The following is a 57671-nucleotide window of genomic DNA, read 5'->3' as shown; positions in this document are numbered from 1 at the left end:
GGATTCGTAGCTCCCAGCGGGGTTGATTTGATTTGTATACCAGCATTTACAGACATCGTGATTGATGGAGAAGACCGCACGGCTATTAAATTGATTGTGGAGCCAAGATAGCTCAGCTTTCATTATAAGTTTCATAGTAAGCGCCTGTTTACGTTGTAAACAGGTTTTTTTATTTGCAGTTCTAAGGAAACGCCGTATATCCTTCATACGTAAAATTTAGAGGGGGAAGTTAAATGGTTATCATTGATGGTCATTGTGATGTGTTATGGAAAATGTATGAGAATCCGCTGATCGATTTTTATGCTCCTCAACAAGCTGAGCTGGATGTTAACTATGAAAATATGATGAAGTCGGGAATTAAGATTCAATGCTTTGCCATTTACTTGCCGGAGTCCATTAAGCAGCCTAAATTCGATGATTACTTGGAGTACATAAATATTTTTTATCAGAAGATCGCAATAATGGATAAATTGACCGTAATCAAAAACCAATCCGACTTGCAGCAGGTGATGAATGGGACGAAGGTTGGAGCTATTCTTACATTAGAAGGTGCAGACGCTATTAATGATCATTCGTTGTATACGCAAATATTATTTCGTCTTGGTGTCCGTATGATCGGAGTAACTTGGAACTACGCGAATTGGGCGGCGGATGGAATATTGGAAGCAAGAAAAGGGGGATTTTCAAAAAAGGGAAAAAGATTTATTAAAGAGTGCAATGATTTGGGCATAATATTAGATGCCTCCCATTTATCGGTTCGTTCGTTTTGGGATCTTGCAGATCATTCGAAAAAGCCTTTCGTAGCAACACATTCGAATGCATACGCAGTGTGTCCACATCCGAGAAATTTGAATGATGATCAAATACGTGCTTTAATTACTAGGGGAGGGCGAATAGGAATTACGTTCGTACCTTGGTTTGTTAGTGATAAAGGGGACGCTTCTATTTCCCGACTAATGAAGCATATAGAGCATGTGTGCGCGCTGGGCGGAGAAAAACAGGTAGTATTAGGCTCCGACTTTGATGGATTTAATATTAAGATGCCCGGCTTGGAGCATGCAGGTCAACTGGATAATTTGGCGCAACAGCTTTCCCGGTATTACAAGGATCAAATAGTGGAAAACTTCTTGTATCGGAACTGGTTGACGTTTTTTGAAACGAGTTTACCCATTTCATAAACGCTTACATCTGTCTTGGATATGTATAATAGATAAACCAATCTCAATTTGATATGGATATCATCTAAAAATACTATGTTTGTTTTATTGAAAAGCACTTGCTTTTTATCGCTTAAAATCATAAAATTTGGTTGACAACTGAAAGAAATTTTTTATCTAAATATTAAGTTTCTTTTAAACATAAGTTGATCAGTTGCAAAGTCAGTGACTATCAAAAGGAGTGGACAACGGTGATTAGCCAATTATCTTGGAAGATCGGAGGACAACAAGGGGAAGGTGTTGAAAGTACCGATAAAATATTCTCGACGGCATTGAATCGTCTTGGATATTATTTGTATGGGTACCGCCATTTCTCCTCTCGTATTAAGGGGGGACACACCAATAACAAGATCAGAATCAGCACAAAGCCAATTCGTGCTATTTCCGATGATCTGGACATCCTTGTTGCATTTGACCAAGAAACAATCGATTTGAACGCATTTGAGCTGCGTGACAACGGTGTAATCGTTGCAGACGCCAAATTTAATCCTGTTGTACCTGAAGGAATTAAAGCTCGCTTGTTCCCGGTACCGATTACCGCTATCGCTGAAGAGCTAGGAACTTCACTATTTAAGAATATGGCTGCTTCCGGCGCATCTTGGGCTTTGCTAGGCTTGCCGCTGGAAGTGTTTAATAAAGCAGTTGAAGAAGAGTTCGGACGTAAAGGCGCGGCTGTTGTTGAGAAGAACATTGAAGCAGTTCGTAAAGCGGCTGAATTTATTTTGGAAGCTAATGGCGGACCATTGCTTGAGTTCCAATTGGAGCCTGCTGACGGTAAGCAGAAATTGTTCATGATCGGCAACGATGCAATCGGTCTTGGTTCTCTTGCAGGGGGATGCCGTTTCATGCCTGCATACCCAATTACACCAGCGTCTGAGATCATGGAATACTTAACCAAAACCCTTCCTAAATTCGGCGGTGCCGTAATTCAAACGGAAGATGAAATAGCGGCTGTAACGATGGCAATCGGAGGCAACTACGGTGGCGTTCGTACAATGACAGCATCCGCAGGTCCTGGTCTATCCTTGATGATGGAAGCAATCGGCCTTGCCGGTATGACCGAAACTCCTATTGTTATTGTGGACACTCAGCGTGGAGGTCCAAGTACAGGTCTTCCTACGAAGCAAGAACAGTCCGACTTGTATGCTATGATTTATGGTACACATGGTGAAATTCCAAAAATTGTGCTTTCCCCATCATCGATTGAAGAGTGCTTCTACGATGCGGTTGAAGCTTTCAACTTGGCTGAGAAATACCAATGTCCTGTAATTTTACTTACTGACTTGCAGCTATCACTCGGTAAACAATCCTGTGAAATGCTGGATTATAATAGAATTCAAATTGACCGCGGCCGCTTGGAGCAAGGCGAGCTTCCGGAAAATGAGCCTAACAAGCTGTTTAAACGTTACGAGTTTGCTGAGGATGGAGTTTCTCCTCGTGTTATTCCGGGCCAAAAGCATGGGATTCACCATGTTACCGGCGTAGAGCATGACCAAGAAGGCCGTCCATCTGAAAGCACGGATAACCGTAAGAAAATGATGGATAAGCGTATGGAGAAATTAAAGCATGTAAAAGTAACGAATCCTATCCTTATCGATGCACCTCATGAAGAGCCAGAACTGCTGATCATTGGCATGGGTTCAACTGGTGGAACAATTGATGAAGCAAGAACTCGTCTGGAAGCAAAAGGAATTAAAACTAATCATGCAACTGTACGTCTGTTGCATCCGTTCCCGGCTGCAGAATTAGAGCCTTTTATGAGTAAAGCAAAAACTGTTGTTGTTATTGAGAACAACGCTACGGGTCAATTAGCTTCCTTAATCAAATTGAACGTAGGTCATGCAGACAAAATTAAGAGCTTGCTTAAATATAACGGTAATCCATTCTTGCCGGCAGAAATTACTACATTTTGTCAGGAGCTGAACCTTGTATGGCAACATTAAAAGACTTTCGTAACAATATTAAACCTAACTGGTGCCCGGGATGCGGAGACTTTTCCATACAAGCGGCAATTCAAAGAGCGGCTGCTAACGTAGGTTTGGAGCCTGAGAATCTAGGTATCGTTTCCGGTATCGGATGCTCCGGCCGAATTTCTGGTTACATTAACGCTTATGGCTTCCATGGTGTTCATGGTCGTTCACTTCCAATCGCTCAAGGCTTGAAAATGGCTAACCGCGAGTTGACGGTTTTAGCTGCAGGCGGCGACGGCGATGGCTTCGCAATTGGTATGGGTCATACCGTTCATGCGATCCGTCGTAACATCAATATTACTTACATCGTAATGGATAACCAGATCTATGGTTTGACCAAAGGCCAAACTTCTCCAAGAAGTGCTGAAGGCTTCAAAACAAAAAGTACACCTGCCGGTTCAATCGAATCTGCACTGTCTCCGTTAGAAGTAGCTTTGGCGGCTGGCGCAACCTTCATTGGTCAATCGTTCTCCAGTAACTTGAAGCAGTTGACTGCTTTGATCGAAGCTGGAATGAAGCATAACGGCTTCTCATTCATCAACGTATTCAGCCCATGTGTTACTTTTAACAAAGTAAACACGTATGACTGGTTTAAAGAAAACATCGTAGACTTGGAAGAAACTCCTGACTACGATCCATCCAACCGTGTCATGGCGATGACTAAAATTATGGAAACCAATAGCTTGCTTACAGGCTTAATTTATCAAAATACTACTAAAACAAGCTATGAAAATCACGTTCCTGGTTTTAAAGAAGAAGGAATGTCCAAACTTAACTTGAAAATCTCTGAACAAGAGTTTGATAAATTGGTAACTGAATTTAAATAGATTTTCAATCCAAAAGCATATGGCTGCTTGCCATATGCTTTTTTCATAGAGAAACGATATAATAAAAATCAGAAGAATCAGCATTTCTTAAATTAATACAATCTGAAATAGTATGAGGTGTATGTGATGAAGCAAGTACCGATTGGGGTATCAGCCCGACATATTCATTTATCTGAGGAGCATATTGAGCTGTTGTTTGGAAAAGGACATCAATTGAAGGTGCTCAAAGATCTGTCACAGCCAGGTCAGTATGCCGCGGAAGAAACGGTAGCGGTTGTTGGACCGAAGGGGAAGTTCGAGAAAGTGCGTATTTTGGGTCCGGCGCGAGGAAGTACACAGTTGGAGGTTTCGCGGACAGATGCTTTTTTATTAGGTGTGAACCCGCCGGTTCGTGAATCAGGAAATACAAATGGAACTCCAGGGATTCAGCTAATTGGACCTGCGGGAGAGGTTACTCTTGCGGAAGGGGTTATCATTGCAGCCCGACATATTCATTTTCATACCGATGATGCCGCTAAATGGGGGATAGTCGATAAGCAGCTCCTTTCAGTTAAAATTATGGGTGAAAGATCGTTAATATTTGAGCAGGTGTTGGCGCGTGTATCCGATCAGTATGCGCTTGATATGCATATCGATACGGATGAAGCTAACGCGGCTGGTGCTAAGACAGGGGATATGGCTCTGATCTTATCGTAAACGACGAAATCTGTTACATAGAAGCACTCCACATTACTCATTGTGGAGATTTTTCATTTTAATAATTTGTGCGGATTTCGCCTTTTTATAGCACTTGGATTAAGTTAAGAAAAAATGCTATAATTTATTGTCAGACTATAAAAAGAGAATTTTGTTTATATAGAAGGAAGGTGCAACATTGCCTAAAGAAACGAAGGATTATGAGAAATATTTCCAACCTCCTTCTCTCACTAATGCAAAAAAGAGAGGAAAAGAGGACATTCAGGTTCATTATGATTTCGGCATTCCTGAAGAAATGACTGTTTTTGGGAAAGATAAATATTATTATATCCAAACCTACGGCTGCCAAATGAATGAACATGATACGGAAACGATAATGGGACTTTTGGAGCAAATGGGTTACCAGTCAACCGAGGATCGGCGTCAAGCTGATGTCATTCTGCTGAATACATGTGCGGTACGAGAAAATGCTGAGGATAAAGTGTTCGGTGAATTAGGGCATCTAAAGCATCTAAAAATCGAAAAGCCTTCGCTGGTGCTCGGCGTGTGCGGCTGTATGTCACAAGAGGAAGCCGTAGTTAATCGTATTTTAAAGAAGCATCCGTTCGTTGATTTAATATTTGGAACCCATAACATACACCGCCTCCCATTGCTGTTAAAAGAAGCTTTTTTCAGTAAAGAAATGGTAATAGAGGTGTGGTCTAAAGAAGGCGACATCGTAGAGAATTTGCCGAAGAAGCGTGAAGGAATTAAGGCTTCTGTAAACATAATGTATGGCTGTGACAAATTCTGTACGTACTGCATTGTTCCTTACACCAGGGGCAAAGAACGCAGCCGTAAGCCTCAAGATGTATTAGCTGAGGTTCGGGATTTGGCAAGACAAGGTTTTCAGGAAGTTATGCTGCTCGGTCAAAATGTAAATGCATACGGGAAAGATTTTGAGGACAGCAATTATCGCTTCGGGGATTTGATGAATGATATTTCCAAAATTGATATTCCTCGTGTTCGTTTCACGACTTCGCATCCTAGAGATTTCGATGATCATCTAATTGAAGTTTTATCGAAAAAAGGAAATCTGGTGGAGCAAATTCATTTGCCGGTTCAATCGGGCAGTAATGAGATTTTGAAACGGATGAGCCGTAAATATACGCGTGAGCATTACTTGGATCTCGTTGCCAAAATTAAGCAAGCCATTCCTGATGCCAGTTTAACTACGGATATTATTGTCGGTTTCCCGGGCGAGACTGAAGAGCAGTTCGAGGAAACGTTGTCTTTGGTTAAAGCGGTCAAATTCGATGGTGCTTACACCTTTATTTATTCACCGCGTGAAGGTACCCCTGCCGCAGATATGGCGGACGATGTACCGATGGAAGTTAAGAAGAACAGGTTGTACCGTCTGAATGACATTTTGGGGCAGTTCAGCAAGGAATGTAACGATAATTATAAGGGACAAATTCTTGAGGTACTAGTTGAAGGTGAGAGTAAGAATAATGCGGAAGTTCTAGCAGGACGGACGCGTACGAATAAGCTCGTGCATTTAACGGGACCGAAGGAATTGATTGGCAAGGTCGTTCCTGTTAAAATAACGGATGCTCAAACCTGGTATATCAAGGGTGACTGGGTACCTGCAGCAGTAGCCAACTAATTCATACATTTCAAGGAGCGTGAGGAAGCAATGTCAGGAAACCATAATCATGACCATCATGATAATCATATGCAATGCAGCGATATGGAGCATTATACCAATACAGAAATGATCGTAAGAGAAGATATTTTATCAAAAGCCAAGGAATTAGCTGATCTAATCTCAACCTCAAATGAGGTACAATTTTTTCAAAAGGCTGAAGTTCAAATTTCATCCAACGATCAAATTCAAACGTTAATTAGCGCAATCAAAAAGAAACAAAAAGAAATTGTTGCTTTCGAATCGTTCCAAAATGCAAAAATGGTTGCTAAGATTGAAAAGGAAATTGAGGAGCTGCAGGATCAATTGGACTCGATACCTATTGTTAATGAGTTCCGTCAATCCCAAGAAGATATTAATTATTTGCTTCAGCTTGTCATGTCTGTAATCCGTGATACGGTTTCAGAAAAGGTGACTGTAGAATCTGGCGCTTCTGAATAGTCTATTTTAAAATAAAAAAACTTATAAGCCGTCTTGCATCGGATTTTCGATGAGGGCGGTTTTTTAGCATTTTATGGTATAGAAATAAGAAAATAAAGGATACTAAATGCAGCGAAGCACTTAGGAGGAAACAGCGTTGGTAACCACTAAAACACCCGGGCCAAAAGGATTGCTGATTACTGGTAATTTACTGGCTTTTCGTAAGGATCCGCTTGGTTTTCTGATCAGAACACAGCAGGAATTCGGAGCTGTCGCACATATGCGATTTGGCCCGGCACGTCATTTGTATTTGATCAACGACCCGGATCTTATTAAGGAAGTACTTATAACAAAGCAAAAATCGTTCCAAAAGGCAAAAGGGCTGCAGATAGCCAAGGCGGTTGTTGGAGAAGGGGTGTTAACTAGTGAAGGAGATGCACATTTACGCCAACGCAGGCTGATGCAGCCATCCTTTCGCAAAGATCGTATAAGTAAGTATGCAGATTCTATGGTTGAGTTGACCTATGAGCTTCTAGAAGGCTGGGAGGATCAAACTGAGCGCTCTATAACGGACGATATGATGAAGCTGACTTTGAATATTATTACTCGGACGATGTTTGGCACAAGCTTGAAGGGAGGGTTGCATGATATAGGACAAGCGGTGGAGGTTGGGATGAAATATGTGAGTAACAAAGCTTCTTCCATCTTTGACATCCCGGAGAGCATACCGACAAAGCGCAATTTGGAGTTTAAGGAGGCGGCCAAGAAGCTGGATGACGTCATATTCGGAATTATAGAAGAGCGCAGAAACAATCCTGATACGAATGGTACCGCTGATGACCTGCTCTCCATGCTGCTTGCCGCTAAGGATGAAGAAGATGGAACCGGCATGACAGATCAACAGGTACGTGATGAAGTAATGACCATCTTCCTGGCGGGCCACGAAACTACAGGAAACACTCTTTCATGGACCTGGTACTTATTGTCAACTTATCCGGAAGTAGAATACAAATTGTGGCAGGAGCTTGATCAAGTGCTTGGGGGCAGGAAACCGACCATTGACGACCTTGGAAAGCTTGATTATTTGCAGCAGGTGATATGGGAATCTATGAGGTTGTATCCCGCTGTATGGGTAATAAATCGGGAGGCGACTGAGGAGGTCGAAATTGGAGAGCACAAGTTTAAGCCTGGTGATACTTTAATGATGAGTCAATTTGCTATGCATCGCAATCCGAAATACTATGACCACCCGGAACAATTTATCCCGGAACGTTTTGCTGGCGGGGAACTATTGAAGCGAATTCCACAATTCGCGTACTTTCCTTTTGGTGGAGGTCCAAGGGTGTGTATTGGCAATAACTTTGCACTTATGGAGGCGGCTTTGATTTTAGCCACGATTGGCAGCCGGTATAAACTTAGCTTAGCACCTAATCACCCGGAGGTGGAGCCTGAGCCTCTCGTTACGATGCGGCCCAAGCTAGGCTTAAAGATGATCGTAGCGGCTAGATAAAGGGATCAGGCTCGGATGGTTACTTGTGTACCAATAGATACGAGTTTGGATAAAGTCAGGACATCCTCATTATACATACGAATGCAGCCGTGAGATACCTCGTGACCGACTGAAATAGGTGAGTTAGTTCCATGAATCCCATAGTGAGGCCGTGAAAGTCCCATCCAAAAGACGCCGAAAGGTCCTCCTGGATTTGGGACTTTATTAATGATCGTATAAATTCCAATAGGGGTCTTGGTTAATTCCTTTCCAATACCTATTGGGAATCCTCGAATTACCTTATTGTCATCCAAAAGATAGAGCATTCGATCTGATAAATCAACAATGATCCGCCTCACCGTAATTCACTCCTTCTCAGAGAACTAGTAATACTCAGTGTTATATATATCGAATGGAAACTTCCCGGTAGGCTTTGTTGAGCTTCTTTTTGCGGATTTTAATTTGTAGGATACCTTCTTTATAAGTGGCCCTAGCTGTGCTCGGAATAACAAGGCAAGGCAGACGAATGAGCTGGTGTTTTTTATTGTCAAGCATTTCTTCAATTTTAATAAGATCCGTCCTGACCTTTACAGCCGGATTGTTTTCATAAGATATAGGCGTTTTAACAATAACATGATAATGGGTTTCAAACACTTCTGCTTTACTTCGTACACTTTTCTTGACTTCCTGTTTGGGCATAGTTTTCTCAAGTATGTTTTGAACGTATCCTTCGATCCAGGAAGTATCCTTCAATAAATCCATTTGTTTGCTAGTTGGCAATGCTGGCAGCTTACTGCCTAGCAACGTTTCAATTTCATGCCATTGAGACGGTTTGTTATTATTTCCTTTGTCGGCCATCATGCACCGCTCCTCTCCGCCCAGTTCTCTTTTATTTATATGTAAGTGGTCACTCTCTTGATACAATAAGGAATTTTGATACAGGTATAAAGTAGCCTATAGGCGTATGCTGACATACACTAACCTATGAATGGAAAAAGGAGAAGTGTCTATGCCGTCAATTGTAGGTAACATCAAAGTAATAAGCGTAGGCAACGGTTCAATCGTACAAATAGGTGATGCTGTGCAGCTCTCGCCTTCCAGCAGTTCCAAAACGTTTGCGGGAGCGGGATCATTTAACGTAGGTGATTTTGCGCACACGAACAATGCGATCAGCAGTACAATTACTAATGATCAAGACGAGGAGGATTTGGGCCAAACCAACGTTGGGAATCAGGGGGTCGTTTAGCATGAATTTAGTCGTTAATCAAAACATAGTGATACATCAGTTGAAGGTAAATAATGTAACGAACTCTTCGGTACTCCAGATTGGTACAGCCGGCTTGATTAAACCTCTCTCTAATATATATAATTCCGGTGGTTACACGCAGCCAGCAGCTGAAAGCGATGCTTCGGCTTCGGTTGTTTCCCTCGTGCCTTTGCCTAAACCATCATAAGTTGATGTGAACAACTGTATCGATAATGGGCTAACACCCACTTCACTTCCTTTGCATAGGATGGATGGAGGAGGTGCTGTGATTATGAATTTTTGGCAGCAATGGGCTCAATATATTCATCAAATGCAACGAGAGATGGAAGTGCAGTCTAGAAAGATTGTCGAAATGGAAAAATCTATAGTTGCCTTGCAAACTTCCATGGTTGCTTTGCAGACGGAGATGAAAAGCTGGAAAGAGCAGAAACGGATTCATATTGATAAGGTGGAATATAAATTCGATCAATTGAAAGTGGAGAAGCTGGATGGAACCTTGAACATAGGGGTAACACCGGGTGCCTTAGAGGATATAGCCGTGAACGGAAGCAGTGTAACTACGGAGTATGAGGCTGCTAAGGATGCGGATATAACGCAGATTGATTCGAAGATTAAATCAGGGGCGGAGCTGCCAAATGAGCTTGCCAGAGAATTGAAGATATATGTAGAGAAGCAGGTTCCCAAGCAATTGGGAGTGCTTCAAGCTCAATATGGTGAGCAGTTAGATTCATGGCATCAGAAAATGATTGTTGAAGATTTATTGAAACAAACGGATGCACGTATAGACTATTATTTACGTCAGATGACTCCCGGAGCGACTGTTGATCAGTTATCTTCAATTCAGGATGCAGTGCTTTTTAGAACACAGAATGATATCAGGGCTGCTGTTGACAGCTATTATAATAAATTTATTAGCAAGAAAGCGGGCGAATCATGAATATCCAAGTGACAAATAAAATGTTATCAGTTGGTGATGTAAGAATAATCGGGGTTTCGAGCTCGTCTGTTTTTTTGATTGGAGATACCGAGCAAATCATATGCTCTTCTATTTTTGATACACCTCCGGAACCTGTAATTGTCGGAGGTAATTTTTACTTGTCTCCTGAGGAAAAAAAGGAGAATAAGAAGGAAGAAAAGAAGGAAGAAAAGAATGAAGAAACGAATGAAGATAAGCAGGAAGATGGGGATGGGGATGAGGAAAAAAGCTCATGATCCGAGAATCCGTTGTGAGAGAAGTGAAAGTAAATACGGTATCGCTAGCATCTATATTGCAGGTCGGAGATAACAAGCTGATAAAACCTGTTTCCAAGGCATTGGCTGTTCAAAGAAACATATCCATGTTTAAGGGTGATGAGGGCAACTTTGATGATTTTGGTATTTTTTCAAGAGATCTTCCACTGCCATTAACAGAAAATGAGTCAGTCAAGGTTTCATTTAATAATAACTGCAGTAGAATTCAGGTTGGGGGAATTTTTGTAGATGGGATTGCGGCTGCTTCTGTTCTTCAAATTGGCAGCAATAAGAATATACAAGCCGAATCGCGTATTAAGCATATTCGGCAAGTTATTAATGGAGAGTAGATTAAGCATTGTTGTTCGGTTCATTCTCTTCTGCGTATGCGATAAGAACGATATTTTCATTGGCGTTAGCTCGTATGCGCTCCTCCAGCTGTTTAATTTCAGTTAAGATTTCCGGTGAAAGTTGAGCGACAGAATATTGAGGGATCATAGTATCCTCCTATACACATATTTACAACTATTTTGTCCATTTGTATGTTATGTTAAGCTTAATTACTTAAAAAATTAGAGAGGGGCGATAAGTAATGAGGCCTCCTTATTCTATTGACCATAGGCCGTGGCCTTTACCGAAAGGTTCTTGGATAATGATGCAATCCTGGCTTGATTTGTTGTTCGCCCATTGGCCAGTACGCTACGATCATCTGCGTGAGCTAGTTCCGCCAGGACTTAAGCTTGATACATTTTATGGCGATGCGTGGATTAGTATTGTACCATTTCGAATGAACTCCATTCGATTGCGCGGCTTGCCGCCAATTCCTTATACAAGTGCTTTTGCTGAGTTGAATGTAAGAACGTATGTTACGGTGGGGGACAAGCCAGGTGTCTATTTCTTTAGCTTGGATGCTGCAAACCGGTTAGCGGTCATGGCGGCAAGACGATTTTTTTATTTACCTTATTTTAATGCAAGTATGAAGCTGGAGGAAAGGAAAGGAGTCTATAATTATGTCAGCCATCGAACGGATAAGCGGGGAGCCTCAGTTTCGTATGAAGGTATTTACTCGCCAGTTTCGCCCGCGTTCTACAGCAAACCTCAAACTTTTGAACATTGGTTAACTGAAAGATATTGCCTCTACAGTGTTGATAAGAAAAATCATATTTGGCGTGGAGAAATACATCACCTTCCTTGGACACTGCATGCTGCCGAAGCTGAATTTAAGATCAACACGATGGCTTCCGGTCAAGGAATTAGAGTTCTGGATACGAAACCGCTGCTTCATTTTTCCAAGCAGTTAGATGTACTAATATGGCCCATTTCCAGGGCAGGTAGCGAATAATGGGCTGCTGTATTTATTTGTCTGAAATTTTCAGGTGTAACGAGTTGCAATAAGGCAAGTACATATGGTATATTCAAATTCCGGTTGATTAATATCATATTTTGCGGTCGTGGTGGAACGGCAGACACGCCATCTTGAGGGGGTGGTGTCCCATGGACGTGCGGGTTCAAATCCCGCCGACCGCATATGGATTTAAAACGTGGAAACCCTTGGTACATAAGGGTTTTTGTTGTTTTTACTTAACAGTAGTGAGTAGGATCGTCTACAGATTTCTTGATATTTGTCCTTCGCGATAGCACGGTGGTAACAATAAAAATAGCAGCCATTGAAGCTCTGATGAAGCTTCAATGGCTGCTATTGCTTTATCAGTTTCCTTATGTTTGAAGATCAATTTACCAATTCCGTCGGCAGCATCGATTTGCATGTTAGGGAATAAGTGAGAGTACAGGTCAAGTGTGATCTGAATGGATGAATGCCTAAGTCGCTCGGATACCACTTTAGGATGGACATTATTCTTCAGTAGAAGGGAAGTATGCGTATATGGTGGAGATCGTGGAATGTGATCTTCCTCATACTGGATTTATCCCTCAGCCTATTCCAAAGTTTACCTAACCAAATCATTATTGGTATACAATTCCTTTGCATGCCACTTATCCTGGATGATGAGCTTCTTGTGTTGTTTAAGCATCGCTATGGTTCCATCATCGATCCTGATAGAGCGGATACTGCATTGAGTCTTTGGAGGTCCGAACTCTTTGCCATCATGATTTAGACTTTGCCTTACAGTGATCATTTTACGATTAAAGTCAACATCCCTCCAACGAAGTCCAAGAATCTCTCCCTGACGCATCCCAGTCATTAGTGCCAGCAGAAGGGCAATATAATATCGATTTTTCGTTCCCTGTTGGAGTTGCAAATGAATTTTGTAGGCTACGTTAGTCAATTTCCAATTTCTTGTAGGTTTGCTAATACCACAAATAGTGAATGCGCGGGGAGTCTCTTCTAATGTAAGGACTGTGGAAAACATCGACAGGAACAGACAAGCATTTTCGTTAATTTAATCACAATCAATACCTTCGTGTCTTTGGAATCGCAATCCTCAATCCGAAGAAACGAGGAAGGAGCAATATCTGTTTTTCGAGCAAGTTCATTAATTGAAATCTATGGCTGGATTGCGGGTGAGCGTCGATTCTTCTTCATCATGTGCATCCTTGATGTGTTTGACCGTACCATTATTTCATATCATCTGGGCTTAACCTGTGAGGCGAAAGATCTGGTTCAGATCACGCAGGAGGCCCTCATTCATGTCTTTGATAACATTCAGCCACCAAAATAGAATGAAAGGATTCAAGGTGCCGAAGAGAACAGAAAAGAGACGCTTAAAGGCATTCCCACTAAGCCTAATTTAGACCGTGATGAATTTCCAATGGCGATGTGTCTCGAAGGTGGGGAAGATGCAGGTATTAAGTACATAAACCCTTCTGACAATCGAGGAGTTGGATCTTTGCGTTAGTTAATCAACTGGAGAAGTATTCAGATGGGACAAAGGTTAAGTTTGTTGTAAAGTAAGAATGAGTTTACAGCTTGGAGGTGTTGTTATTTGAATACTTCGCCAAAATAATATTCATCTGCACGAGTAAAGGAAATTATTCGATATTTTAATCTAAGGTATGAATCTGAGGTTAGAACTACCAAAGAAGTAATAAGTAAATTTGCAGAAATTTTAGACGAAAATTATCGTCGCAATAAACTTATTGAAAATGATGTTCGGAAACAAGTTTACAATGCTATTAACACTATGTGAACATTTTAAAATCAATTTAGAAGGTATTGATGAATAAAAAATGATGATAATACTATAGTCTTTTTTAGCTCAATTAATTTTTGCTTCTTAATTTTCTGGTAAAGTCCATGCATGATCTCGATCCCTGAGTGTAAGAAGTTTGGGATATGAATTCATGCTAAAGTACTTAGACAATCACTTTGTTGGCACCCAAAAGGGTGCTTTTTCTTATTTTGTAAAAGGATCATATGTTTGGAAGGTGTAGGGAAAATATTGGCGAATAATGTATAATTATAGTATAAAAGTCATAGGGCTTAAAACGATGGGGTAAGATATAAAACATAACAACTAATCATTTTAGCCATTATCCAAGCGATTATTTCATTATGAACTTAAGTTTATAAGAGGGAAGCGGGGTGCAGAATTGGATTATGAATCAAACCAACCAGAACCATTAAAATCGAGAAAATCTTCAAATGTGCCTGGTCAAAGTCTGGGTTACTCACTTCAGCATACTCGGTTTATGGCAAAGCTATTAACCGCACAGAAAGGTGATAGTATAAGTTTAGAGGTATTCGAAGATGTAGGGCTTGAGGATAAGCAAGGGAACAAAACGTATGAGCAAAGTAAGAGTGTAGGCTCCGAGGGGAATCCTATAGCAGACCGTTCTATAGATTTATGGAAAACATTTAGTAATTGGATTGATGCTGCGAAGAGAGATGGTATAAATGATAATCATAAATTTGAAATCTATGTATCTCGTAAAAAAGAAGGGAGAATTTGCGAAAGTTTTTCAAAAGCAAATTCTATTGAAGAAGCAATTGAAGCCGTCGAAAATGCCAGACTATTTCATTGGGGAGCAAAACCAGAAAACCTTTTGAAAGAAACAGTCGCTAAATCCATAAGCACTTATGTTGATAATTTTATGACCTGTGACAGCAGTGTTCTAGCATTAATAATTAAAAATTTCACTGTAAGTTTTGGAAGCGGGAGTCCACAAACAGACCTACTCAGCTTACTGAGGGGAGCGTTGGTTCCTGAAGTTTTCCTGGAAGATGTTTTGTATCGAGGCTTAGGTTGGATTAAACGACAGACGGACTTACTTTTGGAAAAGCAAGAACCAGCAGTCCTGATGTACGATAATTTTCACTTAGAAATGACAGCCTATGTTGGATTACTGAACAATAGTAAAGTATTGTCAAGTAGAGATGAAGAGATAAGTGAGGATTTAATTCAATTGCATTTGTATAACAGTGTGTATATAGAACAGCTAGCCATAATTGAATGTGACTACGAAGATAAACTTTGCGCTGTCAATGATTACCTCAGAGCTTACAATGATAGATCGCATTGGAGTGAGTTAGGCATTATCCATAGAAAAAGCCTGGATTCTTTTGAAGCATTGTTAATGAAGACATGGAACAACTTAAAGAAAATTATTGAGATTAAAAACGATACGATACAAGAAGTTAAAAAGGGCGAATTACTCTTCCGCGAGTGTTCTAACTATAATCAAAAGTTACAAGGATTAGATGTGCCAGAACACTTTACTTCTGGAAGTTTCCACTCATTATCAAATGCAAAAGTTATGGGCTGGCATCCTAGATATAACGAATTGCTCAAAACAAGGGTTTTGGAGGAGGGGAATTAAGTGGGGGTTCTTGATCGAGAAATAAATTTAATACAAAATGCAGCACTAGGAGCAACCCTTCTCTGGCGATTTGTAAGTGGTTTCAGTAATGGTAGTGAAACAAAAGAAAGTACTCCTATCCCATTATTATATATCGTGTTACCAATGATTTACCATCATGAAACTTTAGATTTAATCTCAACAACCCAAAAACCTTCAGGATTAAGAATGTTCGCAGATAAATTTTATATTTCAAAAAACTCTATGTCGGACATTTTGTTAACTATCCACCAAAGAGCTATAGATTTCAAAGAAGTTACAACAGAATCTATGCGACTGGCTTTATCTTCAAGGCTAATAGCGTTTAATATCGAAAAAGGAGCTGTTATTCCCTTAAGCAAAGCGGCTCCTAAATTAGGCATCCCAGATTCAATAAAGGAGATGCACAAAGCGGCTGAAAAGCTAGGTTTTTGGTGTTCACAATTAACAATACATGAGGTATCAACAATTCTGAAAGTGGGGTTCTAAACTATGTTTTTTCAAATCAAGGAAATAATCCTTTGGCCTAAAAACATAACATATCCTCCGCAAAGGGTAACATTTGAACTCGGTAAGGTTAATATTATTAGTGGAGCTTCACGTACTGGGAAATCTGCTATTATACCAATTTTAGATTACTGTCTCGGTTCCGATAAATGTTCGATACCTGTAAACACTATAAGGGATGCTTGCGAATGGTTTGGTGCTTTGATTAGTACTCCATTTGGAGAAAAGTTACTTGCACGGAGGGAACCTGGTTCTCAAAAATCAACTGGAGATATGTTTGTTCTAGAAGGTGCTGAGATTATTATTCCTAGAGAAATACCAGGCAAGAATAACGATGTAAAACGAGTTAAAAGAATGCTTGATGAACTTGTGGGCTTAACAACTTTAGATTTTGACGTTGAAGACACAGGTAATAATTTCAAAGGTAGACCGAGCTTTAGAGACCTAGCAGCATTTAACTTTCAACCTCAAAATATTGTGGCCAATCCAGATGTTGTTTTTTATAAAGCTGATACCTATGAACATCGAGAAAAACTTAGAAATATTTTCCCATATGTTTTGAATGCTATTTCGCCTGATATTATGGCTAAACGACATGAGTTAGAAGCTTTAAGAAAAGAATTACAGAGGAAACAGAAGGAATTGGATTCGATAAAGCAAGTATCTTTAAGGTGGATAGCGGAACTTCAGTCTAGGGTATCAGAAGCCAAAGAAATTGGTTTGATAAGTTCAGATGTAATAATTTCAAATAATAGAAACGATTTGATTGAGTTGCTCCGAACGGTAGTAAACAGTACCGTGTTTGAAGTTCGTATAACTACAGAAACTATTAATGAAGCGGTTGATGAGTTATTACAACTTCAAGAGGAGGAGAAAGAAATTTCATTGGAATTGTCGAAATTACGAAAAAGATATTCAGAAATGTCTCAACTTAAGCACAATTCAAAACAATATCAAGGGTCATTGAATATCCAAAGAGATAGATTAAAGGTATCATCATGGCTTTCTGAGATAAATAATCCTGATCATGACTGTCCTGTTTGTGGGAATACGATAGATGAAACAGAGATGCTAAATGAACTTAATAAAGCTTTACTAGCAATTGAAAAGACAGCAGGAGAATTTAATAGTGTTCCTGCTTCTTTTGACCGTGAATTAGAAAGAGTTAGGGGTGGGATTAGGCTCTTAACAGAAAAATTAGAAGCTATAAAAATTAGACGAAGTTCATTGGACCGCTCTTCAACACAAGTGCGTAATCGGCAATATGAAGCCTTAAAAGTCTCTCGATTTATTGGAAACCTAGAGCAGTCACTTATGACTTACGACAACCTAGGTGCTGACGGTGATCTATCGACTGATATACAGAGCTTGAAAGATCGTGTCAATTCTCTTGTCCAAGCAGTGTCCGAATCCAATATTGAAAATAAAAAGAAAAGAGCATTGGAAATAGTGTCTTCGAATGCTTCAAGGTTATTGCCTATGTTGGATGTTGAAAGGCCTGATGATCCGATATTTTTATCTGATAATAATCTTTCGATTTATGTTAAAAGTTTAGACAGAGAGGACTATCTATGGGAAATCGGTAGTGGATCAAATTGGTTATCCTATCATATTGCTATGACATTGGGCCTACAACAATTTTTCTTGAGTATTAAGGAAAGTCCAATTCCATCATTTATTGTCTATGATCAACCGAGTCAGGTGTATTTTCCGAAGCGGCTTGCTACACCTAAAAATGCAAGCGATCAAATCGACGATTTTGAGTTTAAAGACGAAGATGTTGAAGCTGTAAAAAAAGTATTCGAAAGTTTCTCTCACGTAGTCAAGAAGAGCAAGGGTAACTTACAAATCATAGTCTTAGACCATGCAAATGAAAGTGTGTGGGGGGACATAGACGATGTTTACTTAGTCAAGGAATGGCGCGGCGGAGAGAAACTTGTTCCAGAAGAATGGCTAAATAATTAGCAATGAGAAGGAGGGGGAGTACCGATAAAGGCGAGAGTCCAAAATTATCAACAATTTTTGTTAGGCCAATTGAAGTTGTAAAACGTCGGTGTTACAAGCACTTCAAAATCTGAATCATCCAAACGATGTTGAGTGTTCATATGATGTATAATTACCAACTACATTTAAAACAATCTTATGGAGGTTCAAATGGGGGGTAACCGCTTTTGGGAATTTTATTTGGTTCGATACTTACTGGGGACCATATTTGGAATAATGATATTATTTTTTTTGGTTATAAATTACAATGATCAAATTACAGCCTCTTTTTTAAACAGTGGAGATTCTATAATAGAGAAGTTCAAAGCTGATGATAAACCAACAGTTAAGCAAATGCTTGAGAAGGATAATCAGCTAGATGTTGTTCGGATGCTTAATGATGAAGATAAGATAAGAGCGAATCTATTTAGTTTATTGTTTAATATAACTTACGATGTAAAGAAAGATGATGTTAATGTTATTTTAAGAACGTTAGGGAAAGATAATTTTTTTCCATTAAATGATGGTAGAACTATTGTATTAAAGCAAACAGGCTTTCCAGTCTTAGCAGCAATAATTTTGGCTGTTTCTGGTTTCTTATATATGTATTTCTCAAGTATGCTCATTTTAATTTTACATGGTGTCCGCAAAGTTTTGTTTGATTATATGAACAAATTAAGTGAAAGTAAGCTTTTTACTCTGAAAAAGCAAGATAGGTTAAAAACTATAGCTTTAATCCTTGCCTTCCTTGTATTATTATTTTGTTTTAATTGGAGACATGTCATTAGCATTACTTTCATTATTGTTTTTTGTATTGGTTTTATGATGAAATACACGTCAATTCATCAATTTTATGAAGATTTAAGCTCGATTAGAGCAATGACAAAATACAAGGAAGATAGCAGTCTAATTAATATCGAAATGATGGAGATCAAACAAGCCAGCTACCTTAAGACAAGCTATCTTCAGCCTAAGTTGTTTAAAGGTGATTTGGCAAACAATAACGAAAAAACACAAGATGAAAATAGGGAGTATATAGAATCATATAGGCATTTGCGTGAGCATGGGAATGCCTTTGGTATTATTGTTTGTGAAATAGTATTTGCGTATTGGCTTATTATATGGGACTTTTCATACTGGGCAATTGTTTATTGGTGTTTATTAGGCTCTACATCATGGATATTAGGTACTTACTTAGAAATAGCTAGAGTACCCTTTAAAAGAAAAATCAAAAGTGCAATAAGCTTGAAATAGATTCTGACTATTCGTCAGTCATTTCTAACCGCGGCGAGAAAACACGGTACAAGCCAAGTGCCATGCTGACCATAACACAGTAGCCGTTCAGACTGTGCATGAACTGATGGCGGCAAATAAGCAAGCTCCCAAGTTGTAGGAATACCATTTTTGGAAGATCCATTATTGGGTATACCAGATTTCCAACCAATCATGCTACCCTTCCTAAAGCAAATCATCAACCAATCTCCATAGAAGGATTTAAGTATCATCTGTAATCCCTTACGACTACATAAGCTTTTAGAGAAGAGAGGCCCTGGGTTTTGATTTCACGCTGACATGCAATGATGCTTTTAAAGATAAGAATTCAATGTAGTAACTGCCTTTTCAGGGTCTTGAGATGGATACAGGACAATGAAATTTATTGTCTAATTTTGTATCTTAAATAGGAGGTTGAGGGCTATAAAGCAAATAAGCAGTACATGGGACAAAATTGAATTATACGTTATCTCCCTGTGGCTCCTCTTTCTTCTTATCATTATTGCTACGGTTCAAATTCCTATTTATTTTGGTAAGGACGCAGAGTTCATAGGAACAAAAAAGTTAATCAGTTTGAATATTGTGCCACTACTAGCATTTTTGATGTTAGCTCTGGGTGCCTTTTTTTTAAGCAGGTTTAAATACAAGCTTAAAGGAAGCAAGAAGACATTTACTATCACAAATATACAAAATGGAAACTATGAACATCTTACCTTTTTGACAACTTATATTGTTCCTTTAATAAGTTTGAATTTAGGCGAAATTAGAAATGTAATCATCTTATTTTTACTGCTTATAGCTATAGGTGGAATATGTATAAAAACCCATATGTTTTATGCTAATCCTACCTTGGCACTCTTGGGTTTTCACATCTATATTGTTTCAGGTGGTTTTCGTACAGGGGAAAGGGACAATTTTATCGTTGTCACAAGAGATCAAATTTCCCTAGGTGACATTGTAAAGTATCGAAGACTGGATGAGAAAATCTATTATGCGAGGTTAGCTAAATGAATAAAGGTGAACTCAGTACTGTACTGAATGAAACATTAATTAATGCTGATCAGGTTACTGCGGAACTTTATTTTATTCTTAAGCAAGAAGAAGGTACTGTGCTTAGATTAATTGATGTTGAAGAAAACACACAACAAGAATTAACACAAGAGTTTATTAATAAAATTCAGACAGACATTATTAATGACCCGAATCTAGATATGATTAGTATATCTAATGCGGATGACCGAACCAATGTCATCTATGAGTACGATTTAGATGAAGTTCCTCATGAACTTGAATTAATAAATGATATTTTAGCTGATGAAGATATTCCTGCATTTGATATTAGAACTGATAACTTAAAGCAAATTTGTGGAGTCGTTGTCTTGATTTCAAATAATGGACATAATCTTTTGCTTTACAAAAAGCACTATCCAGTAAGTTTAATCAAAAAAGATAATATTTATTTTTTTGGACTTATTGGTGATCATCGGCGTTTTATAAGTGCTCAAGAAGATGTTGTACGAATAAATACAAATTTTGAGTTTATGAAGATTGATGATACGCTACTCATTAAAGACCTTAATATATTAGAAAAATTCTTTGGTTTCCACGATGTAATTAAAAAGAAAGCTGAAGAGTGCATTGTTGCAATTGAGCAGGCCTGCTTACTCGAAAATACAGATGTTCTATACGAACTGATCGAGGATATATCTTTTTCTCGGAAATTAACTAAGGTTTTAAGCTCTTCTCCAGTACTCAATAGGATTCCAACCGCTGATGTCATTGCTTTTACTGACACATATTTAGGTCTCAAGGGGAAGTTTAAGTATAATTCAGATAAAAGCAGAATACTACTGGATACAAAACAATCAAAGCATTTATTTGCTAAGCTGCTAAATGATGATTACTTACAATCGGAATTAACAAAAATGTGTTACGCTAGTTTAGCTAAGGATACCCTTAACGAAACAGCAGCTGGGTAATTACCAAGTTGTCTTCCAGCAGACAGTCGATAGCATATGCAAATTATTTTAATCATTAACCATAGCGAGGATGCCAATTTATTACCAAGAGATTGTACCTTAGTTGTAATTCGGTTATGTGGCGCTGCTCGGGTGACATCAAAACTGTGACTACACCGGTAGAAGCCTATGTGGCGTTATCTTCTTACTTTCGTGATAGCACTGTGGTAGCATCCATAAAATATACTCGGAAATCAGAGAAAACATAAGGGGAAACGTCCAAAAGCCTTATAGGAGTAGGCTTTCGGACATTTGCGGATACATGAGGAAGTGCTATCCCTACATTAAGGGGGTGGTGTCCCATGGACGTGCGGGTTCAAATCCCGCCGACCGCATACCAAGTAAGAAGCCTTATATCAAGGCTTTTTTCTTTTAGGTCAATTATTTGACTGGATTAGCCATTTAATTAGCTTTTCTATGTCTTGTCCACCATGAAGGAGTTATAATCTATTATAATTAGAATACTAACTATTATAAGGAGTCAAATCGAAATGCCGGATAAATCTCCAATAATGTCTCGAATAGGCGTCATTTTCCTAACTTGGCAGAGATATTTACAAAAGCAGGTAGTACCTCATCAGATCACATTAAAGCAGCAGTATGTTCTCCGAAAATTAGTTGAGAAAACGTCTTTAAACCCCTCGCAAATTGCCGATATGTTTTACTGTGACCGCCCAACCGCAACCGTCATTATTAACAATATGGAGCGGCAGCGCTGGGTTAAAAGGAGCAAAGATCCGAGTAATAGAAAAATGGTCAATATTGCGATTACTGAGGAGGGTCTTAAGAAGCAAGCATCCTTGAAGCAAGCCTTTCAATCGGGGGAGGAGTTTGATCCGCTGTCTTGTTTTTCAGAGGAAGAGAAACGACAATTAGGCACACTGCTAAACAAGTTGTCCGAGCATCTAAAACAGATTAAGCATAACACGGAGTAAAACTTTCGTACTATAAATAGAGATCAAAACCGAAATCAGCGATTGACGATGTCGATTCCTGCTTAGTAACCCAGCTCAAATCTTGGCGATTTCTTAAGAAGGTAAATGACTGCGTGCAAGACACGCTTAGAAGTCTTGAGCCCGCCAAAACCTGCATTTATACAGCTTTTGACCGATTTATCTGCAGTTTCCTTGAATTCATGCAAATGTGCATCTCTTTTATCATTATTAGCGAAACTAGACCGTTTTTCCAGAAAATAACTGCGTTATCGCAGGTTTTTTCACTATAAAAATAAATGTGGTAGGAAATAAATGTAGATTTGCAGGATTTTCTATAGGCTGATGATTGATCGGAGGGGAGTAAAGCGCTGATTAAGTTTGTACTATAATTAGAATTCTAATAAACAACGATGAATTATGAGTAGGTCGATATGGATTTTGCTAACATACATATTATGTGGAACTAATCGCCAAAGAGTGCATCTTCCATAATGTTCACGAAATCGGTTAGAAAAGGGGAGTCTATCGAATGGCTGAATTAATCCATACAGGGCCTTTACCGCCTGACCGGGCGCGGCTTGTCGAGAACTTGGTTCAAAATATAATTTCGCTTCATCCCGGCATCGACGGATTAATCTTAACGGGTTCCATATGGAATCCGGACACTCAATTACCCCACTCGGACATTGATATTAATTGGCATGGCTCCAAAAACGATAGAATTCATGATTCTAGATTGAACCAGCATAGTATCTTTCAGGAAGCGGGAGTTACGATAGAGATGGCCCATTATTTCTGGGGAGATCTGTTGCGACCCGAGACTATGCGTCTTTCGGTTATTGTCTCTTTAAACCGGGCTCACATTTTATGGGAGAAAGAAGGCAGATTCTCTGTTCCTCAACAACAAACGGAAAGGCTGCTGAGGAATATCCATTGGGTAAGAGAAGCGATTGAACGATCTGTAAGGGATTTGAAGGAACGTGCGAACTGCTGGTTAGACCCCGAATATTGCAGGAAAAACAAAGATAATCATCATGGATTCGACTTTGTAAGAACGGTTGTTGGCCCAACAGTTGGCTTGCTTGATTCTATAGATTTGCGTCCTCCTAGCGCTGCACGAAAAGGGTTGATGGAAATTACGCAAACTAGTGCGTTATGTGGCTTGCCTGATATTAGTGAATCAATACTGCATTGCTTGGGTGCCGATCAGCTAACGAGGGCAGAAGTGGAAAAGTGGAACCGACTGTTGAATAAGCTTTACACCAGCGTTGAAATACTTTGTCCTGAGATTCAACTAGTTAAACGAGATTACCACAACCTCTTACTAAACATAATGCGTATCCTGCGCGCATTTGCTGTACATCGGCGGTTGCAGGAACTCTAGTCTCGTTTAAAGCCAAGCGTGAGGAGCTGTTTCATCGAATGCAGGTTTCGGCACACCTGGCTGTGGATGAGTTCGGGAAACGGAAGCAAGGCGCGAGTAGGGGAAAATTTCATAATCTCTACCATATTAAAAAGCCATGCTTGTTCAGCATGGCTTTTTTACGATGAACCGATCTAGAACCCTTTATATTGCGGCTCCTCATTTTCCAGCTGTTGTACACGGGATTGAACATCTTGAATGATTTGCATAGTCGATTGTGATGCAGTGGTAAACATGTTCTTGGCCTCTTGATTTTGAGTGTTTAATGCAAACGATTCTAAGCTAGCTTGAGCGCTCTTTAATGAAGCAAGGCAAGTTTTAACCTGTGCCGATACCGTCATCTTTAATTCCACCTCTCTGTTTTCGTAAAATAGTTCACTACGCTGTTTTATTAATTAGTGACTCCATATAATCTAACCTAATCCGTTGAAAATAATGCAGCCTCATGGAGCTAGTGCTAAAAGTTAAATAAATGCTAATTAACCTAATTTTAATTTTGTAAAATCCCTCCCATAATCAAATAATCTAAGTAAGGATTTTGTAAATGATATGGAACAGGGAGGAAATATAAAATGCCAGAGTGGATAGAAGTAGCTGTAAGAACGTTGATTGCGGTTGTTGCTTTATTTTTGATTACTAAGGTTTTGGGGAAACGACAAATTTCTCAACTTTCATTATTTGAATATATAACGGGCATAACGATCGGCAGCTTAGCTGCGGTGATCTCTCTGGATATTGAAGCCAACTGGTATTTGGGACTGGTGTCTATGCTCGTTTGGGGAGCTGTTTCCTTAGGGATTGAATTATTGCAGCTAAAAAGCAAGCGAGCAAGAGATTTTATAGACAGCAAAGCTTCAGTTCTAATTAAAGACGGCAAAATCCAGGAGGATAATCTCAAGAAAGAACGTTTAACAACGGACGAACTGCTTGAGCAGCTTCGGAAAAAGAATATATTTAGAGCTGCTGATGTCGAATTTGCTATTATGGAATCCAGTGGAGATATTAATGTTTTACTCAAAAAAGAGTACCAACCGATAACTCCAGCTCACATGGGGATGAAGGTAGGACCTGAGCAATCGCCGCAAGCAGTTATAATGGATGGAGTAATGATGAAAGAACCGCTTGCCGTTTTGGGATTAAATCCTGGCTGGCTTAATACGGAATTGGAGAAGCAGGGTATTCTACTTGAAAATGTGTTTCTCGGTCAGGTTGACTCCTACGGACAATTATACGTAGATTTATATGATGATAAAATTAAAGTTCCCGCCCCTCAAGAAAAAGCGGTATTATTAGCTACGTTAAAAAAATGCGAGGCAGACATAGAGATGTTCAGCCTATCGACGAAAGAGAAGCAGGCTAAACAAATGTATGCGGATTGCTCAGAGACATTAATGAAAGTAATTTCAGATGTAAAACCTTATCTGCTATAAAAACAAACAATTCTGGAACAAAATATTTTGTATTTATTGCCAGTTTTTAATGGAACAAGCATATAAATTAGACATGCATTTGTTAGGGGCTGATTTATATGCTTTCTGCTCGAAAAATAATTGTCATTCTTATTGGAAGTTTATTAATTGCTTGCGGGATAGATTTTTTTCTAGTTCCCTTTAAGGTGCTGGACGGCGGTCTTATAGGAATTGCTCTTATTATTAATTATTTATTTAAAATTAAAGTCGGAACTTTAATTATTATTACGAGCATTCCGATCCTCACCTTAACGTGGTTTCAATCTCGCAAGCTGTTCTACAGCAGTATGTATGGTATGGTTGTTTCTTCATTTTTAATTGACCTTTTGGATCCATTTCAATATTATTTTCTCTATTATGTTGAATTGACTCCCTTTACCAGCTCTGTGCTGGGCGGGTTTCTATTGGGTGCTGGAATCGGAATCATGTTGCGATATGAAGTAAGCACAGGAGGTACCGATTTATTGGCACAAATTATGTCCATGCGCTCATTCATGAATGTAGGCATTATTATATTTGTATCCGATGCTATAATAATAAGTCTGGGTGGAATTCTCTTGTCCATGGAAACGTTTATTTTATCCATCCTTACCGTTACAGCTGGAGGAATTGCAACCAGTATTTGTACCATGAAATAAAGCAGTGAATATGCGATTAGTAGCGGGAATAAGTCAGAATGCTGGAAATTAGCGGACTAAGGAAGCACAAGTTAAACAAACAAGAGCTTACTGGATGATCCCGTGAGCTCTTGTTGTTCATTGAATGGTTTAATGTATGGAAAACGTTTTTTTCTATTTATTGTTGTTCTGTTTTAGTTCAATTGTACGGTTTTCCAGTTGTACTAGACCATCACTAGTACCTGCAAAGAACATATCGCTTAGCTGCTCTTGTGTTATCGATCTCCCCTCAGCAGCGAATGTATTCTCGTCTGATTGCAGTTCATTTTGCTGTGACTGATATTGTTCTTCCATCTGTTATCCCGCTCCTTCTCAGCTATAGTACTTAACTACTAATGTCTCACTACATAGCGCTTATATACATGTTTACAATAAAATAATACCAACAGCCTCACACCAAGCCCGGCTGTAGCCCATATTAACGTCAAAAAAAGCCTGATATCCATCAGGCTCTCTTCGCAATCGTATTAAAGCTCCGAAGTTATACCGGATAGGCCGGCTCCCAGAATAACAACGAAAAGAACAAAGAACAAAGCATATATTACAATTAGAATAGCGGCCAGGAGTAACGTTGCTTTAGAATAGTTTTTCTTATTCGGATTAGCGCTGTCGCCAAATGCCCAAATAAATAGCATGATGATATTAACAACAGGAATAGCAGTTACGATAAAGGTTAAAATCCAATCCTTGACTGACATCACGGATGCTTGTTGACTATAAGGATTCTGATAGTTAGCGGCAGCTTGTTGATAAGGAATTTCAGTACTCATAAACATCACCTCACTGGATTATTATGTAAATGGTAGTACCCAATCATTTTAACTGGAGGTCACACATTCGTCAATACTTTACAAAGCTTGTCAATATATATTTATTTTCGACAACCTGTCTCTATAATTGGAAAAATGCTCTTGAGTTGGTTATGATAGAACTATCGCAGCAAGCTGATTCATATAATGGCTGTTCTGCGTGTAAAGTTTTTCATATGAGGGAGAGAATGCACTTGAAGACAACAGCATTGGGCAAAACAGATATTCAGGTTTCGAAGATTACTTTTGGCTGCTGGGAGCTTGGTGGTGGACCTTGGGAGTTTACAAGCGATGATAACAATATTAAGGCGATCCAGGCTGCTTTTGAGATGGGAATTACTACCTTTGATACGGCAGAGGGTTATGGAGCAGGCCATTCTGAAGAAGTGGTCGGCGCCGCTTTGGAAGGAAAGCGCAAGGATACTATCATTTCAACCAAAGTGAGCCGGGCAAATCTGGCACCAGCGGATGTTCGTCGTTCGGCAGAAAGCAGCTTGAATCGTTTGAAAACGGACTATATTGATATTTATTACATACATTGGCCAAGCTTTGAGATTCCAGTATCCGAAACCTTAGGTGAATTTAATAAGCTGAAGGAAGAAGGCTTAATTCGTGCTATCGGAGTGTCTAATTTCTCGTTAGAACAGTTGAAGGAAGCATCAAACTACGCACAAATTGACGTTATTCAGCCTGAATACAGTTTACTGCATCGGTCTATCGAAGAAGATATCGTTCCTTATTGTGTTCAAGAGAATATCGGTATAATGAGCTACAGCTCTATTGCAAAGGGTATATTAACGGGTGCATTTCATCTGGGTGGTAAACAATTGGAAGAGGATGATTTCCGGAGCAAAAGGCGGTTGTTCTATCCGGAGCATATGGAAAAATCTAGGGAATTGATCGTACTGCTTAAAGATATTGCTGAAGCAAAAAATAAAGCCATCTCTCAGGTTGCTATTAGCTGGCTGCTGCATCAGGATGCTCTAACTACAGCTATTGTAGGCTCCCAAAGCATTAATCATATGAAGGAAAATGTCGAAGCTGTTGACATTCATCTAACTTCTGAAGAATTAACTGCTTTGGAAACCACAAGCCGTAAAGTAATTGCTGATATAGACGCTCAATAAACTGGGCTCTATCCAGAATCTGAAATTGTATCAATTAGCTCATTGCTATAACTGCCTTTTCATAAAAAACACTGACTGAGTACTAAAACAACGAAAGCCCTACCTCTCTTTCATCCTTGCGGCTCCTAGACCGCGCCAGTGTGGATCAGTAACACGATTATAAAACTCTTAGGGTTGTTGGAATTTTAGTGATTTTTATGGGTGGTAGTACAAAAAAGCGAACCGAGGAAATTTGATGGAGGGGTTGCTTGATTTTGATACAATTTATTCAGTATACTACCTTTCAAGTAATAAAGCAATAAATAGTTTCTGATTAAACAACGGATGAGTCTCAAATGGAGGATCATCCGTTGTTTTTAAAAGAATAACGATTCGTAACCAAGGTTAATCATAGACAAGCTAACAGTAATGGAGGAACCAGGGATTCATTAAAGACTCCAAACCCTTCTGCTCTAACCAGTACAAAAGCGACTTTAATAATTTCATTGCTGCCGTTTACAAGCGGTTTAACAATAACCCGGAGCTTTACAGGTCCAGCGGCATATAATCCTATGGTTTGGAAGGCGACCTGCTTTTCTTGCCTATATTCAATGGCCTTGGAGACGCTGCGTTTGACCTTTATTAAATCGGCTTCGTCTATATAAGAAAAGAGGGAAGCGCCGGGCATACCTGCTTCCAGTATGAATGGCAGCGGCTCATAATGATTATGAATGGTGCAAATGTTCATATGCTCATCCAACACGCCGGATGCTAAGACAGGTTTGTTTCGAACCTGGCTGGCAACCCATTTTCTCTCGGAGATCTCTTTGACAACGTGGAAATATATTTCCTTGTTACCCCAGTGTACCTTACTGCTGTGTACTTCAACGTTCAATCTAACACCATTGTGTCCAAGAAGCTGTTCTTCTGAAAATAAATAACCTTTTTGCTGAAGGCGTTGTTTTTTCAGTATTTGTTTTTTAGAAGATTCGGGCACGTATAGAGCGTCTGGATTCATGACGAGCAGCTCAGATTTAGAAATGCCTATCAATTTGGAAAAAGCATTGTTCAACTCTATAAATTTTGTTTCGTTGTCTTCATCTTCGAAAGTGTAATACATACCTTCTAATGCTTCTGTGAAACGGCTCTCTAAGGTGTACATTGGTATAATATTCCTCCCCCGTAATGTAGTGCTATTAAACTATTTACACAATAAATACGCATTTGAAACCGTTTTGTAGCACGAAATTTCATAGAAGTTTTTTCCAACAGAATCGAACAATAACTGGGTATAATAAAATGAGTACTATAACGGAGGTGCACTGGGAATGGATTACAGATTAGAACGCGATACAATGGGAGAAATACAAGTTCCCGCAGATAAGCTGTGGGGGGCCCAAACTCAACGGAGCCGCGAAAATTTCCGGATAGGTACGGAGCTTATGCCGCTAGAGGTCGTACAGGCGTTTGCCTTACTCAAGAAATCGGCTGCTTTAGCAAATCAAAGGCTAGGTAAGCTGGAGCAGGAAAAAGCAGAGGCAATCGTTGCGGCGGCTGATGAAATTATGGAAGGCAAATGGGATGCGCATTTCCCGTTGGTTGTATGGCAGACAGGGAGTGGCACACAGTCCAATATGAATGTCAACGAAGTCATTGCTCATCGCGCCAATCAGCTTCTGGATGCGAAGGGGAGCAAGACCAGAATACATCCTAATGATGATGTAAACAGGTCCCAGAGCTCGAATGACACCTTTCCGACAGCCTTACATGTAGCGGGAGTTCTAGCGGTCGAGAATCGGCTCCTGCCGGCACTGGAGGAGCTTAAAGAAACACTGCGTCAGAAGATGGAGGCTTTCGCTGATATTGTAAAAATCGGCCGCACTCATCTGCAGGATGCAACTCCTTTGACATTAGGACAAGAGATCAGCGGTTGGTGGGCGATGCTGGATAAGACAGGGCGTATGATTGCAGATAGCATCGGCACAATGAAGGAGCTCGCCATAGGTGGCACTGCCGTAGGTACCGGTTTGAATGCCCATCCCCGGTTTGGCGAATTTGCAGCTGAGGAAATCAGCAAGGGAAGCGGGAAGGCATTTGTTTCCTCCGACAATAAATTTCACTCTCTAACAAGCCATGATCAGGTTGTTTTTGCACATGGGGCGCTCAAAGCGCTTGCGGCGGATTTGATGAAGATAGCCAATGATGTTCGCTGGCTGGCAAGCGGTCCCCGTTGCGGTATCGGAGAAATCTCTATCCCGGAGAACGAACCGGGCAGCTCGATTATGCCGGGTAAAGTCAATCCTACACAAAGCGAGGCTATGACCATGGTAGCTTGCCAGGTAATGGGCAACGATGCGACGATTGGTTTTGCTGCCAGTCAAGGTAATTTTGAGCTCAATGTATTCAAGCCGGTCATTATATATAATTTTCTCCAATCAACCAGATTGCTGACAGATACTATGACTTCATTCAATGAGCATTGTGCAGTGGGAATAGAGCCGAATCGGGCAGTAATTCAGAGGTATCTGGAGCAGTCATTAATGCTCGTTACAGCTTTGAATCCCCACATAGGATACGAGAATGCGGCTTCCATCGCGAAGACGGCTCACAAGCAGGGCTTATCCCTTAAGGAAGCCGCGCTGCGCAGCGGTCTTCTGACGGAAGAACAGTTTGATACTTTTGTTCGGCCCGAGGACATGATTCACCCTGAGAAATTAAGTTAGACTCTTTTATAATAAGGGTTCGTAAAAAGAGAGTTTAATCAATTGCACGTATAATGGGAGCTATAGAAGTTGTCAATAGCTGTAAGGAGTTAAGATATGGCACAAGTTGAAGAGGTTTTTGATATTTATGACGAGCATTTGAAGCCGATTGGCACTGCAAGCCGCACAGAGGTGCATGCTCAAGGCTTATGGCATCGCACCTTTCAGTGCTGGATTGTAAATGAGCAGGATGGGGATAGAGCACTGTTGTTTCAAAAAAGGCATCCGCAAAAAGATACGTTTCCCGGCTTGCTCGACATCTCCTGTGCAGGCCACCTTCTTGCCGGTGAAGGGATAGAGGAGGGTAACCGTGAACTTGAAGAGGAGCTTGGGATATCGGTTGCTTTCGGATCGCTTGAGCCATGCGGTGTTTTGTTAGATGAGAAAAGGCTGGCAGACGGGTTGATAGACCGTGAGATTTGCCATATATTTGTATACCGCTCCAATCAACCCCTCGATTCCTATAAGCTTCAAGCGGATGAGTTGACGGGGTTGTACCGTGTCTCTATAGAGGATGTTAAACGATTAGCCGAGCAGAATAACGGGGAAGACAAGATCCATGCCGTTGGAGTGGAGACCAATGAAGAAGGAATATTGGAGTTATCGGAACGTTTGTTCAATCGTAGTGATTTTGTGCCCCGTTCTTCTACTTATTATGAAATGATGTTAAAAATAGCAGAGAAATGACAGCTACTTTTTTTGAAAGAATAGGAAAAGCTCTGTTCAGGTTATTGTCCTGTTCAGAGCTTTTTGTTGGGTTCGTCAAATGAATGATTAAGCTGTTGGAATGACTATTAACGAGAAGTACGGTTGATGTATTGTTCAACCATGCTTGGTGTAACATAGGGACGTGTTGGAGAGATTCCATGCTTTGCATGCTCATTGATACTGGTGGTAATCCTGTTGATGGCATCGACAGTGAATGGCTGGCCGGATGCACATAAGGAAATGACATGCTCGATAGCTTCTTCACGCTGATTATCGAGTTCTTGGAATACCTCCAGATGGGAATGCATTTTACGAGTATGACTTGTAATAGCTTCATGAACGGACATGAGACAAAGCTCCTTTATTAAATAATATGTTGGTAGTTATGATACTACGTATGGGTCTGTTCGGGCAAGATGCAGTTCAAAAAAATAAGCTTCGCCAGCTTTCGGCAAGGTTCTTACTCCATATGCCAAAAAGGGTTGTGCTAAGACATCAATGATACTTTTTGTATCATTGATGTCGATTGAGGTGCCTATATCAAAGGTGAGCATAAATATTGTCGGAACGATAATCGATGTATGTCTACTTGGACCGAGTTTTTGTCAGATTCTCGGAATCAGACATTGGAGCTATCACACGATCGGCGGAGCTTTGCTGCTTTAGCCGCTTTTCGCGGGCAAGCTGGATGCTGTAGCTGGAGCCATCATTCGGAATATCGGGTTGAAGCGAACTCGTTTTGGCCGGAAAATGGTGGGGGATAAATTCATAATGAAGTGTGGATTGGAACTTCCATGTGTTCCAGCCCGTTATGATCAGTCCTGCTGCAAAGATGCAAAGTAACCATTTCTTCCACCGATCCATAAGAATTGCGACCTCCCATACACATGATTTGATACTAAATGTATCATTATTTAATCAGTATTTCCAGCCTCTTTTTTAATGATGCTAAGACAGGCTAACAGGAAGTTGAGATGTGTTATAATAATGGGTATTGAATGTATTATTTTCGAATCGGAGGTTGGATAAATGTCAGGACAAGCAATTAAACATATGGTTATTTTCAATTTGAAGCATGAGGTGGGTACAAGAGAAGCAAAGTTATTTCTTCAGGAAAGCCAAGCTATTCTCGCAGCTATTCCTCAAGTACAACAGTTTGAGGTTTTCCGTCAAGTAAGCGGGAAAAATGATTATGATTTTGGATTTTCAATGGTATTTGCAGACAGTGCTGACTATTCGGCTTATAACATTCATCCGGTTCATGTCGACTATGTTAAGAATCGTTGGGAGAAAGAAGTCACTCGATTCCTTGAAATCGACCTTCAGCTAGAGTCAGAATTGTAGACTAACCGGATCAGCCTATATAGAAATATTAACCAGCAGCAGGAGTTTTTAAGCTGATAAAGCGGACAAGGGGCATTAAAGGAGTTGAAGCTAATGGAAGCTGAATTATTCAAAAAACTAAGAATTCAAAGCGGACAACGGATTTTGCTTTTAAATGCGCCGGCAGGCTATACGGAACGATTAATACCTTTACCGGAACATACTTCGCTTGATAGTCAACCGGAAGGTACTTATGATTTGGTTCATCTCTTTGTACGAAGTGCAGCTGAGCTGGAGGAATTCGCTCCTCTTGCCATACATGCAGTTAAATACGATGCTCTTTTATGGATTACTTATCCGAAGAAAAGCTCCAAGATAAAAACGGATCTTAGCAGAGATGAAGGCTGGAAGGTCATTTCCGAAGCCGGCTATGAAGGTGTGGCTTTAGTTTCTATCGATGAAACCTGGTCGGCGATGAGGTTTCGCCTTATAGATTTGGTTAAAAGTACGGGCGCAAGGCGCGAACGGAGAGCCGTAGGGGCCGTGGGGACTGCCGTTATTCCAACCCATGAACGTACATTGGAGATTCCTGACGATTTGCAGCATGTGTTGAATGAGAATCCTCAGGCTAAGGAGTTTTTTGACGGGTTGTCATTCACTAGCCGTAAAGAATATGTGCGATGGGTAACGGATGCGAAAAGGGAAGAAACCCGGACTAGTAGAGTTGCAAAATCGCTTGAAAAGCTTAGGGAAGGCATTAAATCCCCTTTTATAAAAGCATAGTGAAAAAGAATAATGATGCTCTCGTCCTCGAAATATGTTGGGGGAGGAGAGCTTTTTTAATGCAATTGTGACGGGATATCTGGCGTTGGCCGTTAGTGATTCATCATGTAAATATGACTGTTTCTTCATGTTATAGGGAAACCAATTAGGCTAATATAAACTGAAGCTAAAATGGAAGGGGCATACCGAGATAACAAAACATGCGATTACGATTCTAATGCTGATAACTGCTATGGCCATAGTTGCCGGCTGCAAGGAAAAAGGACCAACCTCGGAGGAAGTACTGCGACAATACATAACAGTCTGGGAAAAAGGTGATTATGATGCTATGTACTCGATGCTTAGCGACAAAGCTAAAACGGTTATAACACAAGAGGCTTTTACAAAGAGGCATCAATCGATTTATGAAGGAGTCTCTGCTAGAGGTTTGACCATTAAGCTCGTGCCCCAAACGCAGGATACTGCAAGTAAAAATAAACAGGAAACAGGTAAAGAACCCGTGAAGCATCCAATCACTGTTCAGATGGAGACGTTTGCGGGACCGGTAGCTTTTGGCGAGCCTGCTATCATGATTATGGAGAGCAATGTCTGGCGTTTGGACTGGAGCCCATCGCTGTTGTTTCCTTCTCTGAAGGAAGGGGACAAGGTGAGAGTACAGCAAATCAAAGCGATTCGCGGTGAAATTGCAGACCGTAATGGGAAAGGCTTGGCAATTAATGAGGAAAGGGCGGAGGTTGGCATCATACCTAATCGTTTGCCGAATCCCCCTTCACAAGCACTCCAGCAACTGGCGGATCTTTTGAAAATAAATATGGAAGATATAGATAAAAAAAGAAATGCAACTTGGGTGAAGCCGGAATACTTCGTTCCAGTTGCTTTGCTTTCCCGGTCAGATAAGCGTCTAGCAGCAGCCACTGCAATTCCTGGAGTTTCCTTCCAAACGAAAAAAGTCCGTTTTTATCCGTTTCAAGAAGCGGCAGCTCATCTGATTGGTTATATTGGGAAACTAACTCAAGAGGAATGGGCGATCTACAAAGATAAAGGCTATCAGATCGATGATGACATCGGCAAGGCAGGCTTGGAACAGGTGCTGGAGGAGCGTTTAAAGGGTAAAGATGGGGGACGAATCTATATAGCCGACGCGAATGGCAAAGAGAAAGTAAATGTTGTAAAACGGGATGCGCGAAACGGAGAGGACATCACACTTACTATAGATGCAGAGCTGCAAATGGAGATATATCAGCAATTGAACTCAAGTGCAGGAGCGGGAGCTGCGCTTCACCCTATTACAGGAGAAGTATTGGCGCTTGTAAGCTCGCCTTCGTATGATCCTAATGCTTTTGTGGCAGGGGTCTCTGCCGGTCAGTGGAAGGAGTGGAGTGAGAACCCGGCTAAGCCGTTATTGAACCGATTTGCCCGTACCTTCTCGCCCGGTTCTGCATTTAAGCCGCTCACTGCTGCAATGGGTCTGCAAACCAAAACAATGGATCCCGAACAACTACGTGAAATTCAAGGCCTTCATTGGAAGAAAGATGCATCTTGGGGAAATTATGAGGTGACAAGAGTTTCGCAAGTGGCAACTCAGGTGAATCTGCAAAAGGCACTTCTTTACTCCGATAATATTTATTTTGCTCAAGCCGCATTGGACATGGGGACAGAGAGCTTTATGCAGGAGGCGGGGAAGTTCGGATTGGGAGAAAAGCTTCCTATTCCTTACCCATTGGACACTTCCACCTTGGTTAACAAAACCATGAAAAATGATATTCAATTAGCCGATTCCGGTTACGGGCAAGGGGAGATTCAAATGAATCCTCTTCATGTAGCATTGGCTTACACACCCTTCATCAATCAGGGAGACCTGATAGCTCCGAAGCTGCTGATGGATACACCCGGCCTATCTACGAAGGCAGATGTTTGGAAGAAGTCTGTTATGTTTCCACCAGTTGCAGCTCTCCTGCAGCAGGACTTAATACAAGTTATAGAGCATCCACAAGGAACAGGCCGCGGAGCGCAAATAAAAGGACTGACACTTGCGGGTAAAACTGGAACAGCTGAATTGAAGCAAAATAAAGGCATGGATGGGAAGGAAGTAGGGTGGTTCGTTGCTTACAATGTTAAAAAACCTCAGCTTCTTTTGGCACTTATGATGGAGGATGTGCAAAATCGCGGTGGCAGTCATGCTCTATCCACTAAAATCAGCTCGATTTTCAAGTTATTTGTTAAGGAATGAGAGCACGTAAAAATTAATTAATGTAGTTAATATCAAATGAAGTTAATAAATATATTGATTAATAATATTAAATATTAATATATTTAAATACGATTGCTTTTTCCACAGTTCTTGGACTTTGGAAAAGGCTTTTTTTTATTTTAAGAATAGTTTAAATGAACGGTTTTATCAGCCCGATGGGCGAAAGTTAGGGTCTTTGAGGGAAAAGAAACGATTGCAGCGGTGGGCGATAGTGTAGTTTAACATTTGCAATCCCTCTTGTAACAGGAAATTGGCTGGTAAGTTCTTCAGACGATCCTGCTTGGAGGGATTTTTGCTTGGAATCAAATCGACAGATTGTGATGTGTTAGTTTCTGTGGCATTCTAATTACGAATAGACTGCTGCATTTCTCGGAATGCTTGAAGCAATGGTATTGTAGTTGAAAGGATTGATGAGCGATGAATTATAATAATTTAACTTTGCACACGGATAAATATCAGATCAATATGATGTATGCACACTGGATTCACGGGACACATGATAGCCAAGCTGTGTTTGAGGTGTTTTTTCGCAAGCTGCCATTTGGTAATGGGTATGCTGTTTTTGCTGGTGTGCAGAGGATTGTAGAATATGTGAACAGCTTGCAGTTCGATGATGAGTGTATTCAGTATTTGAGGGAGCAAGAGGAGAATTACGATCCGCGATTTCTCGAGGCGCTGAGAGAGTTTCGGTTTACCGGGCATTTGCACGCTGTAGAAGAGGGGACAATTGTGTTTCCCAACGAGCCGCTTATCCGTGTTGAGGGCCGAATATTCGAAGCGCAGCTGCTCGAAACTGCGATTTTGAATTTCATGAATTTTCAAACTCTCATTGCAACCAAAGCTTCGCGTATTCGTCAAGTTGCACCTGATGATATATTGATGGAATTTGGCACCAGAAGAGCTCAGGAGGCAGATGCTGCGGTCTGGGGAGCACGTGCAGCTTACATAGCTGGCTTCAATGCGACATCTAATATGCGAGCCGGTATGCTGTTCGGCATCCCAGCCAAAGGAACACATGCTCACTCATGGGTACAGGATCACGATAGCGAGGAAGAATCGTTCTACCGTTATGCCGCGGCGCTGCCTGATCAGGTAACGCTGCTTGTTGATACATATGATACATTGAAAAGCGGAGTCCCTCATGCCATTCAAGTGGCCCAAACAATGGAACAGCAAGGTAAACGTATGGGCGGTATTCGATTGGATAGCGGGGACTTGGCTTATTTATCCAAGACAGCACGTACCATGCTTGATGATGCAGGATTATCCTATGTCAAAATTGTGGCATCAAACGATCTGGATGAGAACATTATTTTTAACTTGAAATCGCAGGGGGCACAAATTGATAGCTGGGGTGTCGGAACACAGCTTATTACGGCAGCGGATCAACCAGCGTTAGGTGGGGTATACAAGTTAGTTGCGAGAGAAAAGGATGGGGAGATGATCCCCGTCATTAAAATTTCTGGAAATCCGGAGAAGGTTTCTACACCTGGGATAAAGGATGTCTTCCGACTGATCAGCCGTGAAACTGGTAAAGCGGAAGCTGATTATGTGGCATTAACCGGTGAGCCAGAGGTAATGATGGGGGAGAGATTGAAGCTGTATGACAAAGTTCATCCTTACTTGTACAAATACATTGAGCAGTATGAGGCTATCCCGCTTCTGCGGCCAATCTTTGTAAACGGACAGCAAGTTTACCGCTTGCCTGATTTACAGCAAATAAGGGAGTATCATCAACAACAGATGAGCCTGTTCTGGCCGGAGTTTTTGCGGAAGTTGAATCCGGCTAAATATTTGGTTGATTTCAGTACAAAGGCATGGGAGTTAAAGATAGAATTAATTCATAAGCATACGAAGTAAGGGGATATATATGAAGGTCTCGCAAATAAGATTACATAACATTTGTTATGTAATCTTATTTGTCGTTGAAGTAAGTTTTGATTTCACGCAGCATTCCACCATGAGTTAAGTCTTTCGGCTAAACATGTGTCTATGAAAGGGCAGCTGATTGACTTTTAGTCCATTGAAATTGTGATAAACCAGTTGCATGACTTCCCAAGAGGAACATATTGATTTATAGTCTAGTAGGGGAACGTTGAGGAAGGTGAGTAAAATTGAAGTTGATTTATGCATATCTAATTTTGGTAAATGTAGTAGCTTTTGTTAGCATGGGACTGGATAAATCGAGAGCAAGACACAAAGCAAGACGCATTCCTGAAAAACAGCTGTTTATGTTTGCTGCTATAGGCGGGGCTGCCGGCGCGTGGCTGGCTATGAGGTTATTTCGACATAAAACGAAGCATAAGTCTTTTGTAATTGGCATTCCTTTATTTTTACTGCTGCATGTTGTCATTTTCTACTACTTTAAATTATGGGCTTAATTATAAATTTTTAAAATTTCGGAGGTAAGCATATGAGTATTATTAGAAGTCTCAATCATCAGGATGAATTCGTCGGCTTTTATTTATTGAAGGAGCTGGAGGTTAAGCAAACGAACGGGACTCCTGCGAAGGATTATTTTGACATTGTCTTATGCGATTCGAGTGGTCAGATTTCAGCTAAATATTGGGATGTTACTACAACTGACAAGGAAACTTTTTTCCCTATGGGACTTGTGAAGGTTCAAGGAATTGCGCATACATACAGGGAAAAGCTGCAAGTGAAAATAACCAAAATCCGTAAAGCAAACGATGATGATGGCATAACGCTTACCGATTTTATTCGGTCTGCGCCAATTCTTCCTATAGATCTCGTATATACCATTAAACAAGTGCTTGAAGACATAACTGACTTGGAAATTAAAAAGATCGTTGCTTATTGTGTTTCCAAAGTGGAAGAAAAGCTAATGCATTATCCAGCGGCTAAAACCCATCACCATGCTTACTTCGCAGGTTTGGCTTATCATATGGTACGGATGCTGGAAATTGGAGATTTTATTTGCAAGCAGCGGCCTTTTTTGAATGCGGATTTGCTTAAAGCTGGTATAATCTTACATGATATAGCTAAGCCGGAGGAAATGATTGCCCAGATGGGAATAGTGTCGGAGTATAGCGTTCAAGGCAAATTATTAGGACATATCGCTATGGCGTCCAGTTGGATCACAGAGGCGGCTATTCGATGTGATATTGATCTACAATCGGAGCGTGTGCTTGCTTTGCAGCATTTAGTATTATCTCATCACAACTTGGGAGAATGGGGCAGCCCGGTCCAGCCTCAGACAGCGGAAGCGGTAGCTCTGCATCATATTGACGCATTGGACGCCAAGCTGCAAATGGTGGAGGATGCCATTGATGTATTGCCTGACACTGAAAGCTGGACACCTCTCATTCGAGGATTGGAAAATAAGCCTGTTTACCGTATGAAGTGGTAAATTCCCATGCGGAAGGATAAACATACTAAGTAGTTGGCTTCATAAGTAAGGAGAGGAAGATGCTTGGGCATCCTTCCCTCCTTATTTCTTTATAATAGTTAGAACGTATAAGTTTGAACCGGAGGTTCACCTTTCTAAATATTGCAAGAAAAGCTACCGCTGAGACGCGAATGAAGAATGAGCGAGTAACCTGCCTACTTTGCTTGGGTTAGAGCTATTAGAGCTTCTTAAGATCTTTAATGCACCAATGATCAAGGGGATTTTTATATGGATAGCGGCGATGAGCCCTGGAGGATTTTTTGCGGAACGGAGAGTTCCGCTATTCCATCTGCCGCCTCCAATCTGGGGCGATAGCGGAAGTGGGAATTCCGTTATGTTGGCGGAATGGAGCATTTATGCACAAAAACAGAGCAATAACGGAACGGGCTGTTCCCTTATCACTCTGATTTTTGGACTTTTCAGGTGATAAAGGAACAATTACTTCCGCATTAGGATCAGTAATTTGCGAAAATAATTCGGTCAAGCCGTCTGAAGATTACATAATAATTATTATGTAAACAAAATAAAGCTTAGCATATAAAATAGGTTGAATTAACACATAATATATGTTAACTTATTTGAAATGATCTAAGGGGGCAAAGGCTTATGACCGAGGATAAGACCAAACGATTATCTGTATATTTGCCGGATAAGGTGAAGAGTGATCTGGAGCACATGGCAGCAGAAACTGGACTCTCTATGACCCAGGTGATTGTCATGGCGACTCATAGCTTGCTAGCCAACTATAAATCACAGGGAAGCGCTATTTTTTCCAGTCTCCTGGATACCAAACAAAAGGAATCAACTTTACTATCCGAGAGAATCCAAACTATAAATCAAGACAACTCGAAATTACAAACCTATTATGGTTTGCGCGCGGCTGAATATGAAAGGATATACCACCGGGATGAACCCGATTATCAAAATGAGCTTTTACTGATAGGTAAAGCTATGAAGGATGCGCTTGTTGACAGGACGGTACTTGAAATAGCTTGTGGTACCGGTTATTGGACTCAAATTGTCGCCGTGGCTGTCAAGCACATTACGGGTACGGATATTAGACCCGAAGTGCTGCAAATTGCAGAAGCCAAACAAATACCTCAAAATAAAGCCAGCTTTTTGATTGGAAATGCTTATGAGCTTGATTCTATTCCCGGTGTTTTTAATGGAGCTCTTGCTAACTTTTGGTTTTCTCATATCCCGAAAAATAAGCTGGACGACTTCTTAACAGGCTTGCACAAACGACTTGGCCCCGGTGCTAACGTTTTTATGGCAGATAATGTGTATGTTAGCGGAAGAGGGGGAGAACTGGTTTATAAAGAAGATTGCGAGGATACCTTCAAGCTTCGAGAGCTAGTGGATGGCTCCAGGCACGAAATCGTAAAAAATTATTACTCCAAAGAAGAGCTCTACGACATCTTCAAACCGATGGCTAAGCAGCTTAAGGTGTTTGCAGGAAACAGCTTCTGGTATGTCAGCTATACGATATAGGAGGAATGATTCATGACCCTATACTATTTGGTGAGACATGGTGAGCCTGATTGGAGCCTTAAGGATAGAAGGCAGCTCAGCAGCCAAAGAAGAGATTTTGTCCCTTTAACCGAAAGAGGAATTAAACAGGCAGAAGGGCTGCTGAGCAAGGAAGTTGAATTACAGACCTGTGAGCTCATTCTCTCTTCACCGTACACACGATCTCTCCAGACTGCCGCGGTAATGAACAGAACGTTAGGTTTGCCGCTGCAGGTTGAATTTGATTTGCATGAATGGACTCCAGATAACTGGCAAGCTCAAACTGTCGATGAAATAACTGATCTCTGGAACGATTTTATGCTTCATGATGGGAAATATCCGGTTGGAGAGACAAGACTGTGGGAAACAAGAGAAGATCTGCTCTTACGAACTAAAGAAGTGCTGAGCAGGTATAAAGAGTATTCCCAAATTATTGTAGTATGTTACGGTATGGTAATAGCCTCTCTGCTGGGGACACATTCAGAAGAAATTGATTACTGTGGAATATATAAATACGAAGGATAGAGTCAATTAATAATCGACATCTAAGGATGGAAAGAGGCGACTGTTCATTGGAACCAATTATGAAAATGGGTATTGATGCTGGCGGTACTCTAATCAAAATAGCTTACAGGGCAGCGGAGTCAGAAGAGGTGATGGAGTATATCCATTTCCCATCCCCTCAGATTCGGGAAGCAGCCTCATGGATCAAGCAGCATGCTCCCGAGGCTAAGGTTTGCATAACCGGCGGCAAAGCAGCCCTTCTGCAATCCTGTCTATCACAGCATGACGTAAGCACGATTGTAGAGTTCGATGCTACTTGCAGAGGGGTACAGTATTTATTGCAAGATGTTGAGGGGGCACCGGAAGCCTTCGTTCTAACAAATTGCGGAACAGGAACGTCGATTCATTATGCAGACACGAATAAGCACTACCGACTTGGCGGAAGCGGGGTTGGGGGAGGGAGCCTGATAGGATTGTCCTACTTATTAACGGGGATAGGGGATTACAATGAAATTATCCAGACCGCTAAAAAAGGCAACAGGGAGCATGTGGATTTAAAGGTCAGCCATATTTACGAAGGGGCCGTGCCGCCTATTCCAGGCGATCTGACAGCTAGCAATTTTGGCAATGTACGAACTGATGGTTCAAGCACTAGAGATATCGCGGATTTGTTAGCTTCAGTGATGGGACTTGTTGGAGAAACCGTCACTACAGCCAGTGTTCTTGCAGCGGGTCAGTGCGGGGTTTCCAGTATTGTGTATATAGGATCATCTTTTGTGAGCAATGAATTATTACAGGATATCGTTGTGGGTTACACCAAACTCAGAGGAGCGGAAGCCGTGTTTTTGGAAAACGGATCCTATAGCGGAGCTATCGGCGCTTGGTTATCTTTGTGAGAAATGAAACGCTTACAAATTAATAGTCCTTTAAGCACTATTTTACAATGATAATTTACCGGGATATTATGGCGACAAAGGACTTAGTCATGGTATAAAAGACCTAATAAGTGCGTGGTACATCTTTGTTTTTTTCGCCTTCCATCTGTTAAAAACTTATATTGGGTTGAATTACCCAATTAATTAATTGGGTTAAGCAGGAAAATGTCTAAATGTGTCGAAATGATAAAATGCTAACCCTATAATCCAACTTTCGTAGAACGGATGTGATTAATAATAGGATTGGAGGTTCAGTAAGTCCGGCAACAACCCAACTGTCTCTATTAGAATTTATTACATATTCGGAAGGAATCTATCATGGAAAAATCTACTATTATTGGTATTATTCTTGCTATTATTTCGATAGGTGTTGGTATGGTTTTGAAAGGAGCGAGTCTGGTTGCTCTGGCAAACCCTGCTGCGATCTTAATTATTTTTGGCGGAACTGCGGCTTCTTTATTTATTGGCTTCTCGTTAGAAGAGATGAAGAAGTTTCCCAAGCTGTTGAAGATGACATTTACAGAACAAAAGCTGATTTCGAAGCTTGATTTGGTCAACATGTTCGTTGAATGGGTGAGCATCACTCGCCGTGAAGGCTTGCTTGCTCTGGAGAGCAAGGTTGATGAGATTGAGAATGCATTTTTGCGAAATGGATTGCGTCTCATTATCGATGGTAATGATGAGGATTTTGTAAGAGATGTTTTACTTGAAGATATTTCAACCATGGAAGATCGCCATCGTAACGGAGCTTTGATTTTTACACAAGCGGGCACTTATGCTCCGACCCTAGGGGTACTAGGCGCAGTAGTAGGTCTTATAGCGGCGCTCGGCAACCTGAACGAAATTGAAGCGCTGGGTCATTTGATTTCGGCGGCTTTTGTAGCAACTTTGTTGGGGATCTTTACCGGTTATGTTTTATGGCATCCTATTGCTAATAAACTGAAGCAGAAATCGAAGAAAGAAGTAGAAATCAAAATGATGATGGTAGAAGGCATTCTATCCATACAATCAGGTATTTCAGCCGTTGCTGTCCGCCAGAAGCTAATGGTGTTTATTCCAACTTCTCAACGTGATTCTGAAACAGCTGCGAACGAGGGTGTGTAGTCATGAAGAAACACAAGAAAGAGCATCATGAAGAACATGTAGACGAATCCTGGCTAATCCCCTATGCTGATTTGCTTACTTTGCTGCTGGCGCTCTTTATCATCCTGTTCGCTTCCAGCAAGGTGGATGCCAAGAAATACGACATTATTATGAAGTCGCTTAATTCTGCCTTTACCGGAGGTTCCGCTCCCTTTGCAACGTCCAATCTTGTTCCTCTGGATATAACGCCGAATGTTGATAAGAGCAAGCAAGATGAAACATCGGAAAACACGAAAGAAAAGCAAGAGGAAAAAGAAAAGCAACAGAAGCAGCTGGAGAAGGAAAAGCAGCAGCTCGAAGAGCTTAAGAAAAAGCTGGACGCTTATATCAACGATAACAAGCTGGCGGCAGAGCTCGAAACGAAGCTGACTAACGATAGACTTGTTATTACAATTCGTGATAACGCGCTATTCGATTCAGGCTCGGCTGCTATTAAAGCAGATTCGCAGAAATTGGGTATTGCTATCGCTGATATGCTCGGCCAATACCCGGGGTATCAAATCGAAGTGGCGGGCTACACGGATAATATCCCTATTTCTAAGGGTGAATTTAGCGATAATTGGGATTTGAGTTCGAAGCGCGCATTGAACTTCATGAAGGTTGTTCTGGCCAGGAAGACGCTGGACCCATCCTATTTTAGCTCCACTGGCTATGGGGAATACCGTCCTGTTGACACTAACGCGACCGTTGAGGGCCGAGGCAACAACCGCCGCGTAGAAGTTAGTGTTGTGCGGAATATTAAAGCTCCGGAATAGTCGTTAAAAGAATACGAAAGATCCTTGTTTGAGCCATACAGACAGGGATCTTTTTTTGAGTTTTATAGGACTTGTGCTAAAGAGCAGTAGCCGTAAAAGCAGAAACCTCATCGACTATCAGGTGGTGCATGGTTAAGATTATTTTCTAATAATCTGTGTAAAAGCATTGGAATAAGAGAATTAAGCGATATAATCTAGAAAGGGATTATCTTTATATGGTATAATTTTCTCGGCCAAAAAAATGACTTAAGGAGTAACTTTCATGGAAAAAACACTTATTTTCGGACATAAGAATCCGGACACCGATTCGATATGCTCTGCTCTTGCGTATGCTGATTTGAAAACACAATTAGGTAAAAATGTGGAACCGGTTCGTTTGGGTTCAATCAGCGGCGAAACTCAGTTTGTGCTCGACTATTTTAAAGTTGCTGCTCCACGTTTAGTAGAAACTGTAGCTAATGAAGTAAAGGCTGTTATTTTGGTTGATCATAATGAACGCCAACAAAGCGTAGCTGATATCGATCAGGTTCGTGTTGTTGAAGTTATTGACCATCACCGCATTGCTAACTTTGAGACAAGTCATCCGTTGTATTACCGTGCTGAGCCAGTTGGCTGCACAACAACGATTTTGAATAAAATGTATAAAGAAAATGGGATAGCTGTCCGTAAAGAAATAGCTGGCTTGTTGTTGTCGGCTATCATTTCGGATACATTGCTTTTAAAATCTCCTACGTGCACGGAAGAAGATGTGGCTGCAGCTCGTGAATTAGCTGAAATCGCAGGCGTCAATCTGGAAAGCTACGGGCTGGAGATGCTGAAAGCTGGAGCCGATCTTAGCGACAAAACAATTGCAGAGCTGATTTCTCTTGATGCAAAAGAGTTCAGCATGGGTTCGTACAAAGTTGAAATCGCACAAGTAAACGCTGTAGATCCTAACGATATTCTTGTTAAACAAGCTGAGTTGGAAGAGGCGCTTAATGGAATTATTGCTGCAAAAGGCTTGGATCTATTCGTATTCGTCGTTACTGATATTTTAAATAACGATTCCGTTGCCCTGGCATTAGGCAATAAAACAAATGCGGTGGAGCAAGCTTACAATGTTACTCTGGCTGATAACAAAGCCGTGCTTAAAGGTGTAGTTTCGCGTAAATCGCAAATTGTTCCTGTATTAACTGAAGTGTTTAATAAGCTTTAAGATTAAAGACGGAACAAAATAAATGTACAACTAGATCGAACGCATCGAAGAGGCCATGTTTTTCAACAACAGTTGAGAATCATGGCCTTTCGTACTTCATATTCAAGCAAATCCTGATTGTATTTCCGGCTCTGTTCCATTAAGCTAAAAAGAGGGGGACTAGAGCAAATTTCTGGGTATAAACTCCTGATCCAATTGTTCACTTATACCGGGGGACCTATGAATCTTATTTCGAAGATGTTTCTGCTAATTATGATGCTTATGATACCTGTAATTTTATTATATATGTATTCCAATCAGCAGACCATCAAGGTTGTTGAGGACCAGATCAACTTGTCGAATCAAAACAGGCTGGTATATTTCCTTAATGAAATTGATGGTGCAATGAATCAAGTTTCCAACTATACGAACATTATTACGAAGGACCCCGACTTTGCTGAGCTTGCAGGAAATGTGATACCTGCTGACCGATATGCTTATTCGGCTCTTGTGGCCAACATTGAAAGCAAGCTGGCGCTTTTTAGCTTGTCCTCGGATTGGATGAGCCGCATCAGCCTGTACTTCCCTGCCTCTAAAAGTGCCATTTCCTCGCATTCACCCATAAAGTACGATGAATCGTATTTGACCACCCATGTAAATACCACATGGACTTTAAGGTCTACCATGATTAATGGTATAACCCAAAGAGTGCTTACCCGATATTTTGTTGAGCCTTATGCAAGTGTATCTGATTTACGGAAAGCCTCCATCATTGTGGAAGTAGATTTAATGGAAGAAACGATTATATCATTGCTCGACAGCTTCAAGACGAAAGGGAATAACGATCCTTTTTTATATAAAGCTCCAGGTCAATATGTACTAAACTCCACATCGGAAGAAGGTATGGCGCACCGCATTATTGCGTCGTATGATCTGTCAGGGAATAGCCCTATCAAAAATCACGATATTATAATGTTAGGGAACAAGAAGTATTTACTCTATTTCTACACATCTCCTCAAATCAACTGGACATTGGTAGATTATGTTCCTCTGGAAGACATATTAGCACCCGTAACTGGAAGCCAGAATCTGTTTTATGTAACGGTGGGGCTTCTGCTTGCAGTAGGAGTTGCCGCTGTATTCCTTCTGTATGTTCAAGTGCAGGTGCCGATTAAACTGTTGACAGAGAGTGTTTATCGTATTAAAAAAGGACAGTTTTCCACGCGAATTAAACGAAATAAGAACCAGGAATTTTACCGCTTAATTAATCAATTCAATGAAATGGCTGCACAAATTCAACATTTGGTAGAGAAGGTATACTTGGAAGAAATTCGCTCGAAGGAAGCTGTGATGAAGCAGCTGCAATCTCAAATCAATCCGCATTTTCTTTATAATAGCTTGGCTTACATCATTAGTATGGCCAAAATGAACCGTTCTCAGCATGTCGTCTCGATGGCATACAGCTTAGCGGACTACTACAAATATACAACCCGCAACGGCTCCATGGAAACTACCATCAGTGAAGAAGTTGCCTTCGTAACCTCATATATTCACATTATGAATTATCAGTTGGACAAAATCCGTTATGACATCACGATTCCACCCTCCATGTATAATGCGACGATCCCTAGATTGCTCATACAGCCTATTGTGGAAAATGCTATTGTTCACGGATTGGAGTCACAGCCGGAAGGAGGGCAGATTGTGATTACAGGAACAGATGAGCCCGATTGGTATACCATTACGGTTGAGGACGACGGCGTAGGTATTCAGGAATGGGAGCTTAACAAGCTAAATGCACGGTTATCCAAGCCTGGTACTGAAGGGGAGAGCTTCGGGATATGGAATGTTCATCAGCGGCTTCGTTATCAATTCGGCCCTGAATCAGGACTAACGCTCGAGGCTTCGTCATCAGGCGGTACGAAGGTTGTGTTGCGTTGGCAGAAAGCCGAGCTGGAAAAGGGAGTGAACTCATATGTTCTCGATACTGATCGTTGATGATCACAAGCATCTTGTTGAAAGCATGGCTACAACTATACCGTGGGAGAATTTCGAAGTCACTCATGTGTATCAAGCATATTCGGGGCAGCAGGCTTTGGAGCTGATCAACCGACATCATATTCATATCCTCATTACAGATATACGTATGCCTGTTATGTCAGGTCTTGAGCTTATTGAGCAGGTACGTACTCGTTGGCCAGCTATTGATTGTATCCTGTTAACGGGCTACGCAGATTTCCAGTATGCTAAACGTGCTGTTGAACTCCAGGCAGTCAATTACTTAATTAAGCCTGTCCGGGACGAAGAGCTGCTGCTATCTATCAGCAAAATAACGGAGCAGCAGAAGCAGCGCTTGAGAGAGCAAGCGGAGCTAGAACGGACCAAGGAAGCTCTGGAGCACCAGCTGCCGCAATTAAAAGCGGAATTGCTAGCGGCCAGAACCCATGCTGAACAATCTGTCATAGAGGAACGCAATCGAATTGTTCATGATATTCATGATATCGTTGGGCATACCCTAACTGCTACATTGGTGCAGATTGAAGCAGCCAGACAATTAATTATTCGGAATGATGAAAAGGGATTATACCGTTTGGAGCAGTCACAGCAGCTTATTCGCAAAAGCTTAGATGATATTCGAGTAGCTGTGCGCGTTATGAAGCAACCTGATGAGGAAGCGGATCTGGAGAGTCAGCTAAGACGTTTCATTCAGGAGGCGGAACAAACAGCTGACATTACAGTCAATTGTATGATTGACCTGCCCGTTCCTGTAACAGATCCATTCTACATGAAAGTTATTTATCATGCGTTGCAGGAAGGAATAACGAATGGGATTCGACATGGTAACGGACATTATTTCCAGCTTCGACTCCATATTCAAGATGAAGAGCTGCGCTTCTCTCTATGGAATGACGGACGTCCATATGACACTACCGAGATGGGATTCGGATTGACTGGCATGTATGAACGGGTTAAGCAGTTGGGAGGGACTTTGTTGTTGACAGCGAGTGCTGACCCGATAGGAACATTGCTGCTGATCCGCATTCCTGTTTAAGCCCGGAAGCAGCCTCAAGCATACTTCAAGGTTCATTCTATGGCTTTAGTCCCAGAATTGATAGTTTACTTCGGCTTCTCATATAGGCATAGAGCCAGTTCTCAAACGGAATGGGAAAGGGTATTCTAGGAAATGGCGCATTAATTGCCCAAATTTCTTATAGAGAAGCGGAGATATGGCTAGATGAAACAGCTTAGAAAGCTTGTAGCACTCATTACAATTTGTTGTATCATGTCAACCTCTGTCGGAATGGTACAGGCCGCAGGAGCGACAAAATTCATGGATGTTAAAGCCCATTGGGCTGAGAAAACCATCAACCAGCTTGTCGAGCAAGGCTTGCTGGATGGATTTCCGGATGGTACTTTTCGTCCTGATGAAACCGTGACAGCCGATCAATTCATCAAAATTTTATTGCTGTCTTTCTCACAGCTTTATCCGAATGGGGAACGCAATTGGAAGGCATCTTTTCTTCAGCAAGTAAGTTCTGTTAACCAAAGTGTGTTGAAGCAGGATTTCCGGGATTTCTCATTCAAGCCGAGCACAGTTGGATATTGGGCAAAACCATACATAGATCTGGCTGGCGGTTTGAACCTGATAAGTAAAAACCAGTTTCCCGATTATAAAGCGAATTTGAAGCGGGAGGACGTTGCAGAAATTCTTTATTATACCGTCAAGGAAACGGAATACTTGGAGGACGAGAAATACAGTGTAAGTCTGGCCTCCCAATTTGGCGACTTTCAAAGCGCTACCTCAAGACAGCAAAAGTTCGTAAGCGAAGTGTATGCCAAAGGGATCATGGAAGGATATCCTAACGGTTACTTCGGTGTTGGTCGATATGTCACCAGAGCCGAAGCATTGCGAATTCTGGAACGATTGATGGATAAAAATATGCGGATCTCGACTTCCGGACTTAAAAATGAAAATGTTAGAGTTGTTCCGACAAAAGACGGAAGCTATAAAAAGCTGATTTTTCCTGATCAAAAAATGCTTCAAACCTATGACATCATGGAAGATGCAGGCAAGCTTAGAGGCACCAACTATGATTTGGAGGAAACGACTTTAAGACTGTTTAAGGACAGTGATGCCAAAAACACTGCGTTAAACGGTACGACCGATGCTGCAAGATTTTCAAACGAGGTTTCCTTGTGGCTGGAGCCGCAATTCCGTACATATGGGGTAACAATAAAGGTAGAGGATGGCGTGCTAGCCCGGAATATGGAAAGTATTCGCAAATTTACTGATTTTATATTTGGTTATAATGCGGATACCTTTTACCAGGAATTTGTGCGTGTATGCGATAAAATTGCCAAAAAAGAAACAGTTGAGAATAAGACGCTGCAAATAGGCGATTATTCAGTTGAAATCAATGTGATGCCATACGGTCAACCTGTCATTTTTTCATTCTCCCGAAAGTAGTGAAGGGGAATCGGTCTTTAAGGAGTAAATAGAGCTGCATGAATAAATATTTACTACCTGAAAATAATAAGACCGATACTTGTTTTACTAAAAAAGGTGAATGAGGGGGCAGCAGCTAGATCATGCAATATAAGAAGCGATTCATCTTAATCCTATGTGTCATTGCGATCATCTGTGTAATGACGGCATGTGGCAAGAGCAATAATAATGCGGGTCAACAAGCTGGAAACAATACGGGTGGAACGACTCCAGGTACGACTCAAGGAGGCGGTACTGCAACTACCAACGCAAATGCGGAGGCTATTGCCAAAGCAAATTGTATCGCCTGTCATGGAAATACCTTGGATGGTATGGGAGATTCGAAAAAGAACCTCCAGAAAGTAGGGGCAAAATTAACGAAGGATCAGATTGCTACAACCATAGCAAATGGCCGAGGTGGAATGCCAGCCTTTAAAGGAAAACTAAAGGATGACGAGATTGCGACATTAGCTGATTGGTTAGCGGCTAAAAAATAATTCGGATGAGACAGCGCTCTATGGCTGTCTCTTTTTTTTTAAGCTTTTTCTTGTTGACTTCATTTATTAGTTTGTGATACTGTATTAATTAATTAATACAGTGGTACGAAATTGCTGTATGGAGGATACTATGGAATTTAATCAGAAGGAACCGATTTATACTCAAATAATCGATGATATCAAAGTAAAGCTCATCAACGGCACGTATCAGCTGGGGCAAGAAATCCCCTCAAGACGTGAGCTTGCGAAAACATTGGGGGTTAATCCGAATACGGTTCAGAGGGCATATCGAGAGATGGAAGATATGAAGTTGATTATTACAGCCAGAGGTCAAGGCAGCTTCATAACAACGGATATGATTATTCTTGAAACCCTTCGAGAAGAAGCGCTGAACGCGGCAGTAAGCCAAAGCATTGATATGCTGCGTTCATTCGGGAAATCAGATTCGGAGATATTAGATACGATGAAAAGGTACTTGGAAAGGGGAACCTCGCAATGATTAGAGTGGATAATGCCGTAAAATCATTCGGCAACAAAAAAGCTTTGGATGGTATTTCATTTACCGCGGGAGAAGGGCAGATTGTTGGATTGCTTGGATCCAATGGTGCTGGTAAATCGACGATGCTCAAAGCCGTTGCAGGTTTGTTGCGCTTGGACCAAGGTTTAATCACCATTGACGAGAAAACAGCAAGTCTGTCAACAAGAGGGATGTTAACCTATCTTCCCGATGTAGATGTCTGGTATCCATGGATGAAATTAAGTGATGCGATACAGTATATGAAGGATATGTATTGGGACTGGGATGATAAGAAGGCTCATCATTTGCTCGATTTTTTTAAGCTAAGGGAAGATTCCTTGATTCAACAAGCATCCAAAGGGACAAGAGCCAAGATGAAATTGCTTCTAGCCTTGAGCCGGCAAGCCAAGTATTTACTTATGGATGAGCCCTTTACCGGAATCGATCCGTTCGCAAGACAGCAGATTGCCCAAGCTATTGTAGAAGATTTCATGGAAGAAGGGCAAACCATTATCATTACAACACATGAAATATCGGAAGTTGAAGTTATGCTCGATGAGGTATTGTTTATACATGAAGGAAACCTAATGCTGACAGGTCATGTTGAAACTTTAAAACAGGAGAGGAATAAGTCCTTGATCGAAATCTTGAAGGAGGAATATGACCATGCACGCGTTTAGACGGTTGCTAATAACCGATCTGCGAAATCGGAGAAATACCATTATTGCTACTTTGATTGCCTTTGTGCTTTTACATGCTGCAATTGCCATTCTAACGTACCAACTGCGACTTCCTAGTGACGCTTATGGATTTGTCATGGTAATGAATATTACCTTATTCTCCATTGTGCTGCTTATCCCGTTCCTGCATTGTTTTTCAACATGGCGTGAGGAGTGGAAGCAGCATTCGATCTATCACTTACTGTCCCTGCCGGTTCATAGAAACTACTTGCTTATGTCGAAATATATCTCGATTGTTCTGGAGGTAGTGTTGATTACCGTGGTGATGATCGCAGGCTTATGGATGCAATACAAGCTAAGTGATGGGATGCTGTTTAGAGCTGAGCCCTTAATCACGTTCGAATGGTCGAAGGTAGTATTAGTACTGAAGCTGCTTTTAGTCTTAACAAGTGTTGTATTTTTAAGTTCATTGAGTATGTTTATTGGAAAATGCTGCGGCAGACTTTCCCTTGGTGCAACCTTCGTCAGTTTTATTTGCGGATTACTGGTTGGGGTCCTTGCTTTTGCCAATTTTCCCTCGATAGTGACTTTAGCTATCCTTAGTCTTGCGTACTTTTTGGTTAGTATGTATTTGTTGGAAAAGAAAGTAGGTGTTTAATGAAAAAGCCGTCTTTCTTCGGTCAGTTTCTCATGAATTCAGGTCAAGTAGGCAGTGTTATTCCGAGCTCAGGTTTTTTAATCCGCAAGATGCTTCCGGTAACATTGCCTTGGCATAAAATGAACCAGATTGCAGAGCTTGGCCCAGGGACTGGTGTGATAACACAATATATAGAGAAAAATAGAAGTCCTCAAAGCCAACTGTATTTATTCGAAAAAAACGAAAAGTTTCGGGAAGATCTGGGGAAGCAATTTCCACAATTGAATGTACTTGAAGATGCATTAGAGCTCGGCGAAATCGTGAAAGAAACAGGGAAACCGTTTGATTTGATTGTTTCAGGGCTGCCCTTTGCCAACTTTTCACAAGAACTGAAGGAACAGCTGTTCCGAACGATTCATGACTCTTTAGCAGAAAACGGAACCTTTGTTGCCTTTCAATACACCTTGCTGCTGAAAAGGGAGTTTCAACTGTATTTTCCATGGATGGATACCGGCTACACCTGGATGAATGTTCCACCTGCATGGGTTTTTAAATGTAAAAAAAAGTTGTAACAAAAAAAGCAGTCAGCCCGAAGGCTCCTGCTTTATTTTTTACTACTCAAGGCTTTTTGGGGGCGAGCTTCACTTCAAGCTCGATATGATAAATGCCAGTCATTAAGGATTGGAAATCAGTCACTAAAGAATCGGTGTATTCACCTTTCCCATTTAAACGAATTAGCATTGCGCGAGGTTTATCATTCTTCGGCTCGTAAAGGGCTGTGATCTTGTAGCGTGTAAAAGGAACATCCTGTAGACCGAATCCATCAGGAGAGTTCTCGCCGTGTGCTGAGATCGTCTTACCTGCACTTCCATCGAGCAGTGGACCTTGAGGAACAAGTGTCAGCTTGACATCTTCCCGTTCTGGAGGGACAAGGGTCGGATCATCCGGATGGATCAATTCAGTCGTGAACAGCACTTTACCGCTGCATGAAAAACAACCTTCGGGTCTTGCCGCGGTCGAATTCCATTGAAAGTTGCGAATAGCTCCTGTAATGCCGGCGAAGGGATTATCGTTGTCGGGAGTCAGGTCAATCTCGAATGTATTGCTGTTCTGCTTCCGCGTAATACTGCCACTCATTTGCCATGTCGTTGCGAGCTTAGGCAATAGAATACGGTAGCTGCCATCCGCTTCAGTGATGGCGATTAAGTTGCTGTTATATAGTAACGTATTGTCCGCGAAGATCTGAGCACCCGGGAGAGGTTTGCCTTGACCGTCCACTACTACGCCTTTCACCACCCAAGGCTCGACGCTCATAGATACCTCCTTAGCGGGAGCAAGTCCGCCGTGCAATACGTTAATGACATACTCGTTTCCTTTATCTACAAACGATACATCATACCCGCTGTTCTCGGATACGAATCGTAAAGGGACCATTGTCTTGCCGTTCAGGATTTGGGCCGGAACCTCTAGCGGAACGGCGACGTCGTTGACTTTGGCTGCTTTACTATTTATGGTAAGCTGGATAGTAAGATCATCCATTGTTCCTATGGCTTGCTTGATACCGTCCGAATCAATCCATTTCACCTGAAAGCCGAGCGCTTCGAACAAAGCGCGGAACGGCACGAGTGTAGTGCCATCTAGGATGACAGGCGGCGCATCTTCAAACTCAAGCGGCACATCATTGTAATATACATTCACAGGTTTGGACGCTGCAACGGCTTGCCATGCAAACATCAACAACAGTAAAGCGGTAATGATCATCATAGTAGTACGAGGCGTTCTGCTTTTCATTCTCTCTTTCACCATCCAATTCTAAAAATTCTAATGTTCTCAAAGCAAGGTTCATTGTAATCCTTTCGAATGACTGTAGTAAGTGGCTTATGAATCATGTCTTTTCATGCAAAAAAACGATGACTAGTCATATTCAAAATGTATAAATACGCTATAAGAATGTCACAATCGACCATGATGAATTTGGACGCTTGCCGTAATATATAGATGTATCCTGCATAGAATAGCAAAAAAAACTATATACTGTACGGCCGCCAGTTCTGGAAATATTGTTACCTACAGGAGGACTTTATATGGAGAGACAGTTGCACAGCAGCCAATTTATTAAAGAGCAATCTTTTCCTTTCTGGATCCGGCGGTTTTTCCATGACCATGAGCATGTTCCGTTGTTACATGGCCACGATTTTGTGGAGCTTGTATATATTGTCCGTGGTGAAGCCCAGCATGTGTTTGCAGGCAACCATTACGAAATCCGGGCAGGAGATGTGTTTATTATTAATCCGGGCGAGGTTCATACTTACAGCATACAGCCGGGTAAAGAAATCGAGATTATCAATTGCTTGTTTTTGTCTGATTTGATACAAGGTAATTGGCTGCTGGAGCTAGGTATTTCCCAGTCTATGGATTATTTTTATGTACATCCTTTTTTGGATAAAAGAGAACGCTTTCACAGGCGATTGAACCTGAATGGTCAGGATGCGACTCGCACTCTATTATTGCTGGAAACCATAATGAACGAATTTGATAGCAGGTACTCCGGTTTCGAATCTTTGATCCGGCTTCAGATGGTGGAGCTGCTTATCTTGTTATCGCGGGCTTACCAGCAGGCAGAAGGGCAGTGTGGGAGAGAACCTGTACGATGGAATTCAAAACAATTACTCGTTCGTCGGATTTGCGGTTATTTGGAACGGTATTATGATAAAAAACTGTCGATTCCGGATCTTTGCGAGCTGTTCACCATTAGTCCCAGACAATTAAACAGGGTATTTAAAGAAGCACTGGGAATGACTGTAGTTAATATGATCCATCAGATACGTATTGAGAGAGCCAAACATTTGCTGCTGGAGACCGATGAGAAGGTGATAACGATAGCAGGCAAAGTAGGCTATGAGGATCCGGCGTTTTTCAGCAGGCTGTTTCATAGACAAGTAGGGTGTTCACCGGGTAAGTACCGGGAATCGTCTTGAAGATAAGCATATAATTGGAGGGACTGTTCCAATGAGACGATGGAATGATCGTATGCTGAAGATCAAAATGTTTATTTCCTTTTCCATCGTGGCCTTGTTTATTGTCGGTATAACCTGCATTATTTTTTATTATAAAAATACAAGTGATGTAAAGAATCAGACGTTCTCCTTATCCAAAATCATAGCCAAGCAGTTTTCTGAGATGATAGATTTGTATATGCAAAATATTGAAGAATTATCTTTATCCATTTCCATTGACCCCGCTATTCAAAGCAACTTATTTGATTTCTTCAAAGCTACTAACCCGATTGAGAAAGAAACTATTGGCTACAAGCTAAACCCGGTTTTATTTAATTTCTCATACCCCAAATCTTATGTGCAGAGTATTTCGATTTATACGTTGGATGGACATGGGTATCACTATACGAAGGTTGTCAATCATCCGAGACCGTCCCAAGTTTTTACAAACGAGGAGCTGCGGAATTTTACAGATGTATTAAGTGGCAAGCCGTTTTTATTGAAGCCGTCCAATGAAGAACGTACGTTCGGAGATCAGTCTGAAGCAATCGTTTCTTTTATCCATAAAATCACAAAAATTCCCACTCAAACGATTATTGGATTCGTTAGCATTGACATCGATATAAATGCATTCAAAATGGTGCTGGCCAATAAGGAAGCCAATGAAAGCAACAACGCCATGCATGTATTGCTAGTGAGTGATGAGGGGCAGGTTATTTTTGAAAATTGGGACCAGATGACCGGGCTTTTACACGCCGATTTTGACACTGCTGTGTTCAAGAGGACCGTTCCCGAGGGGGAGCTGCAATGGAACAACAAACTGTATTTGTACACCTATGAAAAATCTGCTTATACCGGCTGGAATACAGTCATTCTTATCCCGAAGGATGTTATTTTGTTAAAGCAAAAAAAGGTTCAGGATATTGTGATAATCGTCGGAATTATTACTATGCTGTTAATTGCTGCCGTTTCCTATCTTCTATCTCATCAAATTACGCTTCCTCTCAATAATCTGATGCGCAAAATGTCCCGCGTGGAGCTGGGCGATTTCAGTCAACGGATGGAGTATGCAGGGAACAATGAAATCGGGCGATTGAGCCGGATGTATAATTTGATGCTCGACAGTATGTCCCGTTTGATCAAAGAAGTGTACGAATCGAAGCTGGCGGAGAAGAATGCTCAGCTTTCTGCACTGCACGCGCAAATTAATCCCCATTTTCTATACAATACACTCAATATAATGAAATCGATCAGCCGTTTAAGGGGAGTCGAAGAGGTAGCCGAAATCTCGGAGTCATTGGCCAGTTTATTTCAATACAGCATGAAAAATCTTCATCAACCCGTTTCTTTATTGGAGGAAATTGATCATATCAACAATTATTTCAAAATACAGCAGCATCGATTCGGCAATCGTGTGGAGCTGCAATGTGATATTCCGAATGATCATCTGCAAGCCTCGATTCTTAAGCTAACCATTCAGCCGCTCATCGAGAATGCGGTTAATCATGGTCTTCGCAGAATGAAATCGGGAGGCTGCATTACCATTCATACGACCAAGTGCAACGAGCTCTTAACCATAACAGTGACAGACAATGGAGAAGGAATGACTGATGTAAAGCAGGCGCAGTTGAGCAAGGCTCTGGACATTTCCAATATGCATTATCACTTTACGGAATTAACGCATGGAGTCGGGTTAATCAATATTCACCAACGTATCCAGCTATTTTATGGGAAACAATATGGACTTAGCTTATTCAGTAAACCAGGCGGAGGGACGAAGGTGACTTTGGTAATCCCTTTCCTCATTGTTCAACAGGAAGAGGGTGGAATCGCATAATGAATATTTTCGTGGTAGAGGATGAGCGATGGGCATTGGCTGAATTGGTTGAGTTGTTAAAAATCTACGAGCCCGAACATAGTATTCACGCCTATGACAATGGGGATGATGCTTTGCTGGCTGCACACTCCATATGCCCGCAATTGGTATTGACCGATATCAATATGCCGGGAATTGACGGACTTGAGCTGATTGAGCAATTGCACCACTTGGACCCAACCATCAAAAGTATGATATTAAGCGTTCACGATCAATTCGAATATGCCCGACAAGGGATGAAATTCGGCGTATTCGATTATTTGCTTAAGCCTGTGAAAAAGGATGTTTTATTTAAAGCGGTGGATAAAGCCATACAGCACATCGAGATGGATAGCAAACGAACGGAAGAATGGATGAGTGGTTCGATAGGGCAGATGCTCTTAACTGCTGACATTCCGCAATATGATATTTTGCGTGCCGTTAATGGACGTGCATACTGTATGGTACTGCTCGTATTGGAAACCGGGTCGGTGTTAAGAGGCTGGAAAGATACCTGCATAGGTATGAAAGAGTTTAAACAGCCATTCGCATTTGGACCCGCGCAAGAGAAGGAGTTACATTGCCTGGACCTCGATTGCCGACAAAGAGTGATTCTGATTCCGTTAGCAGACACATCTCAATTAGGTCGTATTAGAGAAAAATTATCGGTTTTATTCCAACAGCTACAGCAGCTTCCAAGGCCGGCTCATATGGGGTTTGCCATTAAATCGGAGTCCGATTCGTTGTACGGTATTTTTATGGATTTGAGTCGGCATATGGATGAAAATATGATTTTCGGTATGTCGACCTGCATAGTGCCTGGAATGAAAAATTACGATGCCGAGATTGGCGACTTGTGGGAAAAGGTTAGAGTAATGGAGACCTATTCTAAGAAGGGCGATATGCTGAAGGGGCAAGCAGTATTAGAACAAATACTGGAGGAATTGAGCGAAA

The 57671-nt window shown here is 41.1% G+C and carries 60 protein-coding genes, 1 tRNA gene and 2 pseudogenes (2 of these 63 only partly in view); 52 read left to right on the top strand and 11 right to left on the bottom strand.

Annotated elements, in window-relative coordinates:
• From NV381_RS05895 to NV381_RS05860, 8 genes are all read left to right on the top strand, one after another.
• Window positions 1-111 carry the 3' portion of a stage V sporulation protein S gene (locus NV381_RS05895; RefSeq protein ID WP_025335291.1) on the top strand. Its footprint begins 150 nt before the window's first position, so only the last 111 of its 261 coding nucleotides appear in the window; its start codon lies off the left edge, out of view; the stop codon is at window positions 109-111.
• Between the two features lie 122 nt (window positions 112-233).
• Complete coding sequence (locus NV381_RS05890) at window positions 234-1178, top strand: dipeptidase (protein ID WP_258212339.1); 945 nt, start codon at window positions 234-236, stop codon at window positions 1176-1178.
• Between the two features lie 230 nt (window positions 1179-1408).
• Window positions 1409-3160 carry a 2-oxoacid:acceptor oxidoreductase subunit alpha gene (locus NV381_RS05885; RefSeq protein WP_258212338.1) on the top strand — a complete coding sequence of 584 codons (1752 nt, stop codon included), beginning with the start codon at window positions 1409-1411 and terminating at the stop codon, window positions 3158-3160.
• Window positions 3148-4014, top strand: coding sequence for a 2-oxoacid:ferredoxin oxidoreductase subunit beta (locus NV381_RS05880; RefSeq protein ID WP_258212337.1), 867 nt, complete (start codon window positions 3148-3150; stop codon window positions 4012-4014). The genes NV381_RS05885 and NV381_RS05880 overlap by 13 nt, the downstream gene beginning before the upstream one ends.
• Window positions 4015-4140: 126 nt before the next feature.
• Window positions 4141-4710 (top strand): phosphate propanoyltransferase, encoded by a 570-nt coding sequence (pduL, locus tag NV381_RS05875; protein ID WP_258212336.1) that lies wholly within the window; start codon window positions 4141-4143, stop codon window positions 4708-4710.
• 178 nt (window positions 4711-4888) lie between these two features.
• Complete coding sequence (gene miaB, locus NV381_RS05870; RefSeq protein WP_258212335.1) at window positions 4889-6355, top strand: tRNA (N6-isopentenyl adenosine(37)-C2)-methylthiotransferase MiaB; 1467 nt, start codon at window positions 4889-4891, stop codon at window positions 6353-6355.
• Window positions 6356-6439: 84 nt separating this feature from the next.
• Window positions 6440-6835, top strand: coding sequence for a RicAFT regulatory complex protein RicA family protein (locus tag NV381_RS05865; protein ID WP_258212493.1), 396 nt, complete (start codon window positions 6440-6442; stop codon window positions 6833-6835).
• Window positions 6836-6971: 136 nt separating this feature from the next.
• Window positions 6972-8324 carry a cytochrome P450 gene (locus NV381_RS05860; RefSeq protein WP_258212334.1) on the top strand — a complete coding sequence of 451 codons (1353 nt, stop codon included), beginning with the start codon at window positions 6972-6974 and terminating at the stop codon, window positions 8322-8324.
• A gap of 5 nt (window positions 8325-8329) precedes the next feature.
• On the opposite strand, the gene NV381_RS05855 is transcribed toward NV381_RS05860, so the two are convergent.
• Entirely contained in the window at window positions 8330-8668 is a 339-nt protein-coding gene (locus NV381_RS05855) for a L,D-transpeptidase (protein WP_258212492.1), read from the bottom strand.
• 34 nt (window positions 8669-8702) lie between these two features.
• On the bottom strand, window positions 8703-9164 hold the full coding sequence (locus NV381_RS05850; protein WP_258212333.1) for a hypothetical protein: 462 nt from the start codon (window positions 9162-9164) through the stop codon (window positions 8703-8705).
• A gap of 148 nt (window positions 9165-9312) precedes the next feature.
• Here NV381_RS05850 and NV381_RS05845 point away from each other — a divergent pair, with 148 nt between their 5' ends.
• The 5 genes and pseudogenes from NV381_RS05845 to NV381_RS05825 all read left to right on the top strand — a co-directional run bounded on the left by NV381_RS05845 (window position 9313) and on the right by NV381_RS05825 (window position 11150).
• Window positions 9313-9549, top strand: a complete 237-nt coding sequence (locus tag NV381_RS05845) for a spore germination protein (RefSeq protein WP_258212332.1) — start codon at window positions 9313-9315, stop codon at window positions 9547-9549.
• A gap of 1 nt (window position 9550) precedes the next feature.
• Complete coding sequence (locus NV381_RS05840; RefSeq protein WP_258212331.1) at window positions 9551-9757, top strand: spore germination protein GerPB; 207 nt, start codon at window positions 9551-9553, stop codon at window positions 9755-9757.
• A gap of 84 nt (window positions 9758-9841) precedes the next feature.
• Window positions 9842-10507, top strand: a complete 666-nt coding sequence (gerPC, locus tag NV381_RS05835; RefSeq protein WP_258212330.1) for a spore germination protein GerPC — start codon at window positions 9842-9844, stop codon at window positions 10505-10507.
• Window positions 10504-10677, top strand: a pseudogene (locus NV381_RS05830) (spore gernimation protein GerPD); the annotation flags it as partial. The gene gerPC and the pseudogene NV381_RS05830, both read left to right, overlap by 4 nt.
• 101 nt (window positions 10678-10778) lie before the next feature.
• Window positions 10779-11150, top strand: coding sequence for a spore germination protein GerPE (locus NV381_RS05825; RefSeq protein ID WP_258212329.1), 372 nt, complete (start codon window positions 10779-10781; stop codon window positions 11148-11150).
• A 1-nt stretch (window position 11151) separates the two neighbouring features.
• On the opposite strand, the gene NV381_RS05820 is transcribed toward NV381_RS05825, so the two are convergent.
• A complete protein-coding gene (locus NV381_RS05820) occupies window positions 11152-11298 on the bottom strand; it encodes a hypothetical protein (RefSeq protein WP_258212328.1) in 147 nt (48 codons plus the stop codon).
• Window positions 11299-11452: 154 nt separating this feature from the next.
• Between NV381_RS05820 and NV381_RS05815 the strand changes: the two genes are divergently transcribed.
• Both NV381_RS05815 and NV381_RS05810 read left to right on the top strand, forming a co-directional pair.
• Window positions 11453-12142: a YqjF family protein gene (locus NV381_RS05815; protein WP_258212327.1), complete on the top strand. Its 690-nt coding sequence runs from the start codon at window positions 11453-11455 to the stop codon at window positions 12140-12142.
• 103 nt (window positions 12143-12245) lie between these two features.
• Window positions 12246-12327 (top strand) — tRNA-Leu (locus tag NV381_RS05810).
• Between the two features lie 419 nt (window positions 12328-12746).
• On the opposite strand, the gene NV381_RS05805 is transcribed toward NV381_RS05810, so the two are convergent.
• Window positions 12747-13085: a site-specific integrase gene (locus tag NV381_RS05805; protein ID WP_258212326.1), complete on the bottom strand. Its 339-nt coding sequence runs from the start codon at window positions 13083-13085 to the stop codon at window positions 12747-12749.
• Window positions 13086-13493: 408 nt separating this feature from the next.
• Between NV381_RS05805 and NV381_RS05800 the strand changes: the two are divergent.
• From NV381_RS05800 to NV381_RS05760, 9 genes and pseudogenes are all read left to right on the top strand, one after another.
• Window positions 13494-13711: pseudogene (locus NV381_RS05800) on the top strand (NucA/NucB deoxyribonuclease domain-containing protein); the annotation flags it as partial.
• A 638-nt stretch (window positions 13712-14349) separates the two neighbouring features.
• Entirely contained in the window at window positions 14350-15576 is a 1227-nt protein-coding gene (locus NV381_RS05795) for an ABC-three component system protein (protein WP_258212325.1), read from the top strand.
• Window positions 15577-16083, top strand: a complete 507-nt coding sequence (locus tag NV381_RS05790; protein ID WP_258212324.1) for a three component ABC system middle component — start codon at window positions 15577-15579, stop codon at window positions 16081-16083.
• 3 nt (window positions 16084-16086) lie between these two features.
• Window positions 16087-18066, top strand: a complete 1980-nt coding sequence (locus NV381_RS05785) for a DUF3732 domain-containing protein (RefSeq protein ID WP_258212323.1) — start codon at window positions 16087-16089, stop codon at window positions 18064-18066.
• 189 nt (window positions 18067-18255) lie between these two features.
• Complete coding sequence (locus tag NV381_RS05780; protein WP_258212322.1) at window positions 18256-19338, top strand: hypothetical protein; 1083 nt, start codon at window positions 18256-18258, stop codon at window positions 19336-19338.
• Window positions 19339-19770: 432 nt separating this feature from the next.
• Window positions 19771-20367 (top strand): anti-phage protein KwaA, encoded by a 597-nt coding sequence (kwaA, locus tag NV381_RS05775; RefSeq protein ID WP_258212321.1) that lies wholly within the window; start codon window positions 19771-19773, stop codon window positions 20365-20367.
• On the top strand, window positions 20364-21335 hold the full coding sequence (gene kwaB / locus NV381_RS05770) for an anti-phage protein KwaB (RefSeq protein WP_258212320.1): 972 nt from the start codon (window positions 20364-20366) through the stop codon (window positions 21333-21335). Before kwaA ends, kwaB begins: the two co-directional genes overlap by 4 nt.
• A gap of 530 nt (window positions 21336-21865) precedes the next feature.
• The gene (locus tag NV381_RS05765; RefSeq protein WP_258212319.1) at window positions 21866-22309 is read left to right on the top strand and encodes a MarR family winged helix-turn-helix transcriptional regulator; all 444 of its coding nucleotides are present in this window, start codon (window positions 21866-21868) and stop codon (window positions 22307-22309) included.
• Window positions 22310-22838: 529 nt separating this feature from the next.
• Complete coding sequence (locus NV381_RS05760; RefSeq protein ID WP_258212318.1) at window positions 22839-23693, top strand: hypothetical protein; 855 nt, start codon at window positions 22839-22841, stop codon at window positions 23691-23693.
• Between the two features lie 173 nt (window positions 23694-23866).
• Here the strand turns inward: NV381_RS05760 and NV381_RS05755 are convergent, their stop codons facing one another.
• Window positions 23867-24073 carry a DUF1657 domain-containing protein gene (locus NV381_RS05755; RefSeq protein ID WP_258212317.1) on the bottom strand — a complete coding sequence of 69 codons (207 nt, stop codon included), beginning with the start codon at window positions 24071-24073 and terminating at the stop codon, window positions 23867-23869.
• A gap of 231 nt (window positions 24074-24304) precedes the next feature.
• On the opposite strand from NV381_RS05755, the gene NV381_RS05750 reads away from it, so the two are divergent.
• Window positions 24305-25162 (top strand): DUF421 domain-containing protein, encoded by an 858-nt coding sequence (locus tag NV381_RS05750; protein WP_258212316.1) that lies wholly within the window; start codon window positions 24305-24307, stop codon window positions 25160-25162.
• A gap of 98 nt (window positions 25163-25260) precedes the next feature.
• Window positions 25261-25839 (top strand): YitT family protein, encoded by a 579-nt coding sequence (locus tag NV381_RS05745; RefSeq protein ID WP_258212315.1) that lies wholly within the window; start codon window positions 25261-25263, stop codon window positions 25837-25839.
• 153 nt (window positions 25840-25992) lie between these two features.
• Here the strand turns inward: NV381_RS05745 and NV381_RS05740 are convergent, their stop codons facing one another.
• Complete coding sequence (locus NV381_RS05740; protein ID WP_258212314.1) at window positions 25993-26172, bottom strand: hypothetical protein; 180 nt, start codon at window positions 26170-26172, stop codon at window positions 25993-25995.
• A 173-nt stretch (window positions 26173-26345) separates the two neighbouring features.
• The gene (locus NV381_RS05735) at window positions 26346-26648 is read right to left on the bottom strand and encodes a hypothetical protein (RefSeq protein WP_258212313.1); all 303 of its coding nucleotides are present in this window, start codon (window positions 26646-26648) and stop codon (window positions 26346-26348) included.
• A gap of 227 nt (window positions 26649-26875) precedes the next feature.
• On the opposite strand from NV381_RS05735, the gene NV381_RS05730 reads away from it, so the two are divergent.
• The gene (locus NV381_RS05730) at window positions 26876-27814 is read left to right on the top strand and encodes an aldo/keto reductase (protein WP_258212312.1); all 939 of its coding nucleotides are present in this window, start codon (window positions 26876-26878) and stop codon (window positions 27812-27814) included.
• A 388-nt stretch (window positions 27815-28202) separates the two neighbouring features.
• Here NV381_RS05730 and NV381_RS05725 read toward each other — a convergent pair whose 3' ends face one another.
• Window positions 28203-28955: a PAS domain-containing protein gene (locus tag NV381_RS05725; RefSeq protein ID WP_258212311.1), complete on the bottom strand. Its 753-nt coding sequence runs from the start codon at window positions 28953-28955 to the stop codon at window positions 28203-28205.
• Window positions 28956-29121: 166 nt separating this feature from the next.
• Here NV381_RS05725 and fumC point away from each other — a divergent pair, with 166 nt between their 5' ends.
• Both fumC and NV381_RS05715 read left to right on the top strand, forming a co-directional pair.
• Window positions 29122-30516, top strand: coding sequence for a class II fumarate hydratase (gene fumC, locus NV381_RS05720; RefSeq protein ID WP_258212310.1), 1395 nt, complete (start codon window positions 29122-29124; stop codon window positions 30514-30516).
• A gap of 96 nt (window positions 30517-30612) precedes the next feature.
• Window positions 30613-31242 (top strand): NUDIX hydrolase, encoded by a 630-nt coding sequence (locus tag NV381_RS05715; protein ID WP_258212309.1) that lies wholly within the window; start codon window positions 30613-30615, stop codon window positions 31240-31242.
• 107 nt (window positions 31243-31349) lie between these two features.
• On the opposite strand, the gene NV381_RS05710 is transcribed toward NV381_RS05715, so the two are convergent.
• Window positions 31350-31610 (bottom strand): YpbS family protein, encoded by a 261-nt coding sequence (locus NV381_RS05710; RefSeq protein WP_258212308.1) that lies wholly within the window; start codon window positions 31608-31610, stop codon window positions 31350-31352.
• A 238-nt stretch (window positions 31611-31848) separates the two neighbouring features.
• Window positions 31849-32127: a hypothetical protein gene (locus NV381_RS05705; protein ID WP_258212307.1), complete on the bottom strand. Its 279-nt coding sequence runs from the start codon at window positions 32125-32127 to the stop codon at window positions 31849-31851.
• Window positions 32128-32292: 165 nt separating this feature from the next.
• Between NV381_RS05705 and NV381_RS05700 the strand changes: the two genes are divergently transcribed.
• The 20 genes from NV381_RS05700 (at window position 32293) to NV381_RS05605 (ending at window position 52438) form a co-directional block, all read left to right on the top strand.
• Entirely contained in the window at window positions 32293-32607 is a 315-nt protein-coding gene (locus NV381_RS05700) for a Dabb family protein (protein WP_258212306.1), read from the top strand.
• Between the two features lie 93 nt (window positions 32608-32700).
• The gene (locus NV381_RS05695; protein ID WP_258212305.1) at window positions 32701-33369 is read left to right on the top strand and encodes a YdeI/OmpD-associated family protein; all 669 of its coding nucleotides are present in this window, start codon (window positions 32701-32703) and stop codon (window positions 33367-33369) included.
• 217 nt (window positions 33370-33586) lie between these two features.
• Window positions 33587-35599: a penicillin-binding transpeptidase domain-containing protein gene (locus tag NV381_RS05690; protein ID WP_258212304.1), complete on the top strand. Its 2013-nt coding sequence runs from the start codon at window positions 33587-33589 to the stop codon at window positions 35597-35599.
• 438 nt (window positions 35600-36037) lie between these two features.
• On the top strand, window positions 36038-37480 hold the full coding sequence (locus NV381_RS05685; RefSeq protein WP_258212303.1) for a nicotinate phosphoribosyltransferase: 1443 nt from the start codon (window positions 36038-36040) through the stop codon (window positions 37478-37480).
• A gap of 254 nt (window positions 37481-37734) precedes the next feature.
• The gene (locus NV381_RS05680) at window positions 37735-38001 is read left to right on the top strand and encodes a DUF1294 domain-containing protein (RefSeq protein ID WP_258212302.1); all 267 of its coding nucleotides are present in this window, start codon (window positions 37735-37737) and stop codon (window positions 37999-38001) included.
• Window positions 38002-38033: 32 nt separating this feature from the next.
• Window positions 38034-38990 carry a 3'-5' exoribonuclease YhaM family protein gene (locus NV381_RS05675; RefSeq protein ID WP_258212301.1) on the top strand — a complete coding sequence of 319 codons (957 nt, stop codon included), beginning with the start codon at window positions 38034-38036 and terminating at the stop codon, window positions 38988-38990.
• A 645-nt stretch (window positions 38991-39635) separates the two neighbouring features.
• Entirely contained in the window at window positions 39636-40520 is an 885-nt protein-coding gene (locus NV381_RS05670; RefSeq protein WP_258212300.1) for a methyltransferase domain-containing protein, read from the top strand.
• 12 nt (window positions 40521-40532) lie between these two features.
• Entirely contained in the window at window positions 40533-41063 is a 531-nt protein-coding gene (locus NV381_RS05665) for a histidine phosphatase family protein (protein ID WP_258212299.1), read from the top strand.
• Window positions 41064-41110: 47 nt separating this feature from the next.
• Window positions 41111-41938 (top strand): type II pantothenate kinase, encoded by an 828-nt coding sequence (coaW, locus tag NV381_RS05660; RefSeq protein WP_258212298.1) that lies wholly within the window; start codon window positions 41111-41113, stop codon window positions 41936-41938.
• A 357-nt stretch (window positions 41939-42295) separates the two neighbouring features.
• Window positions 42296-43081 carry a flagellar motor stator protein MotA gene (gene motA / locus NV381_RS05655; protein WP_258212297.1) on the top strand — a complete coding sequence of 262 codons (786 nt, stop codon included), beginning with the start codon at window positions 42296-42298 and terminating at the stop codon, window positions 43079-43081.
• 2 nt (window positions 43082-43083) lie between these two features.
• A complete protein-coding gene (locus tag NV381_RS05650) occupies window positions 43084-43875 on the top strand; it encodes a flagellar motor protein MotB (protein WP_258212296.1) in 792 nt (263 codons plus the stop codon).
• Window positions 43876-44137: 262 nt separating this feature from the next.
• Window positions 44138-45070, top strand: a complete 933-nt coding sequence (locus tag NV381_RS05645) for a manganese-dependent inorganic pyrophosphatase (RefSeq protein WP_258212295.1) — start codon at window positions 44138-44140, stop codon at window positions 45068-45070.
• A gap of 219 nt (window positions 45071-45289) precedes the next feature.
• Window positions 45290-47047: a sensor histidine kinase gene (locus tag NV381_RS05640; protein ID WP_258212294.1), complete on the top strand. Its 1758-nt coding sequence runs from the start codon at window positions 45290-45292 to the stop codon at window positions 47045-47047.
• Window positions 47025-48101: a response regulator gene (locus NV381_RS05635; protein ID WP_258212293.1), complete on the top strand. Its 1077-nt coding sequence runs from the start codon at window positions 47025-47027 to the stop codon at window positions 48099-48101. The genes NV381_RS05640 and NV381_RS05635 overlap by 23 nt, the downstream gene beginning before the upstream one ends.
• A 183-nt stretch (window positions 48102-48284) precedes the next feature.
• Entirely contained in the window at window positions 48285-49517 is a 1233-nt protein-coding gene (locus NV381_RS05630) for an S-layer homology domain-containing protein (protein WP_258212292.1), read from the top strand.
• Window positions 49518-49639: 122 nt separating this feature from the next.
• A complete protein-coding gene (locus NV381_RS05625) occupies window positions 49640-50032 on the top strand; it encodes a c-type cytochrome (RefSeq protein WP_258212291.1) in 393 nt (130 codons plus the stop codon).
• 130 nt (window positions 50033-50162) lie between these two features.
• Window positions 50163-50531, top strand: a complete 369-nt coding sequence (locus tag NV381_RS05620; RefSeq protein ID WP_258212290.1) for a GntR family transcriptional regulator — start codon at window positions 50163-50165, stop codon at window positions 50529-50531.
• Window positions 50528-51229 (top strand): ABC transporter ATP-binding protein, encoded by a 702-nt coding sequence (locus NV381_RS05615; protein WP_258212289.1) that lies wholly within the window; start codon window positions 50528-50530, stop codon window positions 51227-51229. Before NV381_RS05620 ends, NV381_RS05615 begins: the two co-directional genes overlap by 4 nt.
• Window positions 51216-51887: an ABC-2 transporter permease gene (locus NV381_RS05610; protein WP_258212288.1), complete on the top strand. Its 672-nt coding sequence runs from the start codon at window positions 51216-51218 to the stop codon at window positions 51885-51887. Before NV381_RS05615 ends, NV381_RS05610 begins: the two co-directional genes overlap by 14 nt.
• A complete protein-coding gene (locus NV381_RS05605) occupies window positions 51887-52438 on the top strand; it encodes a class I SAM-dependent methyltransferase (protein WP_258212287.1) in 552 nt (183 codons plus the stop codon). The genes NV381_RS05610 and NV381_RS05605 overlap by 1 nt, the downstream gene beginning before the upstream one ends.
• A gap of 46 nt (window positions 52439-52484) precedes the next feature.
• On the opposite strand, the gene NV381_RS05600 is transcribed toward NV381_RS05605, so the two are convergent.
• Window positions 52485-53657, bottom strand: coding sequence for a stalk domain-containing protein (locus tag NV381_RS05600; protein WP_258212286.1), 1173 nt, complete (start codon window positions 53655-53657; stop codon window positions 52485-52487).
• Window positions 53658-53950: 293 nt separating this feature from the next.
• Between NV381_RS05600 and NV381_RS05595 the strand changes: the two genes are divergently transcribed.
• The 3 genes in view from NV381_RS05595 to NV381_RS05585 are tightly spaced (at most 31 nt apart) and all read left to right on the top strand, a layout consistent with a single transcriptional unit that may run on beyond the window.
• The gene (locus tag NV381_RS05595) at window positions 53951-54844 is read left to right on the top strand and encodes an AraC family transcriptional regulator (RefSeq protein WP_258212285.1); all 894 of its coding nucleotides are present in this window, start codon (window positions 53951-53953) and stop codon (window positions 54842-54844) included.
• A gap of 31 nt (window positions 54845-54875) precedes the next feature.
• Window positions 54876-56699: a sensor histidine kinase gene (locus tag NV381_RS05590; protein WP_258212284.1), complete on the top strand. Its 1824-nt coding sequence runs from the start codon at window positions 54876-54878 to the stop codon at window positions 56697-56699.
• Window positions 56699-57671, top strand: partial view of a response regulator transcription factor gene (locus tag NV381_RS05585; protein ID WP_258212283.1) — the 5' portion only. Its footprint extends 578 nt past the window's final position; 973 of the gene's 1551 nt are visible here — the first part of the coding sequence; its start codon is at window positions 56699-56701; its stop codon lies off the right edge, out of view. Before NV381_RS05590 ends, NV381_RS05585 begins: the two co-directional genes overlap by 1 nt.

The sequence above is a fragment of the Paenibacillus radicis (ex Xue et al. 2023) genome (assembly GCF_024722015.1).
GTDB lineage: Bacteria > Bacillota > Bacilli > Paenibacillales > NBRC-103111 > Paenibacillus_S.
The sequence above is the reverse complement of the archived record's forward strand: the minus strand, read 5'-3'. Positions and strand labels throughout refer to the sequence as shown.

What these genes read in the sequence shown, in the direction of transcription:
- NV381_RS05890 (WP_258212339.1), top strand. Translation starts at nt 234, where the DNA reads ATGGTTATCATTGATGGTCATTGTGATGTGTTATGGAAAATGTATGAG.
- NV381_RS05880 (WP_258212337.1), top strand. Translation starts at nt 3,148, where the DNA reads ATGGCAACATTAAAAGACTTTCGTAACAATATTAAACCTAACTGGTGC.
- pduL (WP_258212336.1), top strand. Translation starts at nt 4,141, where the DNA reads ATGAAGCAAGTACCGATTGGGGTATCAGCCCGACATATTCATTTATCT.
- NV381_RS05865 (WP_258212493.1), top strand. Translation starts at nt 6,440, where the DNA reads ATGGAGCATTATACCAATACAGAAATGATCGTAAGAGAAGATATTTTA.
- NV381_RS05850 (WP_258212333.1), bottom strand. Translation starts at nt 9,164, where the DNA reads ATGATGGCCGACAAAGGAAATAATAACAAACCGTCTCAATGGCATGAA.
- NV381_RS05845 (WP_258212332.1), top strand. Translation starts at nt 9,313, where the DNA reads ATGCCGTCAATTGTAGGTAACATCAAAGTAATAAGCGTAGGCAACGGT.
- NV381_RS05840 (WP_258212331.1), top strand. Translation starts at nt 9,551, where the DNA reads ATGAATTTAGTCGTTAATCAAAACATAGTGATACATCAGTTGAAGGTA.
- gerPC (WP_258212330.1), top strand. Translation starts at nt 9,842, where the DNA reads ATGAATTTTTGGCAGCAATGGGCTCAATATATTCATCAAATGCAACGA.
- NV381_RS05825 (WP_258212329.1), top strand. Translation starts at nt 10,779, where the DNA reads ATGATCCGAGAATCCGTTGTGAGAGAAGTGAAAGTAAATACGGTATCG.
- NV381_RS05820 (WP_258212328.1), bottom strand. Translation starts at nt 11,298, where the DNA reads ATGATCCCTCAATATTCTGTCGCTCAACTTTCACCGGAAATCTTAACT.
- NV381_RS05815 (WP_258212327.1), top strand. Translation starts at nt 11,453, where the DNA reads ATGATGCAATCCTGGCTTGATTTGTTGTTCGCCCATTGGCCAGTACGC.
- NV381_RS05785 (WP_258212323.1), top strand. Translation starts at nt 16,087, where the DNA reads ATGTTTTTTCAAATCAAGGAAATAATCCTTTGGCCTAAAAACATAACA.
- NV381_RS05780 (WP_258212322.1), top strand. Translation starts at nt 18,256, where the DNA reads ATGGGGGGTAACCGCTTTTGGGAATTTTATTTGGTTCGATACTTACTG.
- kwaB (WP_258212320.1), top strand. Translation starts at nt 20,364, where the DNA reads ATGAATAAAGGTGAACTCAGTACTGTACTGAATGAAACATTAATTAAT.
- NV381_RS05765 (WP_258212319.1), top strand. Translation starts at nt 21,866, where the DNA reads ATGCCGGATAAATCTCCAATAATGTCTCGAATAGGCGTCATTTTCCTA.
- NV381_RS05760 (WP_258212318.1), top strand. Translation starts at nt 22,839, where the DNA reads ATGGCTGAATTAATCCATACAGGGCCTTTACCGCCTGACCGGGCGCGG.
- NV381_RS05755 (WP_258212317.1), bottom strand. Translation starts at nt 24,073, where the DNA reads ATGACGGTATCGGCACAGGTTAAAACTTGCCTTGCTTCATTAAAGAGC.
- NV381_RS05750 (WP_258212316.1), top strand. Translation starts at nt 24,305, where the DNA reads ATGCCAGAGTGGATAGAAGTAGCTGTAAGAACGTTGATTGCGGTTGTT.
- NV381_RS05745 (WP_258212315.1), top strand. Translation starts at nt 25,261, where the DNA reads ATGCTTTCTGCTCGAAAAATAATTGTCATTCTTATTGGAAGTTTATTA.
- NV381_RS05740 (WP_258212314.1), bottom strand. Translation starts at nt 26,172, where the DNA reads ATGGAAGAACAATATCAGTCACAGCAAAATGAACTGCAATCAGACGAG.
- NV381_RS05735 (WP_258212313.1), bottom strand. Translation starts at nt 26,648, where the DNA reads ATGAGTACTGAAATTCCTTATCAACAAGCTGCCGCTAACTATCAGAAT.
- NV381_RS05730 (WP_258212312.1), top strand. Translation starts at nt 26,876, where the DNA reads ATGCACTTGAAGACAACAGCATTGGGCAAAACAGATATTCAGGTTTCG.
- NV381_RS05725 (WP_258212311.1), bottom strand. Translation starts at nt 28,955, where the DNA reads ATGTACACCTTAGAGAGCCGTTTCACAGAAGCATTAGAAGGTATGTAT.
- fumC (WP_258212310.1), top strand. Translation starts at nt 29,122, where the DNA reads ATGGATTACAGATTAGAACGCGATACAATGGGAGAAATACAAGTTCCC.
- NV381_RS05715 (WP_258212309.1), top strand. Translation starts at nt 30,613, where the DNA reads ATGGCACAAGTTGAAGAGGTTTTTGATATTTATGACGAGCATTTGAAG.
- NV381_RS05710 (WP_258212308.1), bottom strand. Translation starts at nt 31,610, where the DNA reads ATGTCCGTTCATGAAGCTATTACAAGTCATACTCGTAAAATGCATTCC.
- NV381_RS05705 (WP_258212307.1), bottom strand. Translation starts at nt 32,127, where the DNA reads ATGGATCGGTGGAAGAAATGGTTACTTTGCATCTTTGCAGCAGGACTG.
- NV381_RS05700 (WP_258212306.1), top strand. Translation starts at nt 32,293, where the DNA reads ATGTCAGGACAAGCAATTAAACATATGGTTATTTTCAATTTGAAGCAT.
- NV381_RS05695 (WP_258212305.1), top strand. Translation starts at nt 32,701, where the DNA reads ATGGAAGCTGAATTATTCAAAAAACTAAGAATTCAAAGCGGACAACGG.
- NV381_RS05690 (WP_258212304.1), top strand. Translation starts at nt 33,587, where the DNA reads ATGCTGATAACTGCTATGGCCATAGTTGCCGGCTGCAAGGAAAAAGGA.
- NV381_RS05685 (WP_258212303.1), top strand. Translation starts at nt 36,038, where the DNA reads ATGAATTATAATAATTTAACTTTGCACACGGATAAATATCAGATCAAT.
- NV381_RS05675 (WP_258212301.1), top strand. Translation starts at nt 38,034, where the DNA reads ATGAGTATTATTAGAAGTCTCAATCATCAGGATGAATTCGTCGGCTTT.
- NV381_RS05670 (WP_258212300.1), top strand. Translation starts at nt 39,636, where the DNA reads ATGACCGAGGATAAGACCAAACGATTATCTGTATATTTGCCGGATAAG.
- NV381_RS05665 (WP_258212299.1), top strand. Translation starts at nt 40,533, where the DNA reads ATGACCCTATACTATTTGGTGAGACATGGTGAGCCTGATTGGAGCCTT.
- motA (WP_258212297.1), top strand. Translation starts at nt 42,296, where the DNA reads ATGGAAAAATCTACTATTATTGGTATTATTCTTGCTATTATTTCGATA.
- NV381_RS05650 (WP_258212296.1), top strand. Translation starts at nt 43,084, where the DNA reads ATGAAGAAACACAAGAAAGAGCATCATGAAGAACATGTAGACGAATCC.
- NV381_RS05645 (WP_258212295.1), top strand. Translation starts at nt 44,138, where the DNA reads ATGGAAAAAACACTTATTTTCGGACATAAGAATCCGGACACCGATTCG.
- NV381_RS05640 (WP_258212294.1), top strand. Translation starts at nt 45,290, where the DNA reads ATGAATCTTATTTCGAAGATGTTTCTGCTAATTATGATGCTTATGATA.
- NV381_RS05635 (WP_258212293.1), top strand. Translation starts at nt 47,025, where the DNA reads ATGTTCTCGATACTGATCGTTGATGATCACAAGCATCTTGTTGAAAGC.
- NV381_RS05630 (WP_258212292.1), top strand. Translation starts at nt 48,285, where the DNA reads ATGAAACAGCTTAGAAAGCTTGTAGCACTCATTACAATTTGTTGTATC.
- NV381_RS05625 (WP_258212291.1), top strand. Translation starts at nt 49,640, where the DNA reads ATGCAATATAAGAAGCGATTCATCTTAATCCTATGTGTCATTGCGATC.
- NV381_RS05620 (WP_258212290.1), top strand. Translation starts at nt 50,163, where the DNA reads ATGGAATTTAATCAGAAGGAACCGATTTATACTCAAATAATCGATGAT.
- NV381_RS05615 (WP_258212289.1), top strand. Translation starts at nt 50,528, where the DNA reads ATGATTAGAGTGGATAATGCCGTAAAATCATTCGGCAACAAAAAAGCT.
- NV381_RS05610 (WP_258212288.1), top strand. Translation starts at nt 51,216, where the DNA reads ATGCACGCGTTTAGACGGTTGCTAATAACCGATCTGCGAAATCGGAGA.
- NV381_RS05605 (WP_258212287.1), top strand. Translation starts at nt 51,887, where the DNA reads ATGAAAAAGCCGTCTTTCTTCGGTCAGTTTCTCATGAATTCAGGTCAA.
- NV381_RS05600 (WP_258212286.1), bottom strand. Translation starts at nt 53,657, where the DNA reads ATGAAAAGCAGAACGCCTCGTACTACTATGATGATCATTACCGCTTTA.
- NV381_RS05595 (WP_258212285.1), top strand. Translation starts at nt 53,951, where the DNA reads ATGGAGAGACAGTTGCACAGCAGCCAATTTATTAAAGAGCAATCTTTT.
- NV381_RS05590 (WP_258212284.1), top strand. Translation starts at nt 54,876, where the DNA reads ATGAGACGATGGAATGATCGTATGCTGAAGATCAAAATGTTTATTTCC.